Annotated in this window: 31 protein-coding genes (1 of these 31 running past the window's edge); 17 read left to right on the top strand and 14 right to left on the bottom strand. The window is 36.8% G+C overall.

The genetic code is table 11. The features are described 5' to 3' along the window. The 6 genes from IPH52_08255 to IPH52_08230 form a co-directional block, all read left to right on the top strand. The coding region (locus IPH52_08255; protein MBK7055031.1) for a methyl-accepting chemotaxis protein at positions 1-2,095 on the top strand (2,095 nt) is incomplete at its 5' end. A gap of 298 nt (positions 2,096-2,393) precedes the next feature. Next, positions 2,394-3,005, top strand: coding sequence for a phosphoribosylglycinamide formyltransferase (locus IPH52_08250; protein MBK7055030.1), 612 nt, complete (start codon positions 2,394-2,396; stop codon positions 3,003-3,005). Positions 3,006-3,007: 2 nt separating this feature from the next. After that, a complete protein-coding gene (purH, locus tag IPH52_08245; protein ID MBK7055029.1) occupies positions 3,008-4,549 on the top strand; it encodes a bifunctional phosphoribosylaminoimidazolecarboxamide formyltransferase/IMP cyclohydrolase in 1,542 nt (513 codons plus the stop codon). Further along, a complete protein-coding gene (locus tag IPH52_08240; protein ID MBK7055028.1) occupies positions 4,549-5,175 on the top strand; it encodes a hypothetical protein in 627 nt (208 codons plus the stop codon). Before purH ends, IPH52_08240 begins: the two co-directional genes overlap by 1 nt. Positions 5,176-5,268: 93 nt before the next feature. Continuing rightward, entirely contained in the window at positions 5,269-7,329 is a 2,061-nt protein-coding gene (locus IPH52_08235) for a hypothetical protein (protein ID MBK7055027.1), read from the top strand. Position 7,330: 1 nt separating this feature from the next. Continuing rightward, positions 7,331-8,827: a DUF1501 domain-containing protein gene (locus IPH52_08230; protein ID MBK7055026.1), complete on the top strand. Its 1,497-nt coding sequence runs from the start codon at positions 7,331-7,333 to the stop codon at positions 8,825-8,827. A gap of 21 nt (positions 8,828-8,848) precedes the next feature. Here IPH52_08230 and IPH52_08225 read toward each other — a convergent pair whose 3' ends face one another. Next, the gene (locus IPH52_08225; GenBank protein ID MBK7055025.1) at positions 8,849-9,136 is read right to left on the bottom strand and encodes a hypothetical protein; all 288 of its coding nucleotides are present in this window, start codon (positions 9,134-9,136) and stop codon (positions 8,849-8,851) included. 189 nt (positions 9,137-9,325) lie between these two features. On the opposite strand from IPH52_08225, the gene IPH52_08220 reads away from it, so the two are divergent. Both IPH52_08220 and IPH52_08215 read left to right on the top strand, forming a co-directional pair. Next, positions 9,326-9,595, top strand: a complete 270-nt coding sequence (locus IPH52_08220) for an Mg-chelatase subunit ChlI domain protein (GenBank protein MBK7055024.1) — start codon at positions 9,326-9,328, stop codon at positions 9,593-9,595. Next, positions 9,592-10,860 (top strand): ATP-binding protein, encoded by a 1,269-nt coding sequence (locus IPH52_08215; GenBank protein ID MBK7055023.1) that lies wholly within the window; start codon positions 9,592-9,594, stop codon positions 10,858-10,860. The genes IPH52_08220 and IPH52_08215 overlap by 4 nt, the downstream gene beginning before the upstream one ends. A 46-nt stretch (positions 10,861-10,906) precedes the next feature. Here IPH52_08215 and IPH52_08210 read toward each other — a convergent pair whose 3' ends face one another. The 4 genes from IPH52_08210 to IPH52_08195 form a co-directional block, all read right to left on the bottom strand. Next, entirely contained in the window at positions 10,907-12,343 is a 1,437-nt protein-coding gene (locus IPH52_08210; protein MBK7055022.1) for a glutamate synthase subunit beta, read from the bottom strand. Further along, complete coding sequence (gene gltB / locus IPH52_08205; protein MBK7055021.1) at positions 12,336-16,907, bottom strand: glutamate synthase large subunit; 4,572 nt, start codon at positions 16,905-16,907, stop codon at positions 12,336-12,338. Before gltB ends, IPH52_08210 begins: the two co-directional genes overlap by 8 nt. Before the next feature lie 274 nt (positions 16,908-17,181). Further along, positions 17,182-18,225, bottom strand: coding sequence for a hypothetical protein (locus tag IPH52_08200; protein ID MBK7055020.1), 1,044 nt, complete (start codon positions 18,223-18,225; stop codon positions 17,182-17,184). Positions 18,226-18,233: 8 nt separating this feature from the next. Next, the gene (locus IPH52_08195; protein ID MBK7055019.1) at positions 18,234-18,821 is read right to left on the bottom strand and encodes a hypothetical protein; all 588 of its coding nucleotides are present in this window, start codon (positions 18,819-18,821) and stop codon (positions 18,234-18,236) included. A 62-nt stretch (positions 18,822-18,883) separates the two neighbouring features. Here IPH52_08195 and IPH52_08190 point away from each other — a divergent pair, with 62 nt between their 5' ends. The 3 genes from IPH52_08190 to rfaE2 are packed head-to-tail and all read left to right on the top strand — an operon-like array spanning position 18,884 to position 21,008. Beyond that, on the top strand, positions 18,884-19,528 hold the full coding sequence (locus IPH52_08190) for a hypothetical protein (protein ID MBK7055018.1): 645 nt from the start codon (positions 18,884-18,886) through the stop codon (positions 19,526-19,528). After that, the gene (rfaE1, locus tag IPH52_08185) at positions 19,525-20,532 is read left to right on the top strand and encodes a D-glycero-beta-D-manno-heptose-7-phosphate kinase (protein MBK7055017.1); all 1,008 of its coding nucleotides are present in this window, start codon (positions 19,525-19,527) and stop codon (positions 20,530-20,532) included. Before IPH52_08190 ends, rfaE1 begins: the two co-directional genes overlap by 4 nt. Further along, complete coding sequence (rfaE2, locus tag IPH52_08180; protein MBK7055016.1) at positions 20,529-21,008, top strand: D-glycero-beta-D-manno-heptose 1-phosphate adenylyltransferase; 480 nt, start codon at positions 20,529-20,531, stop codon at positions 21,006-21,008. The genes rfaE1 and rfaE2 overlap by 4 nt, the downstream gene beginning before the upstream one ends. A gap of 40 nt (positions 21,009-21,048) precedes the next feature. On the opposite strand, the gene IPH52_08175 is transcribed toward rfaE2, so the two are convergent. From IPH52_08175 to IPH52_08145, 7 genes are all read right to left on the bottom strand, one after another. Then, positions 21,049-22,902 (bottom strand): ligand-gated channel protein, encoded by a 1,854-nt coding sequence (locus IPH52_08175; protein ID MBK7055015.1) that lies wholly within the window; start codon positions 22,900-22,902, stop codon positions 21,049-21,051. Next, entirely contained in the window at positions 22,869-23,432 is a 564-nt protein-coding gene (locus tag IPH52_08170) for a Plug domain-containing protein (protein ID MBK7055014.1), read from the bottom strand. Before IPH52_08170 ends, IPH52_08175 begins: the two co-directional genes overlap by 34 nt. Positions 23,433-23,922: 490 nt before the next feature. Continuing rightward, complete coding sequence (locus IPH52_08165) at positions 23,923-25,989, bottom strand: (Fe-S)-binding protein (GenBank protein MBK7055013.1); 2,067 nt, start codon at positions 25,987-25,989, stop codon at positions 23,923-23,925. A gap of 89 nt (positions 25,990-26,078) precedes the next feature. Continuing rightward, entirely contained in the window at positions 26,079-26,756 is a 678-nt protein-coding gene (locus IPH52_08160; GenBank protein MBK7055012.1) for a hypothetical protein, read from the bottom strand. A gap of 161 nt (positions 26,757-26,917) precedes the next feature. Further along, positions 26,918-29,575 carry a caspase family protein gene (locus IPH52_08155; GenBank protein MBK7055011.1) on the bottom strand — a complete coding sequence of 886 codons (2,658 nt, stop codon included), beginning with the start codon at positions 29,573-29,575 and terminating at the stop codon, positions 26,918-26,920. A 46-nt stretch (positions 29,576-29,621) separates the two neighbouring features. Beyond that, positions 29,622-30,863, bottom strand: a complete 1,242-nt coding sequence (locus IPH52_08150; protein MBK7055010.1) for an ankyrin repeat domain-containing protein — start codon at positions 30,861-30,863, stop codon at positions 29,622-29,624. A 20-nt stretch (positions 30,864-30,883) separates the two neighbouring features. Beyond that, entirely contained in the window at positions 30,884-31,060 is a 177-nt protein-coding gene (locus IPH52_08145) for a hypothetical protein (GenBank protein MBK7055009.1), read from the bottom strand. A 1,024-nt stretch (positions 31,061-32,084) separates the two neighbouring features. Between IPH52_08145 and IPH52_08140 the strand changes: the two genes are divergently transcribed. The 5 genes from IPH52_08140 (at position 32,085) to IPH52_08120 (ending at position 38,936) form a co-directional block, all read left to right on the top strand. Further along, positions 32,085-32,699, top strand: coding sequence for a hemolysin III family protein (locus tag IPH52_08140; GenBank protein MBK7055008.1), 615 nt, complete (start codon positions 32,085-32,087; stop codon positions 32,697-32,699). 50 nt (positions 32,700-32,749) lie between these two features. After that, positions 32,750-34,438, top strand: coding sequence for an ATP-binding domain-containing protein (locus IPH52_08135; protein ID MBK7055007.1), 1,689 nt, complete (start codon positions 32,750-32,752; stop codon positions 34,436-34,438). A 3-nt stretch (positions 34,439-34,441) separates the two neighbouring features. Then, complete coding sequence (locus IPH52_08130) at positions 34,442-34,825, top strand: DUF3592 domain-containing protein (protein MBK7055006.1); 384 nt, start codon at positions 34,442-34,444, stop codon at positions 34,823-34,825. Positions 34,826-34,921: 96 nt separating this feature from the next. Further along, on the top strand, positions 34,922-38,470 hold the full coding sequence (locus IPH52_08125) for an NAD-glutamate dehydrogenase (protein MBK7055005.1): 3,549 nt from the start codon (positions 34,922-34,924) through the stop codon (positions 38,468-38,470). Further along, positions 38,454-38,936 (top strand): NAD-glutamate dehydrogenase, encoded by a 483-nt coding sequence (locus IPH52_08120; protein ID MBK7055004.1) that lies wholly within the window; start codon positions 38,454-38,456, stop codon positions 38,934-38,936. Before IPH52_08125 ends, IPH52_08120 begins: the two co-directional genes overlap by 17 nt. A 141-nt stretch (positions 38,937-39,077) precedes the next feature. Here the strand turns inward: IPH52_08120 and IPH52_08115 are convergent, their stop codons facing one another. Next, positions 39,078-39,815, bottom strand: a complete 738-nt coding sequence (locus IPH52_08115; protein ID MBK7055003.1) for a dolichol kinase — start codon at positions 39,813-39,815, stop codon at positions 39,078-39,080. A 3-nt stretch (positions 39,816-39,818) separates the two neighbouring features. Next, the gene (locus IPH52_08110) at positions 39,819-40,175 is read right to left on the bottom strand and encodes an STAS domain-containing protein (protein ID MBK7055002.1); all 357 of its coding nucleotides are present in this window, start codon (positions 40,173-40,175) and stop codon (positions 39,819-39,821) included. Positions 40,176-40,298: 123 nt separating this feature from the next. Here IPH52_08110 and IPH52_08105 point away from each other — a divergent pair, with 123 nt between their 5' ends. After that, a protein-coding gene (locus IPH52_08105; GenBank protein MBK7055001.1) for a hypothetical protein crosses the window boundary here: on the top strand, positions 40,299-40,525 show its 5' portion. It continues 130 nt past the right edge of the window; 227 of the gene's 357 nt are visible here — the first part of the coding sequence; it begins with the start codon at positions 40,299-40,301; the stop codon falls past the right edge of the window.

The following is a 40,525-nucleotide window of genomic DNA, read 5'->3' as shown; positions in this document are numbered from 1 at the left end:
GCAACTAAGTTTAAGAAACAAAGTTTTAACTGCTGTCGGAATTTCCGGTATTATATTTATCCTATCCTTATCTGCAATTGTTGGATACAGAGTTTATCTTTTTGTCGAATCACATTCGTTAGAATTGGCAAATAAGACTTCCAAAGAAGTTGCTAAAGAGCTAGAAAAATACATAGAAGTTCCAGTAAGCAAAATACAAACCCTATCAAATGCTTTAAGTAAAACTCGCCCAGATAGAGAGGGGTTTAATGCTATTATTCGCAAAATGAAAGTAGAAAATGAAGAATACATTGCTACGTATGGAATTTTCGAACCTTATCTTTATGATGGAAGAGACGGTGAATTTCAATATGCAGCAAGCCAGGATCACGATAGGAATGGGCGATTTATTCCCTATTGGACAAAGGCTAAAGAGGGAAATTTACAAGTAGAACCAAATCATAGTTTTGAAGAGGATAATCAAACAACGCAATATTATCATTATCCTAAGAAAAACTTAAAACCCTTTATCACAGAGCCATATAAATATGAAATCAAAAGTCGCAAAGAAAGTGTATTCATGATTAGCCTCACTTCTCCCGTTGCAGATAATAATGGAAAATTCATAGGAGTTGTAGGCATTGATCTTGCTTTGAGTGGAATTCAGGAATATATCAAATCTATGAACCTAGAAGATACGTATATTGTTGTTTATAGTGAAAAAGGCAGAGTCATAAGTGCAAAAAAAGAAGAACATATTGGTTTACCAATTGAAGAAACTACTAACTCTAAAGAAATAATTGAGATCATTAGAAATAAAAAAGAAGCTCATCTCTTACGGGAATCTGGTAGCACCAAACAAACGGTATTAACCTACGCTATGCCAATCCATTTCAAAAACTCAGATCTAGTATGGATGGTTAGTGTTAATATTCCAAGAACTAGGTTTATACAAGAAATTAAGAATATCTTCTACTGGCTAATAGGCGTTGGTCTCATTCTGTCTATTCTATTTTTAATAGGAACTTATCTTTTTGCAGGAAACATTTTGCTGTTTATAGAAAAAATAACTTATATCACCACTGAAATGGGAAAAGGAAACTTAAGTGTAGAAATTGATATTAAGCGACAAGATGAACTGGGGCTAATCCCTATTTCCCTCTCTAGAATGAATAGTAATATGCTCGAAACTGCCTCTAATATAAAGAAATCATGCGAAAACCTTTCGAATATTTCTAACAGCTTACAGAAAATTTCTACAGAGGGTGCTGATTCTGCAAGGACAAGTGCTGCCTCTTCGGAAGAAATTGCTGCTGCTATAAAACATGTTGTAGACAGCTTCGAAATGGTAGCAGAACAAATTGGAACTCAAAATCTAGATATTCAGAATTTACATAAAAGTATGCAATCACTCGGAGAAATGATTACAAACGTTAGTAAACAGATGATTGAATCTCTGCGTAATATGGATAAAATTTCTGAAGTTGCAAAAATCGGACAGTCTTCCTTACAAAACACAAGTGAAGAAATTGAAAAAATTCATCGTAGTTCAATTGAAATGCAAAAATTTCTCGCGATTATTATCGCAATCTCAAAGCAAATCAATCTTCTTTCTTTAAATGCAGCCATCGAAGCTGCAAGAGCAGGAGAAGCAGGGAAAGGATTTGCCGTAGTCGCCGAAGAGATTGCAAAACTCGCAGCACAAACAAATAGAAGTATCGGAGAAATTAAAATTCTAATCGAGTCTAATCAGGTTTCTGCTTCTTCTGGAATCGTCACAACTACCAAAAGTATTGAGTCAGTGAAGGAAATCACCTCTCACTTAGAAGGTGTTAAATCTCACTTAAAGGATGTGGATAATTTCTTTTATTCGCTAGCAGAATTAAACCGTTCTACTCTAAAAGATTATGAAAATATTCGCAAGATATCAGAACTGGTTCGCACAGCCTCCTTAGAAGAGAAAGAAGGAATCCTAGAAATTCATGCTGCCGTCAGTGAAATCACAATGAATATATTAAGTCAATCTTCCCTCACAGAAGAATTAAGTTTAAAAATGGAAAACCTTTTAAAAATCTCAGAAAACTTAAACGAAGTAGCTTCGTATTATAAGACTTGAATCAACATCAACTGTGATTTTTGTTCGTTGGATATTGGAAATTTCTAAAAAACTAGAACTCATACTTCTAAGCTAGTCTAATTTTTTTCTATTTCAATTCTTTATTAGTTTTAGTATGACAACGATTACTAGGCAGGTATTGAGATTCCCGACAGAAATCCACCCTTCACTCCAAGTATTCGCGACCAGCGCCTTCGCATGGGAATGACATCTTAATCCCACCCTCTGTGCCTCAGTGCCTCTGTGGCAAATATTTTTCCTAATTGCCTACTAGGTTAGTTTTTAAAATAAGTAAACCATGCAGAAGAAAATAGTTTTTTTATGTTCGGGAAAAGGCTCGAACTTTAAAGCAGTAGTAGAACATATTCGGGCAAGAAAACTCGAAGTGGAAATTTCAGGGCTTATTTCTGACAACAGCAATGCAGGCGCTCTTGAACTGGCAAAAGAATTTGGAATCCCAGTCTATATTATTCCATTTGAAAAATACAGACAAGAGAAAGAAAAATTTCACTTGGAAATGGAAAAGCTTTTAGTCGCACTTTCACCTAGTCTAATTGTGGCAGCCGGCTATATGAGAATTCTACCTACCGCGATTATCAATCGGTTTGTGAATCGAATTATAAACATTCATCCATCGCTTTTGCCTTCCTTTAAAGGACTAAAAGCAATAGAACAAGCCATCGCTTACGGAGTTCGATTTACGGGATGCACAACGCATTTTGTGGAAGAAGGAATTGATTCGGGGGCAATAATTTTGCAATCAATTGTGGAAATCTTGCCGAATAGTATGGAAAGTGATTTGACTGCAAAGATACATGCAGAAGAACATAAGATACTGCCTCTTTCGGTAGAATACTTTTTAACCGATAGATTAGATGTGCAAGGCAGAAAAGTAATTATAAGAGAGTAATCATGATAAAGATTCAAAGAGCGCTCATTTCGGTGAGCGATAAAACCGGGCTCATAGAATTTGCAAAATTTCTAAACTCTAAAGGTGTAGAAATTTTATCTACCGGAGGGACACTTTCTACCTTATCCCAAAATGGTATCAAGGCAATCCCTGTAGAAGAATACACTGGCTCACCCGAAATTCTTTCCGGTCGCGTAAAGACACTTCACCCAAAAATTCATGGGGGGCTTCTGGGTAATCCAGATATGCCAGGACACAAAGAGGATCTGGCTAATCACAATATTCCTTCTATTGACCTTGTAATTGTAAATTTATATCCATTCGTAGAAACAATTAAGAAACCAAACGTTAGTCTCGAAGATGCCATTGAAAATATTGATATAGGCGGACCTTCCATGCTTCGTAGTGGTTCTAAGAATTATAAGCACACTGTGGTAGTAACCGAAATTTCGGATTATGCGCTTGTAGAGTCCGAGATGGAAAAAAATAACGGCTTTGTTTCGGTAGACACTTCTTATTCGCTTGCCATAAAAGCTTTTTCTGTAACAGCTATGTATGATTCGAGTATTTCCAATTATCTCGTTCGTCGCACGGGTGAAAAATTTCCAGACAAGATTACTTTTGCATTTAAGAAAAAACAGAATTTGCGTTATGGCGAAAACCCTCATCAGAAGGCTGCCTTCTATGAGCCTGTGCTTTTAAAAAATGAATTTTCTCCTTTGCAAGGCAAAGAACTTTCTTTCAATAATATGTTAGATTTTGATGCAGCTTTTCATATTGCGGCTTTGCTTCCACATAATACAGTCTCGATTATCAAACATCTAAATCCTTGCGGCATTGCTTACGCTGATACTGCATTAGAATCTTTTAAATTGGCTGTTCGAACAGATCCTATTTCTGCTTTCGGTGGTGTAATCGGTGTTAGCGGTGAGGTAAATAGCGAGTTGGCGAGTAAGATTACGGAAAATTTTGTAGAAGGTGTGATAGCTGAAAATTTTACTTTCGAAGCAAAAGAAATATTTAACAAAAAGCCTAACATTAGACTGATTGAAATTAAAAGTTTCAAAGAAGCGTTAGGAGAAATGGATTTACGTCCGGTTCATCATGGAATATTAGTTCAAGACCGTGACTACGATATCATCAGCCCGAGCGATTTTAAAATAGTAACAAAAAAGCAACCTACAGACGAAGATTTAAAAGGTTTATTCTTTGCATGGAGTGTTGTTAAATTCATTAAATCAAATGCAATTGTTTATACAGATAAAAATTCAACTCTTGGAATTGGAGCCGGGCAAATGTCTAGAGTGGATTCAGTGGAACTTGGAGCATCAAAAGCGGCTAAGTCTAATTTGTCTCTTGCAGGCTCCTATGTAGGAAGTGACGCATTTTTTCCATTCAGAGATGGAATCGATGCTATCGCAAAAGTGGGCGCTCGTGCCATTATTCAGCCGGGCGGAAGTATCAGAGACGAAGAAGTGATTAAAGCAGCGAATGAGCATGGATTAATTATGGTATTCACAGGCATGAGGCATTTTAGACACTAATGGAATTTATACTCTATTTAATTTTCTTTGTTATTTGTTTTATCTTACTGGCTCTATTGAGATATTATATTCAGCTTTTTAGTGATTTGGAAAGAGATCAATTTGATCGCTCTGAATTGATTGACTTTCAAAAACTAATCCCAAAAGAGATGTTAAACATCCTTGAGGCTAATGGAAACATGCAGGAAGGCTTAATTGCCTTTCTCGCTTTTAGCTTGATTGCCTATGGTTGGTCTCTTTTAGGTGGACTAGTAGGCTCTCCGCATTTTACGAACGAAATTGGGAATTATTTTTTTCAATCCTGTTTATTGTTCATAGCGGCTTATTTTGGTTATGCGCCTTTGGTAGACGCTTTCCTTGGTAGCAAAAAATATGCCGAGCCAGATAGCTTTATAGTTCGCTTCTTCTCCCAAGAGACTTGCGTTCTAATCGGAATAGGTCTTGCTTGCATAGCGGCTAATCTCTCCGTATATGGAATGCATCACCAGATTGCCTTTCCTTTTACAATGTTTAATACAATTGTCATTTCTGCAATGCTTGTGTATAAATTAAAAACGCAACCAGACATTCGAACAGAAGAAAAATATGGGGAAGAAGATTTTAACTATGAAGAAGAATCGAATTAAAAACTAAAGACTACTCTTAATTTCTATTAGTTTTAATTAAAGGCTTGTCAGAAAGAAAACGCATTTTTATTGTACCTTTTGGTAAGAGGCACTATGTACAATAAAATTCTATATACAAGAATATTTCTATCCTTTTTGATTGCTTCCATCTCGACTCTGTTCATTGGAAATTGCAATATTGTAAAATGTGGACAGCTAACAAGTTGCAAAGACCGGAACAAGTTATTAACAGCTGCTGCCATTTGGAGACTTGTCACAAAGCCTGGCAGACCAGGAGTGTTTATTGAAGCCATTAGTCAGTCAGGTGCTAACGATACTCCAGCGGTTTACACAGGATTTACCGGTGCAGTCTCTAAGGGCACCGGTTCGGGTCAATGGAATGAGCAAGCTGTTCGTGATGTTCTGAGAGTTTTTGCTTACGGTGGCGGTGCCTCCGATGCAGACATTTCAGCTTGGGCAAATATGGAACCCTCTGCAGCTATTGTTGAGATGCTTGGTATGTGGACGGTTAATTCTAAATTAGCCAATGCAGCAAGCGGCGGCAATATATCCATTAACCCCGCAGATGGATCTTTATCTAGACTCTCCAATATTTATGGGACAACGGGACCTGCAACAAGTAGATCTGATTTTGATCAAAAATATATTCCCTGGAACAGTTCACCCGCTCGCACATTCGCACAGGCTGTGCCAACAAGAGGTCTCAATCCATTTCGTCAAAAGATTGCCTATTTCGAGACAAATTACCATTTAGCGCTAAACCAGGATAAAAACGTAACTGACGTCCAAATGTTTCGTCACTACGATGGAATCGCAAATGAATTGGCTAGGAGTTTTAGAGACGGTATTGGCTACGAAGATGTTTTAGCAAACATCGCATTATCAGCTCCCGTTGCCACTCAATACAATCACAAAAAGAATCAATGCGTTGGAAGTATTTTTTCGGGTAATGAAGATTTTGCCCGCGAATACCATCAACTCTATTTTGGAATTTTAGGAGTTGGCATAGATAGAAGTGGTCTAGATAAAAAGGATGAAATTCCAACAGGAAATCCAGAATCCTTTAATAATCATGAACAGATTACGATTCCTCAAACTGCACGAGCACTTTCCGACATTCAGGTTGTTCAATTAGGAAACGATTCTTTTTCCGATTTAGCAACGTTTGGAACTACAAAGCATTGTTCCGGCAACCTTACAATTTATTCACAGAATAACACAGGTGCAACGGCTGAAGCCAGAATCAAAAGTCTTGCCAAAATTTCGATCAATCATCCAGAGAGTAAGAACAGTTTGCCGCTAATTATTATAGCAGGATTAGCAGACGAAAATCTAGATGCCTCAAATCCTTTGATCGGAACCGCAGCGGATATAAATACAAAAATAGCCAATATTCAAGCACTCTGGAGTAGCATGTCTACAAAGAACCTAATCGAGTTTATCCGCAAGTATGCAATTTCGAGTATGTTTCATAATACGACTAGAGTCAAATATGTATCTACCGTCGATAGAACCCTAACCAATGCAAATACCACTGTTCTTTCGAATGCAGAACTCTCCTATGGAATTGTTCGATACGATTGGGAAATCACCTCTGAAAATATAAATCCTTTCAGACCAGACCATGATGTATTCGGTGGACAGACCGGACTCGAAGCGTCCAATACGGATGATGTATTTAGAAATGCGAGTAACAGTGCAGTGTCCGGTCAATTTGGTCAAACTGGATACTGGAATGGTAGTGCCATTGTAAGAATTAAAGATTATAGAACTTTCCTTCCTAAAGCAGCAGATATAGCAGCAGAGGATATTGCAAAATTTCTTTGGAGAAGAATTTTAGGAGATGCCACTTATTCCTATTATGGCTCACTCGAAAGAGCACATTTAGTTTCGATACTTTCTAGTGGTAGAGATTTGAATTACATGCTTTGCGGTAACGTAGATGTATCCGCATGTGCAACCAAAGACAATATTACAGCTGAGTCTGCGGTTACTACTGGTTCGGCGGCAACTTTAATTAATAATGCAGCAGGAACTACTCTTTTCAAAACAGGCGCATCCACGACAGATTTAAACAACGATAACGATCGAGTAGGAGCAGCCATTGACTTTATTTTAGCAACTCCCTATAACTTTATTCAGGTAGGTAAATAATATGATTTCTCGTAAACAATTTTTAAAATATGCAGCACTCGCTACTGCTGGTTTATCCCTTAGCGACAAACTAAAAATTACCGCCGAACTAGAAGCAGCGAGTCTTTCTGCAACCGGCAAAACTCTGATTCATGTTCTGCTAGAAGGTGGTCCCGACTTCCTACATTTAATTGTTCCAAAACCTAGTTCAGACACTACAAGCTACGGATATAAGTATTGGAACAATAGAACAAAAACAGTTAGTCGCGGCACCGAAGTCGCAAACCCTAATTCTTGGGTTAATGCTTACTCAAAAGACTATCAAGAATTTAATTTAGATGGTCAGACATTTGGTGTTTTAAAGGGTGATTCTGGTTCTAACATAGGTTATAATGGATGGCTGATTTCTCAAATCCAAGCGGGGAAAGTCGCTATTATCTGCAATGTAAAACATTCTTCCAGTCGTGACCATTCCAATTCTCTAATGGTTGCCCAAACAGGATTATATGCAAGTAACCCATTACAAACCTCGGTTCAGGGTTGGGGTGGACAATTAATCAATGCACTGGGCCAAGCCTCCACACCTAGACTACTTTCGATGACTTATGGACTCAGACAATTCTGTAGCACATCTTCGTCAGCCACCAACAAAGCTGTTTCCTTTTCCGATTCTAGAAAATTCGGACTTACTAGAACTGCTGATTTAGGAACTGAGTCAAATACAGATTTGAGATTCAAACGAGCACGAGCAATGCAAACCTATTTACAGGCAAGAAATGCAGACACAACTTGGAATACAAACAATCCACTCTTTAAAAAATTTACATCTCAGCATTCCAAGTTGCTAGGACTAACGGATAGCGTTAAAACTATATTATCTACATCCAATCCTCAATCGACCGACATTGCAAATCTTTATGCTAAGACAGGCAATACTGGTTTAGTTTTAAAGGACACGGGTTTTGGAAGACAAATTGCGAACCTTTACGATGCTTTACAAGTCCCAGCGCTTAATATGCGAATAGCCTCTCTTGCCTACGGAGGATGGGACTCGCATAAAAACCAAAAGACTGATATAGAGCCCCAGTTCGATGATCTATTTGGAACGGGAAAAGCCTTTGATACACTATTCAAACAAACTGGTGGAGCAAGTGTCTTAGCCAATTCTGTTTTAATGTTCTATGGAGAATTTGGAAGACAGCTAAAGGCAAACGGGGATGGGGGAACAGATCATGGACGTGGAAATTTTATTATCTTAGTTGGAGGAAAAGTAAACGGCGGAATCTATGGAACTCTTTTTCCTGATAAGGATAAGGATAATTTTGATAAGGCTAATCGTGATATAGATACTACGAAGACTGATGAGTTTACTTCTTTTGATCCAATTTACAATCGGATTGCGAGTTGGATGAATGGATCGGCGAACAGTATTACTCTTACTTTAAGTGGGGAGACGACTTTCATCGATAAAAGTGGCGTTAAAAATCTAAATAATGCAACTTTGCTGAGTGATGTTTAATTAATTAAAACTAAGGGGTAATTAACCTTTGCCCCTTCTTTTTCCTTCTACTCTTTCTAAGACCATACTATTTTGAATTTGTAATTCTCTGGTATTTCGTTCTATTAATTTAAGTAGCTTTTGATTGTCAATGTGAAGTTTTAGACTTTCTAACTGAAAAGCTTTTAAATCTGCAGCCCACTCTAGGCTGACTTTGTGGTTACTATTTATAGTTGAAAGCATGGTTCTTCCAAATGTTATGCCAAATACTAATCCAAATATAATTAATTCACTAAAAACAATAATGCCAAAATATTGTATATCATTCATAAAATTCCTCCAAATGAATTAGAGCAAAAAATAAAATAATTGTGCACAAAAAAAACAATAATTTACACAGTTAGTTCAAAATTATTATAAAGGTGTAAATTTGTAAATTTTTTTTTAGAACTCTCTCTTTTTTTAAACAAACTCTGCACATAAGTATTAAATTCATACCTATATATCTAGGAGAATCAAATGATTACAAACATGGGCTACGCATTCAGCTCAAACCTGGACGGACTTAGCACTAAAACAATTCGAGTAGAAGTAAATATTAAAAGGGGCATACCACGATTTACCATTGTAGGTCTTGCCGCGGCAAGTATCAAAGAATCTACAGAGCGAGTTCATATTGCAATTGAAAATAGCGGATTCTTTTTTCCCATGCAGAGTATACTTGTTAACCTCGCGCCGGCGGGTGCCAGAAAAGATGGAAGTTGGTTTGATCTTTCATTGCGTTTATGATTTTACGTTTAAGTGAACAATTAAACTGTAAAATCGATTCTGAAAAATGTTTATTTTTAGGTGAACTCGGACTAGATGGAACTGTAAAACCAATGCGTGGGCTAATCAATATATTACTCAATGCAAAGAAAGAAAAATTTACCTCCATCGTTGTTCCCTATGCAAATCGATTTGAAGCAACGATCCTAGAAGGCTTAGATATTTACACCATTTCGCACCTTTCAGAATTAGAGAGCATTGTGTCTGGCAATAAACCAAAAGAGATGAACGGCAAAAAATATGAACAATACCGTCCTCTATTCGGAGAAATTCAGCTATATAACGATCAGACATTTGCCATGCGTGCTATCGCCATAGCCATCGCGGGTAAGCACCATATGCTCATGATTGGAAATCCCGGCGCCGGTAAAACTATGATTGCCCGTCTTGCCGCAGACTTGCAATCTCCCTTAACTGAAGAGGAATACATTGAAATTCTAAGAATTAAGTCCAACGCAGAACCGTTATTAACCGAAGAATCTCTACAAGTCAAAAGACCATTCCGAAGTCCCCATCATACAGCCTCTGATATTTCGGTTGTCGGTGGAGGAAGAGATACAAGAATGGGAGAAATTACTTTAGCGCATAATGGTATTTTGTTCCTAGATGAGCTCGGTGAATTCAAACCACAAGTCATACAAGCACTGCGTGAGCCTTTAGAAGAAGGGAAAATTACCATTTCCCGCGTGAATTACCATCTCACCTACCCTGCTTCTTTTCTACTGATTGCCGCGACGAATCCCTGTCCCTGCGGATACTTTGGTAGTAACCTCAAACCCTGTATTTGTCCTGAAAATAAATCGCAGAGATACCTTTCAAAAATATCAGGACCATTTCTAGACAGAATTGATTTGAATGTAAAATTAAATACATTTAGAAAAGACAAACGTAGCATTGTAAATATTGATTTAAATGAAGTCTATGCGTCAATTGAGCAGGCAAGAAATCTTCAAAGAGAGAGATATAAAAATTCAGAATATTCTTTTAACGGACAAGTCGAGGGTCGTTTCCTTAAGGAAATATTTCCAATTCACCCGAACGCTGAAATTCTCTGGCAAAAAATCCAAAACTATCCCGAGAATTCAGTTCGAAAGATTCATAAGATAAAAAAAATTGCTCGCACGATTGCTGATTTGGAAGCGTCAGAGGAAATCAAAGAAGGACATATTTTTGAAGCTATGACTTTAAATCAATTTTCAGAGAAACCGATTTATCTAGCTGCTTGAATACAGGCGGGTGACAACCATTAGTCTCTCCGCCTGTCTTTCTTTTTTACAACGAATGCAATGCTTTATTGACTTGGTCTGCGCACTTTCGTCCTTCTGAAATTGCCCATACAATTAAAGATTGTCCGCGTCTAACGTCACCACATGCATAAACTTTTGGAATCGTAGTTGCAAAAGATCCTACTCTTGTTCCAAAGCTAGCTTTCACATTTCCGGCTTTATCTAGCTCAAGTCCCGCTTCTTGCAACTGGGCAATTAAATCTTCTTTTACAGGAGATACAAATCCCATAGCTAAGAAAACCAAATCAGCAGGCCATTCAAATTCAGTTCCCGGAATAGGCTCAAAACCACCATTCTCGAATCGAACTTCATTTCCTCGAATAGCGGTTACTTCCCCTTTGTCGTTACTTCTAAATCCAAGAGTATTGATCGACCATTTTCTAACTACATTTCCTTCTTCTTGGCTAGATGAAGTTCGAAGCATCTTTGGATAAAGAGGCCAGGGTGTAGAAGGATCACGGTCTTTCGGTGGTTCAGGAAAAAGTTCAATTTGTGTAACGGACTTTGCGCCGTGACGATTAGATGTTCCAACACAATCAGAGCCTGTATCACCACCACCAATCACAATAACGTTCTTGTCTTTCGCGGAAATGAAATCGCCATTATCCCCTGAAACTTTCTTGTTATTAAATGTCAGAAAATCCATTGCGAAGTAAACACCTTTCAACTCTCTACCGGGAACATTTAAATCCCTTGGACGCTCAGCACCCATCGCAAGAACTATACTGTCATATTCGGCTAATAGCTGTTTTGCGGTGATGTCCTTGCCAACATGAGTGTTTGTTTTAAAAACAACTCCCTCGGCTTCCATTTGCTTTACTCTACGATCAATCAGGTGCTTCTCCATTTTGAAATCAGGAATTCCATAACGCAACAATCCACCTACTCGATCCGCTTTTTCAAACACTACTACATCGTGTCCTGCTCGCGCCAACTGTTGGGCAGCCGCGAGTCCTGCCGGACCTGATCCTACTACAGCTATTTTTTTTCCAGATCGATACTCTGACGGCTTAGGCACAACCCAACCTTCTTCAAAGGCTCTATCAATAATTGTGCGCTCAATTGCCTTGATGGAAACTGGCTTATCAATCAAACCAACTGTGCAAGCTCCTTCGCAGGGTGCAGGACAAAGTCTTCCCGTAAATTCGGGAAAATTATTTGTGCTATGAAGATTCTCAACAGCTTCTTTCCATTTGCCTTTGTAAATGAAATCATTGAACTCTGGAATTAAATTATCTACAGGACAGCCTGTATCTCCATGGCAAAAAGGTATTCCGCAATCCATGCATCTTGCTGCCTGGATTTTAGCTACACTCTCTTCGAAAGGTTTTTCGAATTCTTTATAATTCTGAATTCTAGTTTCTTTGGGCTCGTATTTGAGACCTTCTCTTTTGTATTCAACGAAACCTGTAGGTTTACCCATGACGCGCCTCCCGAGCACTAACGTTATTAGCCGCTTCTTCTTTTATTTTTTGCAGAGCTTTTTTATAATCTGTTGGCATTACTTTTACGAATTTTTCAACTTCTACTTTCCAGTTTGAAAGTATCGCCGTTGCGCGTTTTGAATTCGTGTATTCTTTATGAAGAGTTATGAGCTTAAAGACTTGTGCCACTTCTTCCGGGTCATTCATCTTCTCGAGTTCCACCATTTGCATATTTACATTCTGTGCAAATTTTCCATCATGATCCCAAACATATGCAATACCACCTGACATACCTGCTCCAAAATTTCTTCCTGTCTTACCTAGAATGATTACAGAGCCACCTGTCATATACTCACAACCATGATCTCCGATTCCTTCTACAACTATTTTTGCTCCAGAATTTCGAACTGCAAATCTTTCCCCACCAAATCCATTGATGAAAGCAGATCCTTTCGTTGCACCATAGAAGCATGTATTTCCAACAATAATATTTTCTGTTGGATCAAAGGCGGCATTTGGCGGAGAGGCTACTATTATTTTACCCCCACAAAGTCCCTTACCTACATAGTCATTCGAATCGCCAATGAGTCTAAGCGTTACACCATTCGTAATGAAAGCTCCAAAACTTTGTCCTGCATTACCTTTGAACGTAATATCAATCGTATCCTCAGGAAGTCCAAGCTCTCCATACTTGCGAGCAATTTCTCCGGCGAGCATTGTGCCTACTGATAAATTCAAGTTGATGATTTTCATTTCGAATTTTACTTTTTGTTTGTAATCAATTGCGGCTCTAGATCGACGAATGATCTCGTTATCCATTTGCCGCTCTAGTCCGTGGTTTTGTTCTTTCGTGCGATACATCTCTGTCGGAAAGTGTGCTGGCTTTGGTTTTGCAAGAACCTTTGAAAAATCTAGCCCTCGCGCCTTCCAATGATTACGTGGTCTGTCAAATCGTATCATTTGAACCTGACCAATCATTTCCGTAAAGGTTCTAAATCCCATCTGAGCCATTAGCTCTCTGACTTCTTCTGCGATAAAATGCATGAAGTTAATAACGTTTTCAGGCTTTCCTGTAAACTTAGTCCTTAAATGCGCATCCTGTGTTGCAACTCCTACCGGGCATGTATTCAAATGACATTTACGCATCATCACACAACCAATCGTTACAAGTGCAGATGTTGAAAAACCAAATTCTTCTGCTCCTAGAAGTGCACCGATTACTACGTCTTTGCCGGTCATAATTTTACCATCAACGGCTAAGTAAACTCTATCACGTAGTCCATTGATTACTAATGTTTGATGTGTCTCAGCAAGTCCAATTTCCCAGGGAGTCCCTGCATAGTGAATAGATGAAAGAGGACTCGCTCCTGTTCCACCGTCATGTCCACTAATGAGGATATGATCCGCATGTGCCTTAGCAACACCAGCCGCGACTGTTCCTACACCCACTTCAGAAACTAGTTTCACACTTACACGAGATCTAGGATTTACATTTTTTAAATCAAAGATCAATTGTTTCAAATCTTCAATCGAATAAATGTCATGGTGCGGTGGAGGCGAAATGAGAGTAACCCCTGGAGTGCTATAACGTAGTCTTGCAATATTCTTATCTACTTTATGACCCGGTAACTGACCACCTTCTCCCGGCTTTGCTCCCTGTGCCATTTTGATTTGCAAGTCATCAGCATTGACGAGGTAATTCGTTGTTACCCCGAAGCGAGCAGATGCGACTTGTTTAATAGCCGATCGCATACTATCTCCATTCGGTAGTGTTTTAAATCGTTCTTCATCTTCTCCACCTTCACCGGTGTTTGATTTTGCTCCTATTCTATTCATGGCAATGGCAAGTGTGCTATGTGCTTCATGCGATATAGAACCAAAGCTCATTGCTCCTGTCTGGAAACGTCTTACGATTTCAGAAACAGATTCTACTTCCTCAATCGGAATTGGCTTACATTTTTTGTCATCAATTTGAAAAAGACTTCGAAGAGTAATTTGCTTTTCTTGTTGCTCATCAATTAATTTAGAAAATTCTTTGAAAACCTTATAATCTCCAGTCAACGTTGCATGTTGTAATTTATGTATGGTTAGGGCATTGAAAATATGCGGGTCACCGGTCTTTCTGTAATAATGAACTCCCCCTGGCTCTAAACCGCCTGGAAAAAATGTCGGATCATAGGCATCTGTATGTCGTCTAACGGTTTCTTCTTCGAGCATTTCTAAACTCAATCCGCCAATACGAGTTGCAGTGCCTGTAAAGTATGTGCTGACTAGTTCTAAATCCAAACCAATCGCTTCAAATATTTGCGCACCACAATAGGATTGTAAAGTTGAAATTCCCATTTTACTAAAGACTTTAAACAGACCTTTACCAATGGATTTGATAAAATTTTTCTGTGCAGTTTTATAATCTGGAATTTCAGAAAACAAACCTTCTCTTATCGAATCATTTAAAGCTTCAAATGCTAGATACGGATTAACAGCATTAGCCCCATATCCACAGAGTAGAGCAAAATGAGCAACCTCTCTAGGTTCTCCTGATTCTAAAATCAAACCAGTCTTAGTTCTTAGACCAGAGCGAATCAAGTAATGGTGAATTCCAGATACTGCAAGCAAACTCGGAATAGCCGCCCTATCCTTGGAAACACCACGATCGGAAATAATAATTAAATTGTATCCTTCGCGAACAGAATCTGCTACCTTCTGACAAACCTTATCTAAGGAATGTCGCATATCGTGTTTTTTTGTAGGGTCAAACAAGATTGGAAAGGTAATTGCTTTTAGAACACCCTGATGAATTTGTTTTATCTTTTCTAGCTCATCGTTTGTTAAAACCGGGTGCTCCAATTCAAGTCGATGGCAATGTTCAGGAGTTTCATCAAGTAAATTTCCTTCCGGTCCAATGTAGGTAGTCAGCTCCATAACTAGCTCTTCCCGAATCGGATCAATCGGAGGATTTGTTACCTGTGCGAAGTTTTGTTTAAAGTAACGAAACAAAGGCTGTGGTTTATCGGATAATACCGGTAAGCTCACGTCAACACCCATAGAGCCTGTTGCCTCTTCCCCATTCAGAGCCATTGGCTTCATGGTCATAAGTAAATCTTCTGTGTTATAGCCAAATGCTCGTAAGGACTCAATGATCGTATTGTGGTTCTCTTCTTTCTTGGTTCCCTTTACGTCTGGCAACTGATTCAAGCGAACCATATTTTCTTCTACCCATTTGCGATAAGGCTTTTGTGTGCTGATTTCACGTTTAATTTCTTCATCATCTAAGATTTGACCTTTTTCTAGATCAATCAAAAGCATTCTTCCAGGACGAAGTCTATCTTGTTTCAGAACCATATCAGGCTCTGTATTTAGAACACCAGCCTCAGAGCTTAAGATGACAATATCTTCCTTCGTAATTTTATAACGAGCAGGACGAAGACCATTTCTATCTAGGGTAGCACCGATTACCTTGCCATCACAAAAAGCGATTGCCGCAGGACCATCCCAGGGCTCCATGAGAGTAGCATGGTATTCATAAAAAGCTTTTCTATCTGGATCCATGGCTGCATTCTTTGACCATGCTTCTGGAATCATCATCATCACAGCATGAGGTAGACTTCTTCCACCCATACAAAGCAACTCAAGAACGGTATCAAAGGTTGCCGTATCACTTTGCCCTTCCATGATGATAGGAAGCATTCTTTTTAATTCAGGACCGTAATAAGGCGATTCCATTACAATTTGTCTTGCCGCCATCCAATTGATATTGCCCTGTAGAGTATTGATTTCACCGTTGTGAGCAATCAATCGATACGGATGAGCTAGATCCCAGGTAGGAAAGGTATTGGTCGAAAACCGAGTGTGCGTCAGACAAAAGGAGCTTTCCATATCGGGAGAACTCAAGTCCAGATAAAATGGTTTAACTTGATTACCAAGTAGCATTCCCTTATAAACTATCGTTCTAGAAGAAAAGCTAGGAACATAGTATTGGCTTCTGTCTAGCTTGTATTCAGTTCTAAATCGTCTGTCAATAATACGGCGAATTAAGAATAGCTTTCTTTCAAAGGCATCGCCTTTTTCTGTATTTTTGCTCTTTCCAATGAAAACTTGTCTGAATACAGGAATCGTCTTTCTTGCCACTGAGCCTACAACGTCAGGATTGACAGGCACATCCCGAAATCCCAGGCAATGCTCGCCTTCGTCTATAATAACTTTTTCAATAATAGTTTCAACGCCTTCTCGAATTAAGGAGTCCTGAGGTAGAAAAAGCATCCCTACTGCATATTCACCCATCGGAGGTAAAGGGAATGGAAGAACCGCACGAAAGAATTTATCCGGAATCGAAATTTTGATTCCAGCACCATCCCCCGTTTTTGGTTCAGCGCCCTCAGCACCGCGATGCTCTAGATTACACATTAGGCGAATACCCTTATCGATGATATCTCTAGAACTTTTGCCTTTTATATGAGCCACAAAGCCTACCCCACAGGCATCTTTCTCGTATGCGGGGTCATAAAGACCTTGGGCAGGTGGCAATGAGGAAGCAGAAGATGAAATTTGTTCATTATTTTGCATAGTTCGTCCTTTTTTCTTTGTTATTCATTATTCAATTTGAGACGGCAACGCATTCGATCCCTTTCGAATCCCAAAAAATGCAGTTATTTCCATATCCCAAAAATGCCTGAAAAGATAAATTTGTTTTTTTAACTGAAAATGACAGCATCTTAATTTAAAACTTACGATTTAAAACAGCCAAAATTGTATTTTTCCTTTCCATACTAGACATTTTACATGCAATTAAAATGCCAGCTTACAATATGTTGAGGCAATTTCTTAGGAAACAGACTTTCTACAATTTTTGTCTAAGCTTTTGAATACCTTTGATTAGGATTGTTTGAATTGGAAGTCTTTGTGAGTCTGATTTAAGCCTTGCTAATAGCGAAACAAGATTCGACTCTACTGTATCATAATCGGGAGCGTCTGAGAAAGTGGCAAGAATATGAGGCCAGGCTGATTTTAAGATGGAAATGACTTCAGGAGATTGGTTTTTTAGTTCTTTAATTGCAATATCTAAAACCGCTTTCGTAAAATCTAAGTGCTTCACTCGTCCCTTAAATTTTTCTATCGTTTCCCTCCTCAATTGAGTTTTGGAAGCAACAGAGTCAAAGTATTTTTGCCAATCTACAGGTTGACCGGTTTGTTCTTTATTGAAATTCGCCCTTATGGAAACAAAGCATTTCTCTAAATCAGTTGCACCAGCTATCCACTGGTTGTATCCAGTCGTATCACTTGACGTCTTGTAGTTCTGTATTTTTTTTGTAATCTCAGAATATTCTTTAAAAGTAAATAACTCAGCTTGATCGGGCTCTTCAGGCTCTGGCTCTGGCTCTGCTTCCATTTCTGGCTCGCTATAAGACTCTGGTTCAGCCTCTGCTTCTGGCTCTTCGTATGTCTGTAGCTCAGGCTCTGTCTGATAATCCAACTCCGGCTCAGATTCTTGCTCAGGCTCGCTAGGACCGACTGAATCGAGAAAATCCATTAAATCATCTGTTGGTGCCGACTCTTCGGTAACTTCTTGGGTCCTCTGCGTTTCTTGAAAATCAAATCCCTCTATGTCATCTAATAAGCCTGGTTCATTGGAAGAAGTATCCTGTGAATCATAGGATGGTCTTTCCTCCTCTTCCATTTCAAAGTCCAACTCTTCTACATCATCTAGCAAGCCCTTTTCCTTAGGAGGCTCTGCATCCGCTGGATCTGGCTCAGAAATTTCTGGTAAAAAATCTTGCTTTAATTCGAGTCGTTCTCCGGTTAAAGTCTCTTCGTGCTTTTCAAAGATTTCAACTAAAATGGATTTTTCAGGCACAAATACAGGCTCTTTCGGTCTATTAACCACTCGAGCAGCTAACTTTTCCTGTGCTTTTGCTGCTCTTCTTTGATCGCCCCGAGCATTCCAACAGGCTTAACTATTTCACCAGTATTAACATTCTCTATGACTAAGAGCCCATCGCGCAGAGCAAAACGACAATTCGGTGGAAAGATTTCTCCTAACTTAAAAACAAGTTCTTCAGTGATATGGGCAAAGTCCTTTTTAGAACTAAGTTTATCCATCTCTTGCTCACGGAGTTTATCTTGAACTTTGGTAAGAACTTCTATGAAGGATTCATTCAAATGCCTTTTAAGCTCTTCCATATCCATTTGCAAAAAAGAAGCAAAATCACCAATTTTCTCAAAAAAATGATCTGACTTTTTTACATTGGCTACCATATAGCCTTTTATTCGTTGATAGAGCTGATCCCTTTCTTTTTGCGGGATAGGCTTTTCTTGTATGAATTTATTGAAAATTTGTAAATGCGCGTGATAATAAGATAGGAATTCTCCATAGGGAGTAAATTCATATTCCCCTGTTTGACTTCTTTCTAAAACTCTCTTACTTGTATCAGACATAGCAAAACTACCAATAATATTATCGGAAACAATTAAGAAAGCCAAAAAATAAAACCTTTAATTCTTAGAATTCAATTTTTGCCCCTTCCTAAACCGAAAATAAATATATGAGTCAAACCTTACCTTTTGTTCAAGAAAAAAAGATAGTGAATTTGGAATACATTCACTCAGAAAATGTTTATTCTCACGATAACATTTTTTTTAGTCCGTTAGATAAAAATGAAACTTGGAGTTTTTTAGACAGGCAAGACATTACCTCCACTGGACTCGCCTTCCTTTTTATGCGCTCTTTACTTGCACAAGAGTTGAATTTTCAAAAGATACAGGCAACCGATATGAATCAGCCCATCAAAGCTAGAATAGCAAAGCTTGGATTGGCGACTAGATTCAATCAATTTATGGAGACAACTCATCTACTTGAAGTAGCTTCCCAAAAAACAATACCTAGTTTTATTCCAGATCTTTTCTTTGAAGACAAAGCTTTTCATTTGCAAGAGGAGGAAAAAAATTCTCTCACTTTCGCTGGTGGTGGAATTTTGAAAGAGAAAAGAACCAATGCTAACGCAATGGTGGAAAGACTTTTTTCAGAATTCAATCTACAGGGTAAAGTCGGACATTTCTTTCTCAGAACAAAATCAAACTCCTACCTATATCTTTTGAATCCTGAAATTAAATCAAAGACGTTTTATATTCAGCAAAAAAATACTTTCACTGTCGATTTTCAGTTTTATCATATTAAGACTAATCAATGAAAGTTCTAAAGAAAAATTTCTACGAAACAATTGAGTCTTTTTCTAAGATAAAGATTTTAGTCGTTGGGGATGCAGTTCTAGATGAATACCTTTTCGGTGAGGTAAATCGTATTTCTCCGGAAGCACCTGTTCCTGTTGTTCTTGTAAAAGAAGATAAGATAACGCTTGGTGGAGCCGGAAACGTAATTAAAAACCTGAGCAGTATTGGAGTCAAATCGCAATTTTACGCTAAATGTGGTTTAGATATTAAGGCAGAAAAATTAAAAGCCTTACTTCATGAAGAAGGTCTCACAAGACAGGATCTCCATTTAACTGAATCTAAAGACATTCCTACCATTTTAAAAACAAGAGTCATTGCTTCTCATCAACAGATTTGCAGAATTGATCGGGAAAGAGTCGTTTCCTTAACACCAAAAGAACAAAAGGAAATTCTAAGTAGCTATACAAAATCTCTAAATGAATGTAATGGTGTAATTCTTTCTGACTACGATAAAGGGTATTTCAATGAGGATTTGATTGTTAAGCTGATTGCCCTTGCTAAAAAAAAGAAAAAATTTCTATCCGTTGACCCACAAGTTAGGCATTTCTTTTTATACAAAGGTATTTCAATCATGACTCCGAATCATCACGAAGCTGGTGGTGCCCTCGGAAGAAAACTGATTACCGATGAGGAAGTTGCCAAAGCAGCAATTGAAATTTCCAAGACACTTTCTACTGAGTCCATGATGATTACTAGAGGGGAAAAGGGAATGACTCTTTATAGTTCCAAGCTAAAGAAAATCTTTCATATTCCAACTGTTGCAAAGGAAGTCTATGATGTAACTGGTGCCGGGGATACAGTCATTAGCCTCTATTCTGCATTTAGAACGGCAGGCATGTCTGAACTCGAATCAACTCTAGTAGCAAATGCTGGAGCAGGAGTCGTAGTAGAAAAACTGGGTGCATCGACTGTTAGCCTCGACGAATTAGAAAGGGCTCTTATAAAAAGGAAACTCTTAGAATGATTTTCGAGACTATTCAAAAGAAAATAATATTGCAAGAAAATATAACTGAGTTTAAAAAATCTCTGAGTGCCAAACCTATCGTTTTTACGAATGGGTGTTTTGATATCGTTCACCTGGGTCATTTAACTTACCTTTCCAAAGCAAGAGAATTGGGTAACTTCCTTTGGATTGGGGTTAATTCCGATTTGTCGGTCAAAGGTTTGAAGGGAGAAAATAGACCAATTAATACAGAGTATGATCGTTGTATTATGCTTGCATCCTTATTATTTGTAGATGCTGTTACAATCTTTTCAGATAAAACTCCAATTTCATTAATAGAATTAATCCAACCTGATATTCATGTAAAAGGTGGTGATTATATCGCCGAGGAAATGCCCGAATATAAAACGATTATTTCCTATGGAGGAATTGTTAAAATTCTTCCGTTTGTTACCGGTAAATCGAGCAGTAATATCATCAATAAAATTAAAGGATAATACTCATTTACCACTAATCCTTAAACAAAGGATATTGTTTCTAGAATTCCAATGTCCAACTCAATTGAATATATCTTCCCGGCTGAGGAAGTAAAGAACTTCGAAAGCCCTGTGCTCTCCTATAATAATTATCACCACCATCAGCTCCTTCAATTCCGGGATCGTAATAACTATGATTTAAAAGATTTAAAACTTTTAGTGTAAAAAAACCCAGGTCTTGAAAATTGATTATAAAAGCTGTGTTGATTACAAAATGCGGACTAACAGTCTTACCCTCATCTCGAATTGCATTTCTTAAATAAACTGTTTTAGGTCCTGTATAGACTCCGCGCAAATTCCAGTTATACTTATCTCCTATAGGCAAATTAAATCCAATTTGAACTTTATGCCTTGCAATATCTCCAAGAGTTGTATAACTTTCTGTGCGAGGAATTTGTGCGGCAAGACCGGAATTTAGATTCTCATATCTACCAAAAACGGTATCTCCTTCTTTCCATTTGCCGGCAACTTGATCATAATGAATACTGCTTAGAGATTCTGTGTATGTATAATATATATAAGTCTCAATCGGCGTTGATTCGGGAATGAAGTTTTTAAACTTTGATTTAATTTTATATTCTAATCCATAAATCTTTCGCTTTCCAGCATTTTCCGCTTCTTCCTTAATTACATTTTCATAGCGCGAATAATAAAGAGATGTCTCATGAAAAAAACGACCCCTCTGATGCATTACAATAAACTCATGAGACCTTTCTTTTTCTGGCTTCATATAAGGATTGGATGCTCTTCCATTCCATCCGCCAAATAGTAAAATAGGAGAAGGCTCATTGAATGCCTCTCCATACAAAACTTTAAAAGTTGTTTGACTGGAGTAGTGATAAATACCTGTTATCCTCGGATTGATAGATTGACCATATAAGGAATTTCTATCATAACGAATACCAGGAACAAGTCTAAATTTATCCAAGCCAAGAATCATGGAAATAAATGCTCCTGTATCTACAGTATTGATTCTATTTGATTCAGGCATTTGTTTTTTAGGATCTGGAGGTCTTAGATAATAAGGGTCAGTGCTTGATCCAACACCAAATCCGTTTGGAAAAATTTTACTATCATTCAAATAGGAATAAGAGCTAAATGCATTGTAATAACCGGGTATATCATAATTTTTTGTTAGTCTCTTACCTTCATATTTAAGCCCCCCGAGGATTTGAAAGTAAGATGTAGCTTTGTATTCAAAGTTTTGATAAGTAAGTACACTGCTATTATCAGAATTCCAGGCTGTGTAGCTAATGGAAGAGTTTTTGGAATTTGGAGGTGAATTAGGATAAGCCTCTGCCCAATTCCCGGAAGTATTACTCTCTCTATAGAGGATTAACGAAAACGTTTTCAGCTTTTCATTCCATTCATGCTGTTGTTCAATAAATATTTGTTTAGAATTTATTTTCCAGATTGAATTTGGTTGCGAGTGCTCTCCTGTATACTGCACACCATAGCCTTCGTTTCGATCCCAAAAAATTGTCCCTACTCTTAATCCTTTGTATCCTACAGAGGCTAATGCTCCGTAATCTCTACTTGGATCACGGTAAGTTCCTAGATTTCTTCCATCTGCTCCTTTTTGAAAAAGCAAAGGTCCCCAGGCATCTGTATTTCCAATCCAATAGCTACTCGAAAATCCTCCCCGCCTGGATAAATCCTCTTCATCACTTCGAAAGGCTCTACCAGATGCAGATGCATAAAAATCACCGCTTCGAACATTGGCACTTCCATCAATAGAATAAGTATTATTCTTTCCGACTTGGAAACTAACTTTCCCTTCGACTGGCTTGTTTTGTTCTTTGCCAGTTTTAGTAATAATATTTACGACTCCCTGAAATGCGTTAGGTCCATACATGGCGGAAGCGGACCATAGAGAATTTCAATTCTTTTTATATTGGTCAATGGATATTGCCTAGAAAAATCGGCAGATTGAATATACAGGTGATTGTCAATTACCCCATCAATCATAAATAAAATGCGTTGGGTGAATGGAGTTCGATAACCTCGTTGGTAAATGCTAGTATACTGCGCTCCGTTTGAGAAGGATACATCGAATCCAGGAAGATCATAAAAAATTTCATCAATACTCGTATATCCTCGCTTCTTAATATCTTCATCGGATATAACCATCATCGAAGCCGGGGCTTCTAAAATTTTTCCTTTTAATCTAGAAGCAGTGATTTCCTTAGTCCGTGAAGGGGAAGCAATATTTTCCTCCATCTTAAAGAAGTCTTCGTCGTTTTTTGAATTTTCTGATTTATTCACTTCTTTATTTGTTTCAGGAATAGAGGCTCCTTCCTTATTAGAAGTCTCAGATTGCGGAAATAAATCCAATGCAATCGAAAGCAAAAGGAAAAGACAAATAAATCTAAACGAAAAAATCATATTATATGTATATACTAATTTTTAAATTTGCCATTTAAATGATTTGAAAATAAAACTTTTATATTGAATAAAAATAGAATTCAGACTACACAAAAACTTTTAAACTATCTCTTAAGTCCTCAAGCAAATATAATTGTAAATTTTCTTAGAAAGGATTAAAAGGATTTACATGATAAAACTTACAATCCTGTTAATCTTGCGAATCCTGTCAAAAATTTCTTTTATTATGCTTTTACAAATACTTTTGCTTCATTACCTACTTCGAAAATTATTATTTGAAGAGTAAGATTGATTAACTAGTTTTAAAAAGACTAGTTTAATTGGATAATATAATTTGCGTTTGATTCAGTTTTTTTCTTGAGCATACCTTTTCACTACTAGGTATTTTGGTTTGAATATTCGGGAAACTTTATTAAAGGATAATGGATTGAAATTGCATTTATGATAGATATAATCTATCATAAATGCAATCTTTACTATCTAGTTACGACTAACTCATCTTAGCTGCTACTAGTTCTGCAATGTCTTGCACTTTGACTTCTTCTGTCTTGCCGGCAGCTTTCACACCATCAGTTACCATTGTCATACAGAAAGGACAAGCAACTGCAATCGTGCTAGCACCAGTGTCTAGAAGTTGATTGGTTCTCTTAACATTGACACGCTCACCGTGCTCTTCCATCCACATCTGCGCTCCACCTGCTCCACAACAAAGAGATTTAGAGTGATGGTCAACTGCTTCTGTTAAATTGTTTCCAGATACAGCATTTACAATCGCTCTAGGATTTTCATAGCCCTCATTGTATCGACCAAGATAGCATGGATCATGGTAGGTTAATGCTTGTTTTGTGTCTTCGGCTGTAATATCTAAATTGATTTTTTTATCAAAGATTAACTGATTGATGTATTCACTATGGTGAACCACTTCGAAGTTGCCACCAAACTGCGGATACTCGTTCTTAATCGTATTGTAGCAATGCGGGCAAGCTGTGACAACTTTTTTCACATTGTATTTGTTCATTGTATCCACGTTTGCTTGAGCAAGAGTTTGATAGAGATATTCATTTCCACCGCGTCTTGCAGAGTCACCGGAACAATTTTCTTCGGTTCCTAAAATTCCGAAATTAACATTCGCTTTCTGGAGAATCTTTACAAAAGAACGAGCAGTGCTCTTACTTCTTTCATCAAACGCTCCCGCACAACCTACCCAATAGAGCACGTCAACATTAGCATCTTCAGCCATAGTTTTTACACCAAGACCTTCTGCCCAGTCTGCTCTAGTGTGTGCACCAACTCCCCAAGGGTTGGAATTATTTTCCATATTGGTAAATGCGCCCTGTAATTCAGCAGGGAATCTAGATTCAGCTAATACGAGATGTCTTCTCATTTCTACAATAGCGTTTACTTGGTTGTTACCCACAGGACAAGCTTCTACGCAAGCATAACAAGTAGTGCAACCCCAAATCGCCTCTTCTGAAATATATTTGTCTCCAATGACGTTAGTCTCTAGACCTAAAATTTCTTCTGCGGTTTTACCAGCCTTACGTGCTTCAGCAACTTGTGGCATTTGATCCATAAGTGCATGTTTTAATTCAACTATGATTGATTTTGGATTTAAAACTTTTCCTGTTCTGTTAGCAGGACACTGAACTTGACAACGTCCACACTCAATGCAAGAAAGCCCATCCATAAGAGAAGGCCAAGGAAAATCTTGCACTTTATTTGCTCCCCAAAGAGCGTTTTCATCTTCTAGGTTTAATTTGGATAGTTGTCCTTTAGGGGTATCCGTTACGAAGAAGAAGTTCATAGGAGCATAGATTAAATGTCCATGCTTTGAAGTTGGAACATAGAGCATAAAGGTAAACACAGTTAAAATATGCATCCACCACATAATCTGATAAATCAAATTCGCACGCTCACCATCGACTCCCATGTTCTGCATGATGGAACCAATTCCGGTAGCAATGAAGCTGTGATTGCTATGGGCTGAATAAGTATCAGAAATTGCTTTTGCACCTTCCCCAAGAAGAGTCGAAACCATAAGAGTTCCAATCATTCCGATAACGATAGCTGATGCAGGTGAATGAACATCAAGTCCCTTTGCCTGAGCAATCCATCTTCTCCAGGCAAAAAATCCCAGTCCAAATAAAACTAAGAAGGATACTCCCTGCACCATGAATTCATAAGCATGGTTTAAATGCTCAGAGATAAGACCAACAAGGGAGAACGTATAAAGCTGATCTATGTTCATCCAGTAACCAAATACACCGGCAACCATTTGATTTGTAGTATGTATTAGATAGGTTACGAATCCATAAAAAATGAACGCGTGCATGATACCGCGAATCGGTTCTTTAAAATTTTTCTTTTGTAAAAGAACATTGAAAATAACGCTCTTTATCCGTAAGGCAAGGTTTTTATTCTCGCGAAAATCTTCGTTAAAAGCAGCTTTTTGTGCACTAAAAACAAGACTTACGCGATTAAGAATCGCCTTTGCAAATACAACATTTGCAAGGATAAATAGCACTGTAAAAATTAGGTGGAATAATATCGTTTCCAAAGTGAACCCCGTTTTTTTAGTAAGTTTTAGTCTATGAAAACAAAAGTCCCAAGGATGTCATTTAAAATTTGAAATTACAAATTGTCTGACTAAACAGTCGTCTCTAAATCTAAAATTTTTCGTTTTATAATCGATGCGGCTTCATATTTCTCATCGTTTATAGCTTGAAATTTTTTCAGATAAAGACTAGCCAACTCGTCTCCTTTTTTTCCTGGAAAGAAAAGTGCATTCTTGTAGTTTTCTAAGTCAAATTGCGGATAGCGAATGGAGAAATTTTCAATTAGTTTATCAATTTTTTGCTGAACCGTGTCGCGAGCAAGTCCAGTAGAGGAACGAAACTGCATAGAAATCTTTAATAGTTCTTCTAAGTAATCATTTACTCCCGCAAAATTAAAATCAGGCATTACATTTCGCTCTTTGTTCTTGCAAAGTTCAACGTATTTCATTACAAACGCGTTGTATTGCTCCATTCTCTCTTGAATGTAGATATTTCCAGAATCCCTGTCCTCGGGCATTCTAAAATCAGGCAACCTCGCCATATCATAAATACTTTCGTTTGGAATGATAACTTTTTTTAATTCATCAATAGATGGGAATGAAATAGGAGGAAATGTCACGACCGGGAAATTATCATTTATTTTAAGAAAACTAACAACGACATTTGAGGCAATGATTTCGCAACCAGGTTGAAACGGATTCTCCCCAATGACATAGCAGTATACAATTAAGTTACCAGTAGGATTAGTTTTTGATCCTTTTTCCAGCATGAATGACCTCACATAGCTTAAATTAATTCACTATACTTTTTCATTTTAAAAATTAAAGTCAAGGAAGAAAGGATTTTTTTATTTCACAGCTCAAAGATTTTTTTCAAAATTCATTGTCAGTTCCCTGTAGGCTAATGCATATTGCACGATGTTATTTCTGGTCATTTCTTCAAAAGCGGAAAGTCATTCACCCGCTCATGCATTCCATTTCGACCGAGAGACATAGAAGGTGGAGTTTGAATTACACCTTTGAGGTATTTCGCTGTTTGCTCCTCGAATTGTTGCTCGATGTAGGAACGAATTTCAGACAAATAAATATAGCCGTCTTTGTTGATGCTATCTGCATCGGTGATATTCTTGTCTTTACTTTTACCAAGAGCATTTAGAAAGACATGAGTGTAAAGACCATGCCCTACTTCACTGTGCTCACGGGATTCTTCGTTACCGGAAGAAGAGGCAAATATGAATCTGCCTGTGCCGTTAGCCATCTTTTCCATTGCTTTGCGAGTAGCTTTTTCCTTATCTTGTCCGCGAGAGGCTAAGGCAGTGTTGACGCTACCGGAATGACAGGCATCTAATATTAGAATGAGCTTATGCGATTTGATTTTAGTAAAAGTTTCATCTAGATAGTCGGCATCAATTCCCTGATTGCGGGCGACATTTTCATTCTCAGGGTCATCAGGCCATTTAAAGTCTTGAGGGACAAAGTAAAACAGCTTCTTTCCTTCTCGCGTAAATGCATTCATTCCATGACCACTAAAATAAACCAAGACAACATCCTGCGGTCTAGCTTTCTTCTCAATATCGGCTAACGCATCTTCGATGTCTTTTTTCTTAGCATCGACTAAAAGCTTAGTAAAGACTTCGTGGTAAATACCCGTTTTCCCCTGTTGCAAAGCATCTGCCATAGCCTTAGCATCCGGCACACTAAAGGTCAGTTTCTTTGTCTTATAGTCATTAATCCCCACAGAAAGAATATACAAATCCGGTTTCGCCAACTCTTTGTTATCCGGTATCTTTCGTTGAATCTCAAAGGCTGGAAAGGACTGCGGGATATTGTAAGAGTTATATGCCTTCACTTCTACTCGGTTGGTTCCAAAGTTGAGCGGTATAGCAAACTTAACCCGATATTTAAAGAATCCTTCCTTACTATCATCTTCTAACTTCACACCCTCTGTATTCTCTCCATCGACTAACGTCTTTTCGTCTACTTGGATTCCATTCACATAGACAACCGCTTTCTCGAATTTACTTCCCCGCTCGGTTATTTGGAATTGTAATGTCTTGTTGTCTTCCTCTGATACAACGAACTGTTGTGTTTCAAAGAGTGCCTTTACGACTGCTGTTGTTTCCACTCCTTTGGTGAGGTTGTTTTTCTTGTTTGGTTTGAACTTGTTGTTGGTGACTAATTCCAATAAGCCGTCCACGTAGTAGTCGTTCATTAAGTCTTGGAGGTCGAGGAAACCATTCTGTATGCAAGGAGATTTGAAGCTTACATAGTCAAGAGCTTTTTTGTTGGAAAAATCAAACCTCCCGTCAGGAGTATAAACAATGCTTGTTCCATCATTGAAAGCCATCAAGGTAATAAGTAAATCCCCATTTGCCGCATTCCAAACTTTTAAGGTTCCATCGATGGAAGAAGTGAGAATAAATTTTTCAGATTTTGAAATGGAAATTCTGGAAATATTATTCGTATGACCATCCATTTTTTTAATTAATTTTCCAGAAGGAATTTCATACATATACAAAGCAGAGTCTTTTCCTGAAAATACAACTTTTGTATCTTTATTGAAAAAGTAAAAAGCTTTTCTTGAAGGATCAGTAAAGGCTACGTTTTCTCCAATTATAGAAACTAGTTTTAAATTTGAGTCAAATAGGTTTATACCATTTTTCCCACTGCACATAAAATAATTCTTTTCAAATGAAAAACTAAACAAACCATAACAGTCCTCTAATTCTTTAGTTTCATTAGTGGCTTGATTATATATCATTATAACTTTTCCTCTTTCCCGTTGAAACGCAAGTAATTGATCTTTTTCTTGGAATTCAAAATAAAAACTATACTTTGAATTCCAAGGTTCTATTATTTTAATTTTATTCAACCGTTCATCTCTAATTGCAAACTTAGTATTATCTGCCATTGAAATTAGGTATTTTCCATTTTTAGAAAATTTGATTTTACGATTTATCTTATCAAAATCTTTTTCATTTAATATTTTCTTTCCGTTTTTATCCCATACAATAGAATTTCCATTCCAAGTGGACGCAGCTAATAGCTTTCCATCTGGGGAATAATCAATAGAATCTACTGTGCTTTTTGTATCCAAAGAATGTAATAATTTTCCTGAAAAGTTCCATACCTTCACAAGCGATTCTGGCTTTTCTTCTTTTATCTCTGTATTATAAAATCCAGAGGAGGTTATAAAAGAGTTTCCATCTGGAGAGACTTCTAAAAAAGCAATTGGATTTTTATGAGCGAGAATTGATTGAAAAAAATCCTTTGTTTTTGTGTTCCATATTGAGATATTTTTATTTGTTCCAACTCCAATAATTGTTGATTCATCGGGAGAAAATGCAGAGTTCCAAAAAGGTCTGGAATGATTTTCAATATTTCTTATAAATCTTTTCTTTTCTGAATTAAATATTAGAATTGATGATTCAAAGTCCTGATTTGTGACATTACGGGGATTCGTATTTCCTGCATAGACAATGTATTTCCCATCCGTTGATATTTCTTTAATTCTATAATCTAAACGATTTTTATATTTTTTTTCAAACTCATCGAGTTTATCTATTTTTTTTCGTTCTTCCGAATGCATTAGAAAATCTGGCTGAAATGCAAACTTGAAATCAAGATAGCAATAATTATTTGAAGTTATCTGAATTTTCTTTCGGAGGATTAGATATTCCTATCTTTGATAATTTAGAAATATCTAATCCAATATCATCATTTAAGAAAATTTTTGAAGAGTCGCAATATAAGCCTGCTTCTTCTGACAAGTCATCGTCTTTTTTTAATTGAAATAAATTATGACCTTGGTTATTCAAAAGAGATAAATATCTATTTTTAGTAAGAATTGAAATATACGTATCATTAATTGATATACTTCGAATCATGTCACCGTCTACTGATTGACTCCATAGCAAATTTCCATCAATATCCCAATATTTTATTTCACCATTTGATAGAGATATAAAATTTTTAGAAACACTAGAAAAGACAATTTTCTTTATTTCATCACTATGACCATTTTGAATCGTAAGGATTGGGTTACTGCTCTTTGGAGTTTGCAGAACTGTGAATTCTTTTTTGGATTCCAATGCTTTGTAAACAAGTTCAGAAAGTTCTTTTTCTCTTGCCAACTGTTCTTTATAAAATAAATCTAAAAAAAATGAAACCTGCTTTACTTCTTCATATTGATTTTGTAGAAAATAATATTTTACCAATAAGTAGAATAAATTTTTATGAATACCAATCGAATCATCTTTTAAGGAAATAATTTTCGTTTGTTTAAATAATTCATCTGCTTTCTTAGTATTACTTTCGTCACCAATACTTTTTAAAATGAACCATTGAAATGTAAAATAAAATCCATGATACTCATTTTTCCGGGCATCCATTTTAATAAGCAATTCATTTAGACATTGTTTTTTTTCCTTTTCGGGCAAAAGATAGACAATGCTTAGATGTACCATAAATTTTTTAAAATTAATTTCCGAATCAGTTGTTTGAAATGTGTTCAAATCTGCATTACTATTTAAAAGAAGTTGAATGATTTCACTAGAATTGGTTTTAGAAGCATACATCAAAACCGTTTTATCCTTATTATCCTTTGCATTTATATCAGCATTGTTTTGGATGAGAAGCTTTATAATTTCTAGTTGACCTTTTTCGGACGCTATCATGAGAGCTGTTCTTCCGAGGAATGGATATTCATCGTTACCTTTCGCATTCACATCAGCCCCCGCTTTTATCGCTGTCTCTGTTTTTAGATAATCGCCATTATGCGCTGCATTGAGCAGATCCGATGTAGGGTCAGCAGTGATTTCAGTGACAAAGGATAATGACAGTATAGTAATTGTGATTATGCGAAACGTTGTTTTCATAGAAAAACTCCTTTTTAGTTCTAGTATACTTCAAGATGATTCTTTACAATTACATCGGCAAGGGCTTGCTCCCATGCCGAGAGTATTGCGCCCCACTCGGGGCTAAGCTCCAACGGAGCGTAATATCTGCCTGCATAGTCTGCAAGGACTATGCAGTGTAATTGGATAATGTTGATTATGCGATAGATTGTTTTCATAGAAGATTCCTTTTTATTTCTAATATACTTTAAGCTGATTCTTTACAAATACATCGGCAAGGGCTTGCTTCCATGCCGAAAGGTATGTCACCCCGTTGGGGCTAAGCTCCAACGGAGCGTAATATCTTTCTGCATAGTCTGCAAGGACTATGCAGGATAATGCCGATTATGCGAAGATTGTTCAAGAGCTCTAATCGCATGTCGCAAGGACTATGCAGGATAATGCCGATTATGCGACAGTCTTTAAACAAAGAGAATCATTTTAAATTATTCTATAAGACATTTTTCACTATCGTCAAGCAAATAATCAGAAAATATTTTCCACATTATACAAAAGCATTCTACTTCCTTTTACCATCGTATAAGAAGACGATGCACATAACATAGGGTAGGAATGGGTTCTCCTATACTTCAAATATAGGTTAGAGGGGCATAGGGAACCTATTGTGAGTCTATCTTTGAACCCATAGCTAACCTATATTTGGTAAAACGTCATCTTATACGCAGCTTATACGAAGCGTAAACACCGTATTAGCCTCTTAACCGTCAGTCCAATAAGCAAATATACCTTTATTACGCATTAGAGCCACGAAACTGTCGAACTGTATAGCTTGGCTGCTGGTGAGCGTTAAGCGATGGGTGGATTATTTAAAAAATATTTTTGATAAAAAATAATTTCAGTTGAGTTTCGATTCGCTGTTCACGAAAGTGATTTTAACTGAACTAAATAAAATCTTGCTTAAAGCGCATAACAGATATCATTCTCTATTCCATTGGGAGAGGTGGAATACAGCAATATACCGCAACAACGAAAAAGTTGGGGTGAGGGAAGCAAAAGCGAAGAAGGAAGACATTAAAACTAAGCAACTCAACTCCGAAGAAATCGGGGTGAGGTGAAGTAAGGAAACTATAATATGCTAAATCGAATAATGAAATTTTTAAATAAAATTTTTAATAATGGAATTTTTTTCCAAAGTCAGCAACCTTTCCTATTTTTATGCATCTTATTTGTAAAAGAGGATTTATGACAAAAGAAGAAAAGGTCAATGTTTATACACACGCAATGGGTGCGTGTATGAGTTTAATAGGAGCTGGAATATTATTATTTTTCGCATTTGCCACAAACGATTTTTGGAAAATTCTAAGTTCACTCATCTATGGCATAAGCTTGGTAGCATTATTTACGGTCTCCAGTTTATATCACTCCAGAGAAGGCAAAGCCAAAGATTTATTTCAAAAATTAGATCATATCGCCATATTCTATTTAATCGCCGGAACTTATACTCCCTTCATCCTTGTAAATTTTCGAGATGGAATGGGACCAATCATTTTAAGCATTGTGTGGTTACTCGCAGTCATTGGCACTGTGGTTAAGATTTTCTTTACTGGAAAATTTGATTTTCTTTCTACCATGATTTATCTTGCCGCAGGTTGGACAGTTCTACTCGACATTAAAAATTTAATAACTACATTTCATCCGCAAGGTTTATTGTGGTTAGCCGCAGGGGGTCTTCTCTATACAGGCGGAGTATTCTTCTATTTGAAAGAATCAATTCCCCGCAACCATGAAATCTGGCACGGTTTCGTATTGGGAGGAGCAGGATGCCACTACATTACAGTGCTTTTTTATGTTCTCTAAGAGATTTTTCTTTGCTTGATTTGAAAGGGCGTATTTAATTTAATTTCCATATGCCCGAATTCATTCCTCCCCTACCCAAAGACTTTCACGGAAGTATGGGAGAAAAAATAGTCTATGATGCTTTTAGAACTCTACCTGATAATTATATGGTATTTCATTCTTTTGCCTGGACAGAAGAAGAAAATAAATCCTTCCATAAACAAGGAGAAGCAGATTTTCTAATTTATGATCCGAGCCGTGGACTTCTAGTAATCGAAGTAAAGTCCGGCGAGATCACTATCGAAAACGAAGAATGGTTTCAAACTGGATTCGATGGTCGCCGTCGGCTAATGCATAAAAACCCCTACTTCCAGGCAGAAGAATCCAAATTTTATATTCTAAAACAAATCTTAGAGAGAAGACTCCCACGCGGCGAGAAGTGCCCAATTAATACCTGTCTATTTTTTCCCCAACTCATTTTTCAGAGGGCTAATCTACCATCTTATCTAAAAAGAGATTTTATACTGGATAATTCCAATTTGCCTAACATCAACAAAGGAATTGATCATGTCTTTCAGTATTACAATGCTCACTTGCATATAAGTCTATCTGAAAGTTCTAGAGAGAATATTAAAAAATGGCTCAATCCTTATTTCAAACTTGTCCCCGTACAAAAATGGGATATGGAAGTTAGAGAAGAGCAGTTTTTACGTTTAACGAAAGAACAGTCTCTATTGTTAGATTTTCTAGAAGAGCAAGATCGCGCTGTCATCGGGGGAGGTGCCGGAACCGGTAAAACGATATTAGCCGTTGAACATGCAAGAAGACTTGCCATAAATAATGAAAAGGTTTTATTTTTAGTCTACAACTCTTTACTTAAAAAAAATATCACAGAAGAACACTTTAAATACGATACAAACATTCAAGTGCATAGTTTCTTTGGACTTTCAGAAATTTACGAGCACAGCTTAGTTGAGAAAAGACAAAGAGCAAGCAAATTTATTGAAGACATACTTTCCAAGAAAGTGATTCTCCCCTATTCTCATATGATTATAGACGAGGGACAAGACTTCGACGAAGAGTGGTTATCCGCTCTTGAAACATCAATCCCCGGAAAATTCTTTGTATATTACGATAAGAGCCAAATGGTTCATAAGGAGGCATCCGCTTTACCTCAGTGGTTACGAGAAGCTGAATGCAGACTAGTCTTAAAAAATAATTGTCGAAACACAAAGCAAATTGCGATAACTGCAAATTCTTTTATTCGCATCGAAAATCTAAAGTTTAAAAATGAAATTGAAGGACCAGAACCTACTTGGATTGAATGTGTGGATAATAGAGATTTACTTACTAATACTATTTCTATTGTAAGTGAAAAAATATCTAAAGAGAATATTTTCCCCGAACAAATCATACTAGCTACCACCATTGCAATGGACTCGTCTTATTTAGGGCAACTTTCGTTTATCCACAATATACCTGTTACAAGAGACAGAATTAAGAAGCAAATTCAAAAAACAACCATTCGTAAATTTAAAGGGCTGGAAGCAGATATTTTATTGCTTGTAGATGTTGACTTTTCTGAAATCAATTCCGAAGCATGGCGCAAACTCTTATATACCGCTTCTTCTAGAGCAAAGCATGAACTCTATATTTTGTCAAAGAAAGTGACCGGATTTACGATCGATGGAAAATCTTACTCTGCCAAAGAAGCCCGCAAATACATTAAGCAGACATTTAAGCTTCATAAAGTTGAATAAACCATGTCATCATATTTGGATCGGATATCTCTTTTGGGCTTGTTCTTTTTTCTTTCTTGTATTACCTTTGGACCTAAAAAATCAGAAATGCAATCAGTCACGGGAATAATTATAAAATCCTATGTCGAGAAAAAACATAAATACAGAAGTGTTTACAAGGGGCATAATGATTTTTACCCCCGTGTCGAGTATGAGTATGAAGTAGATGGGAAAATGTATCAGGCAGAAAGAATTGGATTTTGGAATAACGCCTATAACTCGCAAGCAAAAGCAGAAACTATTACAAATTCTTATCCAGTAGGCAAAGAAGTCATTGTTTATTATGAAAAAGAAAATCCAACTAAAGCCTTTCTCGAAGTAGAAGATGATACAAGCGAAGAGGATTAGTTTCGTTTAAAAATTTTTAAGGTTCGCTAATTAGGATTTGCAAAAAACCCTATTCAGATATTTTTCTGTTTAAGATTCGCACGAAAGGACTAATTTATGAGCACAATTACAAATACATTCATACAGGCATTTAACAAATCAATAGGTAGTATTTACTTAGATTTTTATTTGAATAACGAAGTAGAATTTTTACAAGCTGAATTGTGGCAATGCTTTGAAGAATCGAATGCGACTGCTCCGGTATTTACCAAATCTTACGATTTAAAAATAGATGATCCACTTCTAAGAATTAATTTACATTGCATTGTTATTGTTTGCAATTCGATGCCTTTCTTTGCGGCTAATATTCGTTCGCTCTTTCATAAAACAAATCTTCCAATCAATCGAAGTCTTCACTTTCATCCCGAAAAAGGAAAAGAATTTTACTATATTGAAATTCAAACCAAAGAAAAAACAATCATTGATCAGGTTAAAACTGCTGTTCATTCTTCCTATAAAAAAATTCAAAAACTGATTTCAGAATTTTCGATTTTTAAAGAAAGATTAGAATCTATTCCAAACATTAGACTTTCCGACAAATCGCAATTAATAGATTGGCTTTTAAAAAAAGGTCTGGTATGGGAAGGTGCTTGCATACAAAAGTCAGGCAAAGAGATTGAGCAATATGGAGTTGTAGCGGATAATAATAATTATCTCGAATGGTTTACCAATTTAAAAACTCAATCCGAGACAATTTTACTGGAATGTAAGGAAACACAAACGGAGAGCTTCTTAGGTGACAATCCATTCTTTTGTATTTGCTTAATTCACAAAGATTTTAAAATTCTTTTTCTAGGAAGTTTTACCTTACATGCCCAGACTCTTGGTATAATTGAAATTCCATTTTTCTCTGACCGATTCAAAGAATTTCTATCAAAGGAAAATATCGAATACTCTTCAGGCCTTGGACGAACGGTTCGCAGAATCTTTAATTCTCTTCCTGTGGAAATTTTATTCCTTATGCCTGAATTAGCTTACCTCTCTTTATTTAAAGTAATCATTGAACAATCTCTAAAAACAGAAAACCGTTCGAATGGACTTCTAATAAACGAAGATCTCGCACTGATTCTAACAACAATTCCGGAGAAGAATTGGCTTGAATCAAAGCTTAGTGAATCAGAAAATCTTGTAAGAGATATTCTACCAGAGGCTAATGTCAAATCCTATCATATTTTACTTACGAATTCCGTTCAATGTTACCATTTAATCAGATCCAATCAGAATTCAAAGCAGAAGCTATTCGAGATTAGCTCCCAAATAGAGTATTTATTTAGACCCTGGATTGAAATCATTAAAACAAAATGGGAAGATCGTTTTAAGGAAACTCCTTTCCCGAATAAGATAGAATTTAGAAAGGATTATATTGCAACGCATGATCCGGAGAAGGCAGTTTACGATTTGGGTTTAGTCCAAAGACTAAATGGTGCGAGAGTAATTTTTAATATTGAGGAAACTAACACAAATGCAACTCTAGTAGAAGCCGTTACAAGAGAAAAAGAATTCAATTTATCTATGTGGGTAAATGCATTAAGCTCATTTGGATTATCTGCGATTTCTCAAAGAGTTTATCGATTTACCTGCAATGAAAAAATCTATTCTAAAACAGAATTCTTTTTTGACACTTTTCCAAATACAAATCAGTTATATGAACGATTAAAAAATGCACTTACCTATACAATGCAAGGAAAATTGTCAGTTGATTCTTTATCGGCGTTAATCTTAAAAACCAAATTGGATTCAAATGGAATTTTATTTTTAAAATCAATCCGTGAGTATTGCTTACAAACGAATCCTTCTTTCAATGCCAGCGATTTTAATGAGATACTTTTAACATACCCTGAATTCTCGGAAGAGGTTTGGAAGTATTTCTACTGCAAATTTAAAGAAGGTATAATGCGTAAAGAATCTATAACAAAAGAACTAGCAGATAAGGCGAAAACAATTCGCGAAGACGAAGTTCTAAATTCTATTCGCACTGCCGTGCTAGCCATTTTAAGAACAAATTTCTTTGGAACTCGTGTCGAAAAAAACTTTGGTAAGCAAAGCGGATTAGATAGAGTAGCCGTTGCATACAAAATAGATAGCTCCATTCCAATTAGCCTTCCATTGCCTCGCCCATTTAGAGAAATATTTGTCTATTCCTCTTTATTTCAAGGAATTCATTTACGCGGGGGTGCTGTCGCAAGAGGAGGACTTCGTTTTTCAGATAGACCTTCTGATTTTAGAACAGAGATACTATCTCTAATGAAAACTCAAATGGTGAAGAATACTGTTATCGTGCCCGTCGGATCTAAAGGAGGATTTGTATTAAGTAAAAATCAATATGCAAAAAGTGAATTGTCAATGGTGGAGGCTTACAAGGCGTATGTCGCTTCCCTACTCTCTTTAACCGATAACAGAAAGGCTAGCGATAAACTTTTCTTTGCAGATATCGCAGGACCATTTGCCTACGATGACTTTGATCCGTATCTAGTTGTGGCGGCTGATAAGGGCACAGCACAGCTTTCCGATACAGCCAATGCAATTTCTATCCAAGAAAATTTCTGGCTTGGAGATGCATTTGCCTCCGGTGGCTCGCGAGGCTACTCACATAAAGAGTATGGAATCACCGCAAAAGGAGCATTAGTCACAGCAGATAGACATCTGCGTAACCTGGATATTGATTATTTAAAAGATCCAATTACAGTTGTGGGTATTGGTGATATGGGAGGAGATGTTTTTGGAAATGGACTCATTCACTCAAAGGCTTTTAAACTAGTCGCTGCATTTAATCATAAGCATATTTTTCTAGATCCAAACCCCGATTTAGAAAAAAGCTTTGAAGAAAGAAAAAGATTATTCAATTCGAAATCCTCTGGTTGGGATAATTATAATTCTTCGCTTTTGTCCCAAGGCGGCGGCGTATTCTTAAAGACAGAAAAATCCATTCCAATTTCTATTGAGATTCAAAAGGTTTTGGGGATAACAGAAAATAGCCTTTCCGGCTCAGCTTTAATCTCTGCCATCCTAAAAGCTCCCGTTGATTTACTATACAATGGTGGCATTGGAACCTATGTTAAATCAGAATCAGAAGAAAACTCCAAAGTAGGAGACCCTTCCAACAATGATGTGCGAATCAATGGTTCTCAGCTACGCGCAAGAGTGGTAAGCGAAGGGGGTAATCTTGGTTTTACGCAACTCGGAAGAATAGAGTATGCGTTAAAGGGTGGAAACATCTACACAGATGCATTAGACAATTCAGCAGGAGTTGACTTATCCGACCATGAAGTGAACCTTAAAATTTTCTTTTCTCATTTAGAAGAAATAGGACAAATCGCAAATGACGAAGAGCGAGATGACAATTTAAAAGACATTGTAAATGAAGTTTGTAAGAATGTATTAATGGATAATTCTTTACAAAGCCTTGGGGTAGACACTGATTATGCGGAGTCCATAGTTAAGGGCTGGGATTCATTTATTAAGGGATCTCAAAGCTTGATTTCCAAGAAAATACTTCACCCGGGAACAGAAAAAATTCCATCTACTGTAGTGGATTGGGAAAAATGGAAATCGCAAAACAAAGGGAATTCCGAAGCCTGTCCTTTGCGTCTTGCTTTCCTATGCTAAAATGGAATTATACAACGAGTCTATTCGTGAAAATTTTTTCCATATCGAAGACTTCCCCGAATTGTATTACGATTATTTTCCTACTGCTCTCGTAAAAAAATACAAAGTAGAATTAAGAGAACATCCACTTAAATCTGAAATCTTAAACACACAGATTATAAACTTTTATATTAACCTTATGGGTTTCACGGGAATTTCTATCCTGGGAGATGAAAATACAAAAGATCGAATGAAATATTTAAAAGAAATATTGGACTATCTTTATTCCCTGCGAGTAGACTTACTTCTAAAAGAAATTGCCGGCTTTAGATTTAAAGAAATTGAAAAAGACAATGTTCGTTTATGCTCAGAAATTAGAGACCGTGTTCGCGCCAAATGGGGATTATCCAGAAAGATTTCGCTTTCTGGAAATATTTTGGATTCCTATCTTTCTGCCAAAGCTAGACAGAACATTGAAAAAATTTAGCGTGTTTGTAAAGAATTTGAGTTTTTACATTAAACCATTGTCACCCTGAGGCTACTTGCACTGAGCGAAGGGCGACTTTACTCAATAAAGTCATGGATTCGAGAGCCTCACCATGACAAATTTAATAATTTTTCGACAACTCTATTTATACAAATCCATCACGGGAAAAAAGATTTCATTTACATTGATTCCAAATAAAAGAACAAATGCGACCGCTAGAGTAAACGCTGCCGCCAGTGGAATAGTAAGATTATCATCTAAAAACCCATTCCAGGCATGACCGGAGAAAAACTCTGTTAGCCCCGAAACGATAGCTGACAGTAGGACTGCGATCAGTGCTTTGTAATTGAGTCCATTTTGAGTGAAAAGGGCAAATAAAGATCCTTCTTTAGTATTTTGAAAAATTAGCATAAAAAGAAGACCAACAAGACAAGCTGCAATAATAAAGGATACAACGCCAACTAAGGATTTGCCGTTGTAGAATCGGTATTTGCCATAATTCGCTCCGAAGAAAGCAGCGACAGGATCTCCAATCAGTAAAAAACCGACCGCGAAAAAATAAAATTCAGGTGGAAAGAATAAAACTACAATTGCATTAGAGAGCATATAGGGAATAGTCGCATTCATTCTAGTTTCTTCTTCCTTCTTCATAAGCGCTCCGAAGTTTTCAGAAAACCATTTTTTAAAAGATAGGTTTTTTAGTCTTAGATATTCGGTTGTGACTAAGACCAATCCCTGAAACATGAGAATGGAAAAAATAATTGCTCTCGATGCATTTGTTAAGCCGAAAGCATCCTTAAAAATATCAATATAATACAAATAAGGAAGAATAAATCCTAATAGATGAAAAAGTTTTCTTTTGTAATTAAAAATACCCATTTATTACCTGCTTGGTTTAGATGCCATCTTCATTGCCAGCTCCTCATTCGGCGCGACATTGAACACTTTACTGAGCCCTACCATTTGAAGCGATTGCTTAACGTTCATTGATAGATTTAGGAATACGATTTTATTTCCTGACTTATAACTCATATCGCTGATTTCCTTAAGAGCAGCGATACCCATCGAGGAAATGGCAGTAACCTCTTCCATATCAATGATAAGTCCACCCTTACGATTACACTTTCTGACTTCCTCTATAAACTTCTTGTAGGTAAAAGAAGAAATCGACCCTTCTAGTCGCATCACGAAAATATTGTCAATTTTCTCGACCTGCACTTCAATTTCATGTAAGCTCATAGGAACATCCAAAAAAATTTACCTTTGAAATACAAATATATATTTTCTAAACATTAAAAAATTAATCGCTAGGTCTTTTCATTCTTGCTAGATTGATTGGTAAAACAATCATCGAATTTAGCTATGAAAGAGTTTGTTAAAATTAAAGTTACCGATGTCCTAAAATTGTTTTCAGCAATAGACAGAGATATCGATGAATTGAGCAAAACAAATCAAACCATTAGCGATAACCGAGATTATAGTTATACTTTAAAAAAGAGCATTTCAGATGAAATTTTGAAATTAAAATCCATAAAAGATTCTATTCTAGATTTGGAAGTAGACATACCAAAATCTATTTACATTAGAAA

The organism is Leptospiraceae bacterium (assembly GCA_016708435.1).
Taxonomy (GTDB): domain Bacteria; phylum Spirochaetota; class Leptospiria; order Leptospirales; family Leptospiraceae; genus UBA2033.
Note: the sequence above shows the minus strand (reverse complement) of the source record. Positions and strands in the feature narration are given on the sequence as shown.

Coding starts and splice junctions, on each gene's coding strand:
- IPH52_08250 (MBK7055030.1), top strand. CDS start 2,394: ATGCAGAAGAAAATAGTTTTTTTATGTTCGGGAAAAGGCTCGAACTTT.
- IPH52_08190 (MBK7055018.1), top strand. CDS start 18,884: ATGAGTCAAACCTTACCTTTTGTTCAAGAAAAAAAGATAGTGAATTTG.
- IPH52_08175 (MBK7055015.1), bottom strand. CDS start 22,902: ATGTATGGACCTAACGCATTTCAGGGAGTCGTAAATATTATTACTAAA.
- purH (MBK7055029.1), top strand. CDS start 3,008: ATGATAAAGATTCAAAGAGCGCTCATTTCGGTGAGCGATAAAACCGGG.
- IPH52_08155 (MBK7055011.1), bottom strand. CDS start 29,575: ATGCATTCGGAAGAACGAAAAAAAATAGATAAACTCGATGAGTTTGAA.
- IPH52_08145 (MBK7055009.1), bottom strand. CDS start 31,060: ATGAAAACAATCTATCGCATAATCAACATTATCCAATTACACTGCATA.
- IPH52_08140 (MBK7055008.1), top strand. CDS start 32,085: ATGACAAAAGAAGAAAAGGTCAATGTTTATACACACGCAATGGGTGCG.
- IPH52_08225 (MBK7055025.1), bottom strand. CDS start 9,136: ATGAATGATATACAATATTTTGGCATTATTGTTTTTAGTGAATTAATT.
- IPH52_08130 (MBK7055006.1), top strand. CDS start 34,442: ATGTCATCATATTTGGATCGGATATCTCTTTTGGGCTTGTTCTTTTTT.
- IPH52_08150 (MBK7055010.1), bottom strand. CDS start 30,863: ATGAAAACAACGTTTCGCATAATCACAATTACTATACTGTCATTATCC.
- IPH52_08240 (MBK7055028.1), top strand. CDS start 4,549: ATGGAATTTATACTCTATTTAATTTTCTTTGTTATTTGTTTTATCTTA.
- IPH52_08135 (MBK7055007.1), top strand. CDS start 32,750: ATGCCCGAATTCATTCCTCCCCTACCCAAAGACTTTCACGGAAGTATG.
- IPH52_08125 (MBK7055005.1), top strand. CDS start 34,922: ATGAGCACAATTACAAATACATTCATACAGGCATTTAACAAATCAATA.
- IPH52_08160 (MBK7055012.1), bottom strand. CDS start 26,756: ATGCTGGAAAAAGGATCAAAAACTAATCCTACTGGTAACTTAATTGTA.
- IPH52_08215 (MBK7055023.1), top strand. CDS start 9,592: ATGATTTTACGTTTAAGTGAACAATTAAACTGTAAAATCGATTCTGAA.
- IPH52_08110 (MBK7055002.1), bottom strand. CDS start 40,175: ATGAGCTTACATGAAATTGAAGTGCAGGTCGAGAAAATTGACAATATT.
- IPH52_08115 (MBK7055003.1), bottom strand. CDS start 39,815: ATGGGTATTTTTAATTACAAAAGAAAACTTTTTCATCTATTAGGATTT.
- IPH52_08210 (MBK7055022.1), bottom strand. CDS start 12,343: ATGGGTAAACCTACAGGTTTCGTTGAATACAAAAGAGAAGGTCTCAAA.
- IPH52_08230 (MBK7055026.1), top strand. CDS start 7,331: ATGATTTCTCGTAAACAATTTTTAAAATATGCAGCACTCGCTACTGCT.
- IPH52_08170 (MBK7055014.1), bottom strand. CDS start 23,432: ATGATTTTTTCGTTTAGATTTATTTGTCTTTTCCTTTTGCTTTCGATT.
- IPH52_08220 (MBK7055024.1), top strand. CDS start 9,326: ATGATTACAAACATGGGCTACGCATTCAGCTCAAACCTGGACGGACTT.
- rfaE1 (MBK7055017.1), top strand. CDS start 19,525: ATGAAAGTTCTAAAGAAAAATTTCTACGAAACAATTGAGTCTTTTTCT.
- IPH52_08235 (MBK7055027.1), top strand. CDS start 5,269: ATGTACAATAAAATTCTATATACAAGAATATTTCTATCCTTTTTGATT.
- rfaE2 (MBK7055016.1), top strand. CDS start 20,529: ATGATTTTCGAGACTATTCAAAAGAAAATAATATTGCAAGAAAATATA.
- gltB (MBK7055021.1), bottom strand. CDS start 16,907: ATGCAAAATAATGAACAAATTTCATCTTCTGCTTCCTCATTGCCACCT.